Annotated in this window: 48 protein-coding genes and 1 pseudogene (2 of these 49 cut by a window edge); 24 read left to right on the top strand and 25 right to left on the bottom strand. The window is 69.2% G+C overall.

Going from position 1 to position 57,024, the window contains the following annotated elements:
* Window positions 1-598: the 5' portion of a hypothetical protein gene (locus tag ACT9AS_RS01750; protein ID WP_445098399.1), read on the bottom strand. It extends 230 nt beyond the left edge of the window; only the first 598 of its 828 coding nucleotides appear in the window; it begins with the start codon at window positions 596-598; its stop codon lies off the left edge, out of view.
* Between the two features lie 180 nt (window positions 599-778).
* Between ACT9AS_RS01750 and ACT9AS_RS01755 the strand changes: the two genes are divergently transcribed.
* The 6 genes from ACT9AS_RS01755 (at window position 779) to ACT9AS_RS01780 (ending at window position 9,301) form a co-directional block, all read left to right on the top strand.
* Entirely contained in the window at window positions 779-1,690 is a 912-nt protein-coding gene (locus ACT9AS_RS01755) for a M15 family metallopeptidase (protein WP_445098400.1), read from the top strand.
* 123 nt (window positions 1,691-1,813) lie between these two features.
* Window positions 1,814-2,074 carry a PAAR domain-containing protein gene (locus tag ACT9AS_RS01760; RefSeq protein WP_445098401.1) on the top strand — a complete coding sequence of 87 codons (261 nt, stop codon included), beginning with the start codon at window positions 1,814-1,816 and terminating at the stop codon, window positions 2,072-2,074.
* A gap of 98 nt (window positions 2,075-2,172) precedes the next feature.
* Window positions 2,173-3,711: a hypothetical protein gene (locus tag ACT9AS_RS01765; protein WP_445098402.1), complete on the top strand. Its 1,539-nt coding sequence runs from the start codon at window positions 2,173-2,175 to the stop codon at window positions 3,709-3,711.
* Between the two features lie 19 nt (window positions 3,712-3,730).
* Complete coding sequence (gene tssM / locus ACT9AS_RS01770) at window positions 3,731-7,489, top strand: type VI secretion system membrane subunit TssM (protein WP_445098403.1); 3,759 nt, start codon at window positions 3,731-3,733, stop codon at window positions 7,487-7,489.
* Complete coding sequence (gene tagF, locus ACT9AS_RS01775; protein WP_445098404.1) at window positions 7,489-8,484, top strand: type VI secretion system-associated protein TagF; 996 nt, start codon at window positions 7,489-7,491, stop codon at window positions 8,482-8,484. Before tssM ends, tagF begins: the two co-directional genes overlap by 1 nt.
* A 1-nt stretch (window position 8,485) precedes the next feature.
* Window positions 8,486-9,301, top strand: coding sequence for an OmpA family protein (locus tag ACT9AS_RS01780; protein ID WP_445098405.1), 816 nt, complete (start codon window positions 8,486-8,488; stop codon window positions 9,299-9,301).
* 66 nt (window positions 9,302-9,367) lie between these two features.
* On the opposite strand, the gene xth is transcribed toward ACT9AS_RS01780, so the two are convergent.
* Window positions 9,368-10,138 carry an exodeoxyribonuclease III gene (gene xth, locus ACT9AS_RS01785; RefSeq protein ID WP_445098406.1) on the bottom strand — a complete coding sequence of 257 codons (771 nt, stop codon included), beginning with the start codon at window positions 10,136-10,138 and terminating at the stop codon, window positions 9,368-9,370.
* Between the two features lie 67 nt (window positions 10,139-10,205).
* On the opposite strand from xth, the gene ACT9AS_RS01790 reads away from it, so the two are divergent.
* Window positions 10,206-10,748, top strand: a complete 543-nt coding sequence (locus tag ACT9AS_RS01790) for a gamma carbonic anhydrase family protein (protein WP_445098407.1) — start codon at window positions 10,206-10,208, stop codon at window positions 10,746-10,748.
* Window positions 10,749-10,844: 96 nt separating this feature from the next.
* Here ACT9AS_RS01790 and aroE read toward each other — a convergent pair whose 3' ends face one another.
* Window positions 10,845-11,690 carry a shikimate dehydrogenase gene (gene aroE, locus ACT9AS_RS01795; RefSeq protein WP_445098408.1) on the bottom strand — a complete coding sequence of 282 codons (846 nt, stop codon included), beginning with the start codon at window positions 11,688-11,690 and terminating at the stop codon, window positions 10,845-10,847.
* 88 nt (window positions 11,691-11,778) lie between these two features.
* Here aroE and ACT9AS_RS01800 point away from each other — a divergent pair, with 88 nt between their 5' ends.
* A complete protein-coding gene (locus tag ACT9AS_RS01800) occupies window positions 11,779-12,678 on the top strand; it encodes a TolB-like protein (RefSeq protein WP_445098409.1) in 900 nt (299 codons plus the stop codon).
* A 196-nt stretch (window positions 12,679-12,874) separates the two neighbouring features.
* On the opposite strand, the gene hemB is transcribed toward ACT9AS_RS01800, so the two are convergent.
* The 4 genes from hemB to ACT9AS_RS01820 are packed head-to-tail and all read right to left on the bottom strand — an operon-like array spanning window position 12,875 to window position 16,577.
* Window positions 12,875-13,870, bottom strand: a complete 996-nt coding sequence (hemB, locus tag ACT9AS_RS01805; RefSeq protein WP_445098410.1) for a porphobilinogen synthase — start codon at window positions 13,868-13,870, stop codon at window positions 12,875-12,877.
* Between the two features lie 38 nt (window positions 13,871-13,908).
* Complete coding sequence (locus tag ACT9AS_RS01810) at window positions 13,909-14,157, bottom strand: hypothetical protein (RefSeq protein WP_445098411.1); 249 nt, start codon at window positions 14,155-14,157, stop codon at window positions 13,909-13,911.
* A 60-nt stretch (window positions 14,158-14,217) separates the two neighbouring features.
* Complete coding sequence (locus ACT9AS_RS01815) at window positions 14,218-15,219, bottom strand: chorismate transformation enzyme, FkbO/Hyg5 family (protein ID WP_445098412.1); 1,002 nt, start codon at window positions 15,217-15,219, stop codon at window positions 14,218-14,220.
* Complete coding sequence (locus ACT9AS_RS01820; protein WP_445099009.1) at window positions 15,216-16,577, bottom strand: tryptophan 7-halogenase; 1,362 nt, start codon at window positions 16,575-16,577, stop codon at window positions 15,216-15,218. The genes ACT9AS_RS01815 and ACT9AS_RS01820 overlap by 4 nt, the downstream gene beginning before the upstream one ends.
* Window positions 16,578-16,775: 198 nt before the next feature.
* Between ACT9AS_RS01820 and ACT9AS_RS01825 the strand changes: the two genes are divergently transcribed.
* Together ACT9AS_RS01825 and ACT9AS_RS01830 are read left to right on the top strand one after the other, a co-directional pair.
* Window positions 16,776-17,045: a phosphopantetheine-binding protein gene (locus tag ACT9AS_RS01825; RefSeq protein WP_445098413.1), complete on the top strand. Its 270-nt coding sequence runs from the start codon at window positions 16,776-16,778 to the stop codon at window positions 17,043-17,045.
* Between the two features lie 20 nt (window positions 17,046-17,065).
* Window positions 17,066-17,761, top strand: a complete 696-nt coding sequence (locus ACT9AS_RS01830) for a ketosynthase (RefSeq protein WP_445098414.1) — start codon at window positions 17,066-17,068, stop codon at window positions 17,759-17,761.
* Window positions 17,762-17,797: 36 nt separating this feature from the next.
* Here the strand turns inward: ACT9AS_RS01830 and ACT9AS_RS01835 are convergent, their stop codons facing one another.
* Genes ACT9AS_RS01835 through ACT9AS_RS01845 form a run of 3 tightly spaced genes read right to left on the bottom strand, consistent with a single transcriptional unit; the run spans window position 17,798 to window position 22,210 of the window.
* On the bottom strand, window positions 17,798-18,421 hold the full coding sequence (locus ACT9AS_RS01835) for a hypothetical protein (protein ID WP_445098415.1): 624 nt from the start codon (window positions 18,419-18,421) through the stop codon (window positions 17,798-17,800).
* Window positions 18,414-19,223: a hypothetical protein gene (locus tag ACT9AS_RS01840; protein ID WP_445098416.1), complete on the bottom strand. Its 810-nt coding sequence runs from the start codon at window positions 19,221-19,223 to the stop codon at window positions 18,414-18,416. The genes ACT9AS_RS01835 and ACT9AS_RS01840 overlap by 8 nt, the downstream gene beginning before the upstream one ends.
* Before the next feature lie 8 nt (window positions 19,224-19,231).
* Window positions 19,232-22,210 carry a type VI secretion system tip protein VgrG gene (locus ACT9AS_RS01845; RefSeq protein ID WP_445099010.1) on the bottom strand — a complete coding sequence of 993 codons (2,979 nt, stop codon included), beginning with the start codon at window positions 22,208-22,210 and terminating at the stop codon, window positions 19,232-19,234.
* 182 nt (window positions 22,211-22,392) lie between these two features.
* Between ACT9AS_RS01845 and ACT9AS_RS01850 the strand changes: the two genes are divergently transcribed.
* From ACT9AS_RS01850 to ACT9AS_RS01880, 7 genes and pseudogenes are all read left to right on the top strand, one after another.
* A complete protein-coding gene (locus ACT9AS_RS01850) occupies window positions 22,393-22,683 on the top strand; it encodes a hypothetical protein (RefSeq protein ID WP_445098417.1) in 291 nt (96 codons plus the stop codon).
* Window positions 22,680-23,666 carry an LpxL/LpxP family acyltransferase gene (locus tag ACT9AS_RS01855; RefSeq protein ID WP_445098418.1) on the top strand — a complete coding sequence of 329 codons (987 nt, stop codon included), beginning with the start codon at window positions 22,680-22,682 and terminating at the stop codon, window positions 23,664-23,666. Before ACT9AS_RS01850 ends, ACT9AS_RS01855 begins: the two co-directional genes overlap by 4 nt.
* Window positions 23,584-24,255, top strand: a complete 672-nt coding sequence (locus ACT9AS_RS01860; RefSeq protein WP_445098419.1) for a LolA-related protein — start codon at window positions 23,584-23,586, stop codon at window positions 24,253-24,255. Before ACT9AS_RS01855 ends, ACT9AS_RS01860 begins: the two co-directional genes overlap by 83 nt.
* Window positions 24,252-26,663 (top strand): annotated as a pseudogene (locus tag ACT9AS_RS01865) (MMPL family transporter); the annotation flags it as partial. The gene ACT9AS_RS01860 and the pseudogene ACT9AS_RS01865, both read left to right, overlap by 4 nt.
* A gap of 122 nt (window positions 26,664-26,785) precedes the next feature.
* Complete coding sequence (locus ACT9AS_RS01870) at window positions 26,786-27,235, top strand: phosphotransferase (RefSeq protein WP_445098420.1); 450 nt, start codon at window positions 26,786-26,788, stop codon at window positions 27,233-27,235.
* 170 nt (window positions 27,236-27,405) lie between these two features.
* Entirely contained in the window at window positions 27,406-28,143 is a 738-nt protein-coding gene (fabG, locus tag ACT9AS_RS01875) for a 3-oxoacyl-ACP reductase FabG (RefSeq protein WP_445098421.1), read from the top strand.
* Between the two features lie 121 nt (window positions 28,144-28,264).
* Window positions 28,265-28,732, top strand: coding sequence for a hypothetical protein (locus ACT9AS_RS01880; RefSeq protein WP_445098422.1), 468 nt, complete (start codon window positions 28,265-28,267; stop codon window positions 28,730-28,732).
* A gap of 2 nt (window positions 28,733-28,734) precedes the next feature.
* Here the strand turns inward: ACT9AS_RS01880 and ACT9AS_RS01885 are convergent, their stop codons facing one another.
* From ACT9AS_RS01885 to ACT9AS_RS01900, 4 genes are read right to left on the bottom strand one after another with little or no spacing between them, the layout of a single operon-like run.
* Window positions 28,735-30,390, bottom strand: coding sequence for an FAD-dependent monooxygenase (locus ACT9AS_RS01885; protein ID WP_445098423.1), 1,656 nt, complete (start codon window positions 30,388-30,390; stop codon window positions 28,735-28,737).
* A complete protein-coding gene (locus ACT9AS_RS01890; protein ID WP_445098424.1) occupies window positions 30,387-31,205 on the bottom strand; it encodes a glycosyltransferase in 819 nt (272 codons plus the stop codon). Before ACT9AS_RS01890 ends, ACT9AS_RS01885 begins: the two co-directional genes overlap by 4 nt.
* Window positions 31,198-32,007, bottom strand: a complete 810-nt coding sequence (locus ACT9AS_RS01895) for a beta-ketoacyl synthase chain length factor (protein WP_445098425.1) — start codon at window positions 32,005-32,007, stop codon at window positions 31,198-31,200. Before ACT9AS_RS01895 ends, ACT9AS_RS01890 begins: the two co-directional genes overlap by 8 nt.
* Window positions 32,007-33,209 carry a beta-ketoacyl-ACP synthase gene (locus ACT9AS_RS01900; protein ID WP_445099011.1) on the bottom strand — a complete coding sequence of 401 codons (1,203 nt, stop codon included), beginning with the start codon at window positions 33,207-33,209 and terminating at the stop codon, window positions 32,007-32,009. Before ACT9AS_RS01900 ends, ACT9AS_RS01895 begins: the two co-directional genes overlap by 1 nt.
* 92 nt (window positions 33,210-33,301) lie before the next feature.
* Between ACT9AS_RS01900 and ACT9AS_RS01905 the strand changes: the two genes are divergently transcribed.
* From ACT9AS_RS01905 to ACT9AS_RS01920, 4 genes are all read left to right on the top strand, one after another.
* Entirely contained in the window at window positions 33,302-34,123 is an 822-nt protein-coding gene (locus tag ACT9AS_RS01905; protein ID WP_445098426.1) for an ElyC/SanA/YdcF family protein, read from the top strand.
* Between the two features lie 116 nt (window positions 34,124-34,239).
* Window positions 34,240-36,609 (top strand): DPP IV N-terminal domain-containing protein, encoded by a 2,370-nt coding sequence (locus ACT9AS_RS01910; RefSeq protein ID WP_445098427.1) that lies wholly within the window; start codon window positions 34,240-34,242, stop codon window positions 36,607-36,609.
* Window positions 36,610-36,915: 306 nt separating this feature from the next.
* Window positions 36,916-39,096 (top strand): DNA helicase II, encoded by a 2,181-nt coding sequence (gene uvrD, locus ACT9AS_RS01915; protein ID WP_445098428.1) that lies wholly within the window; start codon window positions 36,916-36,918, stop codon window positions 39,094-39,096.
* A gap of 68 nt (window positions 39,097-39,164) precedes the next feature.
* Window positions 39,165-39,452, top strand: a complete 288-nt coding sequence (locus ACT9AS_RS01920; protein WP_445098429.1) for a DUF6916 family protein — start codon at window positions 39,165-39,167, stop codon at window positions 39,450-39,452.
* Here ACT9AS_RS01920 and ACT9AS_RS01925 read toward each other — a convergent pair.
* Genes ACT9AS_RS01925 through ACT9AS_RS01940 form a run of 4 tightly spaced genes read right to left on the bottom strand, consistent with a single transcriptional unit; the run spans window position 39,434 to window position 41,665 of the window.
* Window positions 39,434-40,033: a GNAT family N-acetyltransferase gene (locus tag ACT9AS_RS01925; RefSeq protein ID WP_445098430.1), complete on the bottom strand. Its 600-nt coding sequence runs from the start codon at window positions 40,031-40,033 to the stop codon at window positions 39,434-39,436. The genes ACT9AS_RS01920 and ACT9AS_RS01925 overlap by 19 nt on opposite strands.
* Window positions 40,033-40,560, bottom strand: a complete 528-nt coding sequence (locus ACT9AS_RS01930; RefSeq protein ID WP_445098431.1) for a tail fiber protein — start codon at window positions 40,558-40,560, stop codon at window positions 40,033-40,035. Before ACT9AS_RS01930 ends, ACT9AS_RS01925 begins: the two co-directional genes overlap by 1 nt.
* 31 nt (window positions 40,561-40,591) lie before the next feature.
* Window positions 40,592-41,119: a tail fiber protein gene (locus ACT9AS_RS01935; protein ID WP_445098432.1), complete on the bottom strand. Its 528-nt coding sequence runs from the start codon at window positions 41,117-41,119 to the stop codon at window positions 40,592-40,594.
* Between the two features lie 45 nt (window positions 41,120-41,164).
* Window positions 41,165-41,665 carry a tail fiber protein gene (locus ACT9AS_RS01940; protein WP_445098433.1) on the bottom strand — a complete coding sequence of 167 codons (501 nt, stop codon included), beginning with the start codon at window positions 41,663-41,665 and terminating at the stop codon, window positions 41,165-41,167.
* Between the two features lie 396 nt (window positions 41,666-42,061).
* Here ACT9AS_RS01940 and ACT9AS_RS01945 point away from each other — a divergent pair, with 396 nt between their 5' ends.
* Complete coding sequence (locus ACT9AS_RS01945; RefSeq protein WP_445098434.1) at window positions 42,062-48,406, top strand: putative Ig domain-containing protein; 6,345 nt, start codon at window positions 42,062-42,064, stop codon at window positions 48,404-48,406.
* 74 nt (window positions 48,407-48,480) lie between these two features.
* Here the strand turns inward: ACT9AS_RS01945 and ACT9AS_RS01950 are convergent, their stop codons facing one another.
* The 4 genes from ACT9AS_RS01950 to ACT9AS_RS01965 form a co-directional block, all read right to left on the bottom strand.
* Window positions 48,481-48,867 carry a DUF805 domain-containing protein gene (locus tag ACT9AS_RS01950; protein ID WP_445098435.1) on the bottom strand — a complete coding sequence of 129 codons (387 nt, stop codon included), beginning with the start codon at window positions 48,865-48,867 and terminating at the stop codon, window positions 48,481-48,483.
* Window positions 48,868-49,025: 158 nt separating this feature from the next.
* Entirely contained in the window at window positions 49,026-49,253 is a 228-nt protein-coding gene (chaB, locus tag ACT9AS_RS01955; protein ID WP_445098436.1) for a putative cation transport regulator ChaB, read from the bottom strand.
* A gap of 102 nt (window positions 49,254-49,355) precedes the next feature.
* Window positions 49,356-50,288 carry an aspartyl protease family protein gene (locus tag ACT9AS_RS01960; protein WP_445098437.1) on the bottom strand — a complete coding sequence of 311 codons (933 nt, stop codon included), beginning with the start codon at window positions 50,286-50,288 and terminating at the stop codon, window positions 49,356-49,358.
* 238 nt (window positions 50,289-50,526) lie between these two features.
* Window positions 50,527-51,498 carry a LysR substrate-binding domain-containing protein gene (locus ACT9AS_RS01965; protein ID WP_445098438.1) on the bottom strand — a complete coding sequence of 324 codons (972 nt, stop codon included), beginning with the start codon at window positions 51,496-51,498 and terminating at the stop codon, window positions 50,527-50,529.
* Between the two features lie 75 nt (window positions 51,499-51,573).
* Here ACT9AS_RS01965 and ACT9AS_RS01970 point away from each other — a divergent pair, with 75 nt between their 5' ends.
* Entirely contained in the window at window positions 51,574-51,969 is a 396-nt protein-coding gene (locus ACT9AS_RS01970; protein ID WP_445098439.1) for a Rid family hydrolase, read from the top strand.
* A 15-nt stretch (window positions 51,970-51,984) separates the two neighbouring features.
* On the opposite strand, the gene gltS is transcribed toward ACT9AS_RS01970, so the two are convergent.
* From gltS to dgcN, 3 genes are read right to left on the bottom strand one after another with little or no spacing between them, the layout of a single operon-like run.
* A complete protein-coding gene (gltS, locus tag ACT9AS_RS01975) occupies window positions 51,985-53,178 on the bottom strand; it encodes a sodium/glutamate symporter (RefSeq protein WP_445098440.1) in 1,194 nt (397 codons plus the stop codon).
* 60 nt (window positions 53,179-53,238) lie between these two features.
* Window positions 53,239-54,234 carry an N-acetyl-D-Glu racemase DgcA gene (gene dgcA, locus ACT9AS_RS01980; RefSeq protein WP_445098441.1) on the bottom strand — a complete coding sequence of 332 codons (996 nt, stop codon included), beginning with the start codon at window positions 54,232-54,234 and terminating at the stop codon, window positions 53,239-53,241.
* Window positions 54,219-55,301, bottom strand: a complete 1,083-nt coding sequence (gene dgcN / locus ACT9AS_RS01985) for an N-acetyltransferase DgcN (RefSeq protein ID WP_445098442.1) — start codon at window positions 55,299-55,301, stop codon at window positions 54,219-54,221. The genes dgcA and dgcN overlap by 16 nt, the downstream gene beginning before the upstream one ends.
* Before the next feature lie 166 nt (window positions 55,302-55,467).
* Between dgcN and ggt the strand changes: the two genes are divergently transcribed.
* Window positions 55,468-57,024 carry the 5' portion of a gamma-glutamyltransferase gene (gene ggt, locus ACT9AS_RS01990; protein WP_445098443.1) on the top strand. 180 nt of this gene lie beyond the right edge of the window, so the window shows 1,557 of its 1,737 coding nt (coding positions 1-1,557); it begins with the start codon at window positions 55,468-55,470; the stop codon falls past the right edge of the window.

Consider the following 57,024-nt stretch of genomic DNA (forward strand, 5'->3'; position numbering starts at 1 on the left):
TGTCGCCGGACGGTTGGCCGGGCTTGATGTTGCCCATCAGTATCGCGAGCAGGTCGGGCTCGTCGCGACCGGACGCGCGTTCCGGCTTGCGTGCCGGCGGACGGGGAACAGCGGGCGTCGTGGTGGTGGGGGTTGCCGTTGCGACCAGGAACGGATTGGACGTCCCGTCGGTGGTCGCGACGCCCGCCGGCGCGCTGCCCGGTTGCGCCATCTTCACCATCCGGTCGATCGCCGGGTCCACGCCGCGGGCGTCGCCGGTCCCGTCGCTGGTGGCCTGGCCGGACGTGGTTGCCATCGACGCGGGAAGCGCCTCGTCGATGATGGTCGCCGCGCCCCCCGTCGCCGTGTCGCGCGACAGATAAGAGGCACCGGCATCCGCCGTCGGCACTGGCGTCGCCTCCGTGGCGGCACCATCGGCTGGCGGGGATTGCCACCACCAGCCCATTGCCACCACCGCGAGCAGCAGTACCACCATCGGCAGCCACCGCGTGCGTGCCTTTCCCGCAGCGCGTTGCGGACCGGATTCGCGGTCCTGCATGTCTGCTAGGATCCGCGCCGATGCAGGCTGCGCGGCGGGGTGGGTCTGCTCGCCGGCCAACAGGCTGGGGCGGCTGGGCTTGGCATCTTGCCGGTCCACGTGGACTCCTTTCCTGGCCGGTTCGAGCGGCCGGTATGATTCCCTTCCCGCGCGGCGGAGGCCGCTGGCGGTTCGCCGGCATTCTGCGGCGGGGTGCCGGTGGCGTCAATTCCGCTGGCCCGCGGCGCGGGCGCTGGACACATGGATGGTGTACGCATGATGGCGTTATGGATGGCGGTATTTTTCGCGGTGACGGCCGCAGCGGCGTGGCTGGTGCTGTTCCCGGCGGCGCGCGATGGCGTGCTCGCCGGTGCCGACCGCCTGTTCTCGCGACTGGCCGCGGTACTGGGCCGCTGGCAATCGCGGGCCGCTGATCGTGCGAGCGAGTCATCGCAGTCCGCGCGTGCCACCAGCCAGCGTGCGATGCGCCTGTTCGGCAGGCACCGCAACCTGCTGCTGGTCGCTGCACTGCTGCTGGCGGTGCCGCCGCTGGTGATCCTGCAACTCCGCCAGCGCGTGGTCCTTGACGGTTTCGAGGGCGGAACCGCAGTCGCGTCCAACAACCATGTGCTCAGGCTGCTGCGCGGTGAGCGCCTGGCGCCGCCACCGGAACTGCCGCCAGCGGTATTCGTCGCCGCCGAGGCCGAGCTGCTGCGCAGCGCAGGCACCACCACGTCGGCCGGTGAAACGCCGCAGGCCATCTCCGGCGCCGACCGCAAGTGGAACCGGATCGACCCGGTGTTCCAGCAGCGCGTGCTGGCGATCTACCAGGTCATGCGCGAGCAGTACGGGTACGAAATGGTGCTGGTCGAGGGCTATCGCAGCCCCGAGCGTCAGGCCGCCCTGGCCCGCAAGGGCGGCGGCACGACCCGCGCCGGCGCCGGCCAGAGCTGCCATCAGTACGGCCTCGCGGTCGACAGCGCGCTGTACCGCGACGGCAAGCTGCAATGGGACATGGGCGACGCGTGGACCAAGCGTGGCTACTTCCTCTACGGCCGCCTGGCGCAGGAGGCCGGGCTGGAATGGGGTGGCAGCTGGCGCAGCATCAAGGACTACGTGCACCTGGAATTGAAGACCGCCTGTCGCGCGGCCCGCCGCGCCGCCGGCCACTGACGCCGCCGCGCCGCGCGGCATGGCCGGCCCGGGTGATAAACCCCCGCCAGTCCTGCTATCGTTGGCGGTGGCAACCGGATGCCACTCGCCCCGACGGGGCCCGCCAGCAGGGAGCACGGCCAGATGTCCAAGCCTTTCATCGTCGTCGGCGACAAGATCGACCACGGCGGCGCCGTGGCCAGCAGCACCGCGACCACCGACATCAACGGCCTGCCGGTCGCTCGCATCAACGACAAGGTCGCCTGCAGCCAGCATGGCGATACCGTGATCGTGTCCGGCGACCCGACCACCATCATCGACGGCCAGCCGGTCGCCCGCCATGGCGACAAGACCGCGTGTGGGGCGACGTTGATCGCCAGCCAGACCCAGACCTTCATCGGCTGACCGGACTTCAGGGAGCGAGGTTCCGGTGCAAGACGCGCCGGTGCGATTCGAATGGACACGACACGGACCATTGCCGGCATGGACGCAGGGGAGGCGCGATGAAGATCGCCCGCGTGCTGCGCACGGGTGCGCTGGTGCTGCTGCTGTTCGCGGCGGTCTGGTTTGCGGTGGTGCTGTATTGGCAGGTTGGCGACGTCAATCCCGGTGCGGGCGATCTGGCGCTGTGGCTGCTGGGCCTGCCGCTGGCCTTGCTCGGCGCCTTCCTGCTGCTGCGCTGGGGCCTGCGCCGTCGCGCGGCGCGGGCGGCCACGCCCGCGGTGACGGCTGGCGACGAAGAGTTCACCTCGCCGATCGACGGTGGCCCGCAGCTCGACCGCATCGTGCATCTGCTGGCAAGTGCGGCGTGGTTGCGCGCCGGTGCCGGTGGCGCGGCAGTCGCGAAGTCCTTGGCCAAGCCCGAGCGGCCGCCGCTGCATCCGTGGTTGAAGGATTCGATCGGCCTGCCGGTATTCGCCGCAGCGGTCGAAGACCTCGATCCCGCGGCGGTCGAGGCACCGTTGCGGGCGGCGCTGGCCGAGCCGGAAACGTTCGAGCGGGTGTTCGACGATGAAAGCCTGCGTGCCCTCGCACTGCTTGATCCGGTGGCCGAGGAGCTGTTGCTGGCGGCACTGCCGTCGTCGTCGCCGGAAATCGCGATGGCGGATGGCTCGCTGTCGCATGCGGAGCCGACCCTGCACCCGCATGCGATGCACCATTCGCGTTCGGCGCGCGCGCCGTCGCCGGTCGCGATGGCGGCTGCCGTGGTCCGGGTCCGCCTGCTGCTGCCCGCGAACTGGACGCCGATGGCGCGGCAGGCCGCAGGCGACTGGCTGCGCGTCAAGGCCGCGGCGTTGGGATTCGCGCCGCAACAGTTGCAGGTCGAGGTGTTGCCGGCGACCAACGGCAATGACAGCTGGCGAATGCTCGACCAGCTCATCCAGGTCCAGGCGCGCGATCGCGACGACGACCCGCAACTGCTGCTGGCAGCGCATTCGGCGATCGGCAACGCCAGCATCGAGCGGCTGGACGCCCGTCGCGAGTTGCTGGTCAGCGGCCACCCCGAAGGCCTGATTCCCGGCGAAGGCGCAGCCGGCGTACTGCTGGCCGGTGCCCATGTCGCACTCGACCCGGCCGCGCCCGTGCCGCTGCGCCTGCACCGGCTGCTGCGCGGCCAGGCCGGCGGCGGTCGCGGTGCCAGCCGACAGGCCGCGGAACTGCTGCAGCACGCGATGACGACCGCGGCGCAGCCGGCCGAATCGATCGCGCTGGTGTTCAGCGACGCCGACCACCGCCCCAGCCGCGCGATCGAGATCGCCGGGGCGATCGCCGCGACCCTGCCCGAACTCGACCCGGTCGACGACGCCCGCCACCTCGGCCTGGCCTGCGGCGACCTCGGTGCGGTCGCACCGCTGGCGCTGCTCGCCGCCGCCGCCGCGCAGGCCGCGCAGAGCGAGGCGCCGGTGCTCGCGTTCGGCCTGGCCGACCCGCGCGCGCGGGTCGCGTTGGCGCTGTCGCCGGTGCCACCGGTCGATGCCGCCGGCAATGCCGTTTCCCCCAATCCCGCCGAAGCCGCATCCGCGGTCGCGGCCACCGCTTGATGACGATGGAAGTGTTTGGATGAGCAGTTTCTGGATGAACCTTCGCTACTGGTTGATGGACTACCGCGTGCTCGCCGCGCTCGGCATCGCCGCCGCCGCGGCGGTCGCCTACTTCGGCATCGACGGCCTGATGGCCGCCGGCGGCTGGCTGCTGGTCGCGGTGCTCGCCGCGCTGGCGCTGTGGCTGCTGGTGGTGATCGTGCGCAAGGTACTGGCGGTACGCGCGGCCAAGCGCATCGACAACATGGTCGCCGAGCAGGGCGACCAGGCCGTGACCGCCGCCAAGCCGGCAGCGCGCGCCGACGCCGAAGTCCTGCGCGAGCGCATGGGCGAGGCGGTCAAGGCGATCAAGTCGTCCAAGCTCGGCCAGATGAAGGGCAGCGCGGCGCTGTACGAGTTGCCGTGGTACGTGATCATCGGCAACCCGGCGGCCGGCAAGAGCACCGCGATCCTCAACTCCGGCCTGCGCTTCCCGTTCGAGGACAACCGCAGCAACGTCATCCACGGCCTCGGCGGCACCCGCAACTGCGACTGGTACTTCACCACCGAAGGCATCGTGCTCGACACCGCCGGCCGCTACTCGGTCAGCGCCGAGGACCGGCTGGAGTGGCTGACCTTCCTCGACCTGCTGAAGAAGAACCGCCCGCGCGCGCCGATCAACGGCGTCATCATCGCCGCCTCGATCGCCGAGCTGTCGGGCAGCAAGCCGGAGTTCGCGATCGACCTGGCCAAGAACCTGCGCCAGCGCGTGCAGGAGCTGACCGAGCGGCTGGAGGTGCATGCGCCGGTCTACGTGGTGTTCACCAAGGCCGACCTGATCTCCGGCTTCAGCGACTTCTTCCGCGGCCTTGATCCGGCCGAGCGCGAGAACGCCTGGGGCGCGACGCTGCCGTTCGATGTCAACGGCGAGACCGACGCCCTGGCCGCGTTCGACAGCCACTTCGACGAGCTGTCCGACGGCCTGCGCGAGATGAGCCTGGCGCAGATGGCGATGAGCCGCGGCCGCGAGGTCGGCCCCGGCCTGCTGACGATGCCGATGGAGTTCGCCGGCATCAAGCCGGCATTGCGCACTTTCATCGCGACCCTGTTCGAGGAAAACCCCTACCAGTTCAAGCCGGTGTTCCGCGGCTTCTACTTCACCAGCGCGCTGCAGGAAGGCGTCGCGGTGCAGCCGGCGTCGGAGCGGGTCGGCCGCCAGTTCGGCCTGGCCGGTGGCGCCAACCTCGGCGAGGCGCTGCCACCGAACGACAGCAGCCACTTCCTGCTCGGCCTGTTCCGCAAGGTGATCTTCGCCGACAAGCAACTGGTCCGGCAGTACTCCAACCCCGGCCGGACCAAGCTGCGTTACGCCGCGTTCCTCGCCGCGGTGCTCGCGCTCGGCGTCGCCCTGACCGGCTGGACCTGGTCGTACACCAGCAACCAGCAACTGGTCGCCGACGTGCGCGCCGACCTCGACAAGGCGGTGGCGATGCAGGAGGGCAAGGTCGGCCTGCAGTCGCGGGTCGAGGCGTTGCTGGTGCTGCAGGACCGGCTGGAGCAGTTGCAGGCCTGGCGCGACGACCACCCGGTCAGCCTCGGCCTGGGCCTGTACCAGGGCGAGGCGATCGAGGCCAAGCTGCGCGACGAATACTTCCACGGCATGCGCCAGCTGATGCTGGCGCCGGTCGGGACCAAGCTGGAGAGCTTCCTCGGCGAGGTGATTGCCCGTCGCGGTGAACTGAAGCCGCCGGCGGTGGCCGGCAGCGGCGAGGCCGCCGGTGATGCCGCGCTGGCCGAGGCCGGCGACCCCGGCCTGTACCAGGACGCTTCGCCGACCGATTCGCAGGACGCCTACAACGCGCTCAAGACCTACCTGATGCTGGGCGATCGCCGCAAGGTCGAGGCGACCCACCTCAGCGACCAGCTGACCCGTTTCTGGCGCGGCTGGCTGGAGGCCAACCGCGGGTCGATGCCGCGCGAGGACATGTTGCGCGCAGCCGGCCGGCTGATGACCTTCCACGTGCAGCAGGCCACGAGCGCCGACTGGCCGCAGCTGGAGACCAAATACAGCCTGGTCGATGACAGCCGCCAGGCGCTCAAGCAGGTCATGAAGGGCACCCCGGCGCGCGACCGCGTGTACGCGCAGATCAAGGCGCGCGCGGCGACCCGCTTCAGCCCGGTCACCGTTGCCGCCCTGCTCGGCGAGGACGCGGCGAAGCACGGCGCGATCACCGGCAGCCACCAGATTCCCGGCACCTTCACCCGCGAGGCGTGGGAGAACTACGTCGAGGATGCGATCAAGGAAGCCGCCAACACCGAACTGTCGAGCACCGACTGGGTGCTGGAAGCGACCGTGCAGAACGACCTGACCCTCGCCGGCAGCCCGCAGCACATCGCCAAGGAGCTGACCGCGCTGTACAAGGCCGACTATGCGAAGGCGTGGAGCCGGTTCCTTCGCGGCGTCAGCGTGGCCCGCTTCGACACCTTCGAGGACGCGGTCGCGCAGATGAACCGCCTCGGCGACCCGGCCAACTCGCCGCTGCGGACCCTGCTCGAAGCGGTCAACCAGCAGACCGTGTGGGACAACCCGGGCGCGCAGAGCGCGGTCGCCGGCCAGGCCAAGAGCGGCATCGTGGCGTGGTTCAACCGGGTCATCATGCGCCGCAATCCGACCTCGATCGCGGTCGAGGTCGATCCTGAAACCGGACAGAAGGTCGCGGTCGCCGCCGGCCCGATCGGCCAGCAGTTCGACGGCCTGGCCAGGCTGCTGGTCGAGCGCGACGGCAACCCGGCGCTGCTGGGCCAGTACTTCGAGGCGCTCGGCAAGGTCCGCAGCCGCTTCAACGCGATCAAGACCCAGGGCGACCCGGGTCCGGGCGCGCGCCAGCTGATGCAGCAGACCCTCGACGGCGAAGGCTCCGAACTCGCCGCCGCGCTGACCCTGGTCGACGAGCGCATGCTCAACGGCCTCGCCGAGGAGCAGCGCAAGACCCTGCGCCCGCTGCTGCTGCGGCCGCTGATCCAGGGCTTCGCGTCGCTGGTGCGGCCGACCGAGGGCGAAATCAACCGCACCTGGACGGCGCAGGTGTACCAGCCGTTCGAAACCGGCATCGGCCAGAAGTACCCGTACGCGCCGGACGCCACGGTCGAGGCGGCGGCCACCGACATCGAGCGGATCTTCGGCAGCGCCGGCGCGATCGCCAAGTTCGGCGAGGCCGCGCTCGGCTCGCTGGTGATCCGCCGCGGCAACAGCCTGACCCCGCGCCAGTGGGCCGACATCGGCATCAACCTGCGGCCGGAACTGGTCGCCAACTACGGCCGCTGGGTCGGCGCCAACGCCACCGCCGACGGCCCGACGATGGTGATCCAGCTGCTGCCGCTGGGCGCGCGCGGCCGCGAGTACACGGTCAACATCGACGGCCAGCAGATGCGCTACCGCAACACCCCGCCGCAGTGGACCACGTTCCAGCTGCCCGGCCAGGGCGTGCCGGGCGTGCGGATCACCGCGGTCACCGGCGACGGCCGCACGGTCGACGTGTTCACCCACGCCGGCGACAACGCGATGGTCGAGATGTACGCCGCCGCCGAGAAGAAGCCGCTCGGCAAGCAGCACTACCAGCTGACCTGGAGCGCCGGCGGCGCCAGCGTCTCGGTCGAGTTGAAGATCGTCTCGGTGGTGCAGCCCAACAGCGGCGCCAACGACGCACTCGGCCTGCAGTTGCCGGCGCTGGTGGCCGGTGCGGCACCGGTGCAGCCGGCCGGCGCGGCGAGCACCGCCACGGCCGCGGGGGCGCAGTGATGGTCGTCGCCGAGACCGCGTTCGCGCTGAGCTACTTCGGCAAGCTGCCCAGCCGCGGCGACTTCGTCCGCACCCCGGAGAACCACCAGTTGATGGTGATGCTCGACCGCTGGGCCGGCGGCGGGCTGGAACTGCTGGCGACCGACCCGGGCTGGAAGCAGCTGTACGACCAGGCGCCGCCGCTGCACTTCGCCTTCCTCGGCTCGCGCAGCAAGCTGGCGATCGGCGGCCACTTCCTGCCCAGCCGCGACGCCTCGCAGCGACGCTTCCCGTTCCTGACCGCGACCCGTTTCGAGGTCACCCAGCCGCTGCCGTTCATCGCCCGCAGCCCGCTGGCGCTGTCGCGGCTGTGGACCAGCCTGGCCCGGCTCGGCCAGCAGGCGGTCGCCGCCGAGGATGCCACCGAGGTGCTGCGCACCCTCGGCGAAACCCGGGTCACCATCAGCCCCGACCCGCAGGTCTACGACGCCCCGTTCAACGACTTCATCGACCTGCAGGACGTCGGCTCGCTGCAGGACCTGCTACGCCAGTCCGGCCACCCGCAACTGCGGTTGCGCTGGCTGGTCCCGGCGCTGGGCCTGCTGATGCAGCCACTGGTCGCCGGTGGCGCCAGCCAGATCGACAAGGGCCTGGCGCTGCCGCTCCCGCGCGACGCGCTGTACCGGCCGCTGGTGGCGGCGTTCTGGCTCGACCTGGTCGCGGGCTTCCTCGGCCGCTCCGACTTCGAGCTGATGCTGCTGGTGCGCGACGGCATCGGCGAGGTCGGCCCGCAACTGCTGATCGGCTTCAACGGCGCCGACGGCCGCACCGTGCAGGCCGCGCTCGATCCGCAGATCGCCGTCGAGCGGATCATCCGCGTCGACGATGCCGAATGGGTCGACGACCAGATCGGCGGCGACTATGCGCTCAACAAGCTGGTCAGCTACATCGAGCGCGACGACCTGTCGCTGCGCGTGGCCCGCAAGGCGTTCAACGAGACCTTCCTCGGAACCTGACATGCAAGCAAGCAACTGTTCGACCCCATCCCTCCGCCTCGCCCTGCTCGCGGGCCTGCTGCTCGCCACGACGGGCGTCGTGCCGGTCGCCCTGGCGCAGACCGCGCCGGCGCCGGTCGCGGCTGCGCAACCGGTGATCGCCGCCGGCACCGTGCCCGACGAGGCCACCAAGGCCGCGGTGCTCGGCCGCCTGCGCGAGCTGTACGGTGCCCAGCGCGTGGTCGACCGGATCGAGGTCGACGCGGTGATCGCGCCGCCGAACTGGCGGGAGCGGGTGGTCGCGATGCTCGGCCCGGACCTGCAACAGGTCTCCGGCGGCGAGCTGAAGATCGACGGCAACAGCGTGCGCATCAGCGGCCAGGTCGGCAACGAGGCCGAGCGCCAGCAGGTCACCAGCGCGCTGGCAACCGCCGCCGGCCCCAGCTACCTGGTCAAGAACGCCCTGCGCGGCGGCGGCAACGCCAAGCAGGACCTGCTCGACGCGGCCCTGGCCGACCGCATCATCGAGTTCCAGAGCGGCAGCGCAACCCTGACCCCGGCCGGCACCGCGATCCTCGACGAGATGGTGGTCGCGCTGCAGCAGGTCGGCGACCAGCAGGTGCAGGTGATCGGCCACACCGACGACGTCGGCCGGCGCGAGGCCAACGTCGCCCTGAGCCTGCAGCGCGCGATCGCAGTCAAGGCCTATCTCGAAGGCCACGGCGTCGCCGCCGACAACCTCAGCGTGCAGGGCTTTGGGCCCGACCGACCGATCGCCGACAACGCCACCGACGAAGGCCGCGCGCGCAATCGCCGGATCGAATTCCGGGTGCTCTAGGGCCGTCAATCGGCAACCGGGCGGAGCGGTGCGAGGCCCGTCCGCACGATTCCGGTTGCGTTGCGCTCAGCCGGTCAGTTCGACCCAAGCCGGCGCGTGGTCGCTCGGCCGTTCCAACGTGCGCGGTTCGCGGTCGATGCCGGCGCCGCCGCAGCGCGCACGCAGCGCCTCCGACACCAGGGTCAGGTCGATCCGCAAACCCAGGTTGCGGCGGAACGCGGCCTGCCGGTAGTCCCACCAGCTGAACACCCCGGCGTCATCGTGGTGCAGGCGGAAGGCATCGTGCAGGCCGAGGTCGAGCAGCCGCTGCAGCGCGGTGCGTTCGGCGGCCGAGGTCAGGATGTGGTGCTCGTTCCAGACTTCCGGGTCGTGCACGTCGCGCGCGTCCGGGGCGATGTTGAAGTCGCCCAGCACCACCAGCTGCGGGTGGTGCTGCAGCTCGTCGGCGACCCAGTCGTGCACCGCGTCGAGCCAGCGCAGCTTGTAGGCGTACTTGTCGGTGCCGACGTCCTTGCCGTTGACCACGTACAGGTTGATCACACGCACGTCGCCGACGGTCGCGGCGATCACCCGCTTCTGCTCGTCATCGAAACCGGGGATGCCGACCTGCACCTCGGTCGCCGGCTCGCGCGACAGGATCGCCACGCCGTTGTAGGTCTTCTGCCCGGAGAACACGCTGCGGTAGCCGAGTTCGGCCAGCGCGGTGTCGGGGAACTTGTCGTCGGTGAGCTTGGTTTCCTGCAGGCCGACCACGTCGGGCGCGGCCGCGGCGAGCCACTGCTGCAGGTGCGGCAGGCGGACGTTGAGCGAATTGACGTTCCAGCTGGCAATTTTCATCGGCGCAGTTTAGCCGGGCGCGCGGACCTGCCGTGACCGCACGCCTGCATCGGCTAAAATTGTCGGCATGAACATCCGCCCGTTCCTCGACCACACCCCCACCCTCGGCGCCCGCGTCTACGTCGATTCCGCCGCCACCGTGATCGGCCAGGTCGTCCTTGGCGACGACGTCTCGATCTGGCCCGGCTGCGTGGTCCGCGGCGACGTCAACTCGATCGAGATCGGCGCGCGCACCAACGTCCAGGACGGCACCATCGTCCACGTCACCCACGAGGGCCCGTTCACCCGGCCCGGCGGCTTCCCGACCGTGATCGCAAACGACGTCACCATCGGCCACGGCGCGATCATCCACGCCTGCCGGCTGGAGGAGTTCTGCCTGGTCGGGATGGGCGCGGCCGTGCTCGACGGCGCGGTGGTGTCGCGCTACGGCTTCGTCGGCGCCGGCGCGGTGGTGTCGCCCGGCAAGACCGTCGGCGAGGCCGAGCTGTGGCTGGGCAACCCGGCGCGGTTCGTGCGCAAGCTCAAGGACCGCGAGATCGAGCAGCTGCAATACAGCGCGCAGCACTACATGCAGTTGAAGGACGAATACCTGCGGATGGCCGCGGACTGAGTCCCTGTAGGAGCGACGTAAGTCGCGACCCGCGGACCGCCGGACTTGCGCGGTCGCGACTTACGTCGCTCCTACAAGGGCGGCGTGCGGGGGCAGTCAGCCCGGCACCGCCAGCGCCGATTCGCGCGAGCGCAGCGCGGCGTACACCGCGTCGGCATCCGGGCGCACGCCGTGCCAGCACTTGAAGCTCTCCGCCGCCTGCTCGACCAGCATGCCGAGGCCGTCGATCGTGTGGTCGGCGCCGGATGCACGGGCCCACGACAGGAAGGGGATCGCGGCGTCGCCGTAACCGAGGTCGACCACGTCGCAACGCGGCGCGATCAGCGATCCGGGCAGCGAGATGTCGTCACCCGAGTGGCCGATCGAGGTGGCGTTGATGATCAGGTCGAACGAGCCGATCGTGCCGATGTCGCGGAAATAGCGCGGGTGCACCCGCATCGGCTCGCCCAGCGTATCGGCCAGGGCGTCGGTGCGCTCGCCGCTGCGGTTGACGATGAACAGGTCGGCGATGCCGGCGTCGAGCAGCGCCGGGGCGACGCCGTGGGCGGCGCCGCCGGCGCCGATCAGCAGCACCTTGCGCGAGCGCAGGTCCTGGCCGTGGCGGTCGGTGAGGTCGCGCACCAGCCCCACGCCGTCGGTGTTGTCGCCATCCCAACCGGTTTCGGTCCGGACCAGCGTGTTGACCACGCCGGCGCGGCGCGCTCGCTCGCTGAGGCTGCCGCAGATCGCCGCCGCGCGTCGCTTGTGCGGCAGGGTGACGTTGGCACCGACGCCACCGTGGGCGGCGAACCCGGCCAGCGCGGAATCGAAGTCGTCGGGAGCGGCATCGATCGCCGCGTACTCGAGCGGGATGCGGGTCTGCCGCGAGAACGCGGCATGGATGAACGGCGACAGCGAATGGGCGACCGGGTGGCCGATCACGGCGTAGCGCGGAGTGGACATGGTGACCTCGCTTAGACTGGGACGATACCGGTCACGACGGCTGCCGCCGGGGTGACATTCGACGAAGCGGTACCAAGGGAGACGTACGATGCGCGCACGCACGGCCTTGCTGGCCTCAAGTCTACTCGCCGGGGTGTTAATCGCGGGCAGCGCCGCGGCGTGGCTGTCGGAGTTCGGCATCGAGGGCATGCGGGTGGTCTCGACCGCGGCCAGCGAGGTCCGCGCCAGCGTCAGCCCCGATGGCCAGCGGATCGTCTGGGGCAGCACCGACCGCCAGGGCGGCGCCGGTGGCTGGGACCTGTGGCAGGCGCGGTTGAAGGACGGCCGCTGGCAGGACGCCGCGCCGCTGTCGCTCAACTCCGATGCCAATGATTTCGACCCGATGTTCAGCGCGGATGGCCGCTGGCTGTACTTCTTCTCCAACCGCGACGGCGGCATGGGCGGCGACGACCTGTATCGCGCCGCCGTCCGCGCCGACGGCTATGGCGCGGTCGAGAACCTAGGCCCCGGCGTCAACAGCGCAGGCGACGAATGGGCGCCGACACCGGGCGCCGATGGCCGCCATCTGATGTTCGCCAGCGATGGCCACGGCGGTGCGGGTGGCCACGACCTGTTCGTCGCACACTGGGATGGCACCGCGTTCGTCGAGCCGCGCGCGCTGGCGGGGATCAATACCAGTGCCGACGAATTCGACGGAGCCTGGCTCGGCGATGGCGAGGCGGTCGTGTTCGCCCGCTCGGAGGACGTCGAGGAAGAGCCGATCCAGCTGCAGCTCGCGCAATGCGACGGCCGGCGCTACGTCGACGCCGCGCCGCTGCAGCTGTCGTTCAACACCGGCGACGGCACCACGCTGGGCCCGGTGATCGACTGGAACAAGCCTGGCGAGTTGCTGGTCAGCGGCAACGCCAGGTCGCCGCGCGCGGGCAAGATTGACATCTACCGGATGAAGGCACCGACGGTCACCGGACGCGCCGGCTGCGTCGAATAGTCCGCCACCGATGTAGGAGCGACGTGAGTCGCGAATTCACTGATCCATCGATCGTCGAACTGCGCGCGTTGTTGCGGGCACCGGGCTGGTTTCGAGGCCACTGAACGACATCGGCCGACAGGCGCTGTAGCGTTCGCGACTTACGTCGCTCCTACATCGATGATTCCAGCGATCGCGCGAATCGCCGGGGCATCAATCACCCCGTCGCGCGCAGCCACCGCGCCGCGTCCAGCGCGAAGTAGCTCAACACGCCATCCGCGCCCGCGCGCTTGATGCTGGTCAGCGCCTCCAGCGCGCAGCCGCGCTCGTCGAGCCAGCCGTTGGCGGCGGCCGCCTTCAACATCGCGTACTCGCCGCTGACCTGGTAGACGAAGGTCGGCACCGCGAACTCGTCCTTCACTCGCCGCACGATGTCGAGGTAGGGCATGCCCGGCTTGACCATCACCATGTCGGCGCCCTCGTCGAGATCGAGCGCGACCTCGTGCAGCGCCTCGTCGGAGTTGGCCGGGTCCATCTGGTAGGTCTTCTTGTCGGCTTTGCCGAGCGCGCCGGCCGAGCCGACCGCGTCGCGGAACGGGCCGTAGAACGCGCTGGCGTACTTCGCCGAGTAGGCCAGGATGCGGGTGTGGATGTGGCCCTCGACTTCCAGCGCGCCGCGGATGGCGCCGATCCGGCCGTCCATCATGTCGCTGGGCGCGACCACGTCGGCGCCGGCGGCGGCGTGCGACAGCGCCTGCTTGACCAGCACCTCGACGGTCCCGTCGTTGATGACGTAGCCGTTGGCGTCGAGCAGGCCGTCCTGGCCGTGGCTGGTGTAGGGGTCGAGGGCGACGTCGGTGATCACGCCGAGTTCCGGGAAACGCTGCTTCAACGCCCGTACCGCGCGCTGGCACAGGCCGTCGTCGTCCCAGGCGGCGGCGGCATCGAGCGACTTGGCCTCCGGCGCGGTCACCGGGAACAGCGCCAGCGCCGGGATGCGCAATTCGCTGGCCTGTTCGGCGACCTTCAGCAGTTCGTCGATCGACAGCCGCTCGATGCCGGGCATCGAGGCGATGGCCTCGCGGCCGTCCAGCTCGTGCACGAACACCGGGTAGATCAGGTCGTTGGCGGTCAGGACCGTCTCGCGCATCAAGCGGCGCGAGAACTCGTCGCGGCGCATCCGCCGCGGGCGCGTGTAGGGGTGGCTGCTCATGGGGCGCGATTCTACGCCGCCGGCGTGTCAGGCCGCGATCAGATGATCCCGCCGCCCAGGCTCAGCCGGACGATGCCGACGATGATCACGATGCCGTTGAGCACCAGCCCGGCCTTGGCCCGGCCGCGGTTCTCGCTGCGGGTCACGGCGATGCCGATCGCGGCGATGATCGCGCCGATGGTCGCGAACGGGATCAGGAACCAGTTGCCCCAACCCAGCAGCGGGATCAGCGCGATCACCATCCAGATCATCGCCACCACGCCCCAGAGCAGGCTGATCAATCCCATTTCAATGTCTCCATCTTGCGTTGTGTCCATGGTCGCCCGCGGGGCGGCGCCGTGCACGGCTCAAAGGTCATGCACGCCATCGATCTCGATCCGCAGTTCGCGCCGACAGACCGCCGCCTGCAGCACCAGCCGCGGCACGGACGGGTCGAGGCGGTCGGCCAGCAGCGCCTTCACGTGGTCGAGCTCGTCGGCGTCGCGCACGTAGACCTTCAGGCGCGAGCCCGGGCCGAAGCGGAGCGGCAGCTGCGGCTGGCGGGCGTGGGCCGTGGCGAGCAGGCTGGCGAGGTTGGCGAGGGTTTCGTCCAGCTGGGTTTCGACCGAGTCCGCGTGCAGCGACTGGTGGCCGACAATCGCCGCCGTGCCCGACAGCAGCAGCGGCATGCTGGACCCGGCCGGCGGCAGCATCGCGCGGGCGAAGCTGGGTGGTTGCGGGCCGTACTGGCGTGGGTAGCGGTAGGCGCTGAGCTGGCGCGGGTTCTCCAACGGTACGCCGGGTGCCTTCGCCGACAACCAGTAGACCTGGAGGCGGCGCCGGCCATCGAGGCGGCCGATCGCGGTGGCGGCCGGCAGCGAAGTCGGTTCGAACGCACCCAGGCCGACCGCGCGACCGACGCAGAACTGCCGGTAGCGCTCCTCGTCGCCGTCGCCGAGGGTGATGCCGTCCAGGTAGTTCCAGATCCGCAACAGGTGCGGGTAGCCGTGCCCGGCCACGAACCCGAGCAGTTGGCGGTAGGCCGACCCGGCCGCCGTGCTGATGTCGTTGTCGTCCGGCTCGTCGATTTCGATCGCGCCGAACTGCAGTTGCCCGTCGGTGGCCCAGGCGATGTCGCCGTCGCGTCCATGCTCGACCGGCGCCTGTCCGCGCCAGACCTCGAAAGGCGCCGGACCGTGCGGCTGCAGGCCGACCCGCAGGTAGCGCGGATCGTCGCGGGTGGGCGCGTCGTCGCCGAATCCGAACACGGCAAGGGTGTCGTCGGCCGCGAGCAACGCGTCGAGGTCGCCTTCCACGTAGTCGACCGCAAGTCGTGCGCTCCGTGCGCTGGAGTGCGCCGCCGCCGTCACGATGCCGGCTCCGTCTGTGCGCGCGCATCCGTGTCCGGCCGCGCATCCATCCGCGCATCCGCCTGCGCACCCGGCTGCAGGGTCTCGTCGCTGAACCGGACCTTTGCCTGTCGGCGCCGATGCAGCCAGCCCCGCAACGCCGCCGGGGCCATCCGCAGCGCCGTCAGGGCGTAGATCAGGCGGAACAGCCGCAGCCGGCGCAGCACTTCGCGGTTGTCGAACACGTCGCCGGCCAGCATCGAGATCACCGCCTGCTCGACCTTCCACAGGTTGCGCGGCGAGTTGAACAACTGCTGCATCACCGGGGTGTTGAAGCGGTAGATGAACCAGCTGAAGTGTTTCATGCCGCGCCGGTGGCGACGCGCCATCGCCTGCTGCAGCTGCGTCTCGCGGGCCGGTTCGCGCAATGCGCCGTCGACCACTGCCGCGCCCTGCTCGGCGCTGTCCATCGCCAGGTAGACGCCGGAGGAGAACACCGGATCGAGGAACGCGAATGCGTCGCCGACCATCAACCAGCCGGGTCCGTGCATGCGCTCGCAGGTGTAGGAGTAGTTGCCGGTGACGTGGACCGGCGCGACCCGTTGGGCGTGGGTCATGCGCCGCCAGACCGAGGGCTCGGAGCGCAGCGATTGCAGCAGGAACGCCTCGGTGTCGCCGCGGCGTTGCTTGAGGTATTCGGGGAAGCACACCGCGCCGACGCTCATCACGTCGTCCTGCAGCGGGATCAGCCACATCCAGCCGTGGTCGAAGCGCTGGACGGTGATGTTGCCGGCGTCGTCGCCGTCGCGCCGCTGCACGCCGGTGAAGTGGCTGAAGATCGCCGCCGACTGGTGCTCGGGATTCTTGTGCTTGAGCTTGAGTTGGCGGCCGAGCAGCGCATCGCGGCCGGTGGCATCGACAAGGTAGCGCGGCTGGAACCGCAGCGCGGCGCCATCGGCATCGCGGGCCAGCACCTGCGACGGCCGGCCATCGGCATCGAACTCGACCCGATCGACCGTCACCTGCTCGCGCGCATCGACCCCGTTGTCGCGTGCATGGCCGAACAGCATCCGGTCGAACTGCTCGCGCTTGACCTGGTAGGCGTGGCCGAACTGCGCGCCGAGTGCGCGGCTGAACTGGAAGGTGTTGTAGTTGTCGTCGTCGACCGGGAACTCCGCGCCGGGCTTGAACGTGCCGATCGCGCGGACCTGGTCGAGCACGCCGAGGCGCTGGAGGATCGGCAGGTTCATCGGCAGCAGTGACTCGCCGATGTGGAATCGCGGGTGCCGCGCCTTCTCCAGCAACGTGACCTGCCAACCCTTGCGGGCGAGCAGGGTGGCGATGGTCGAGCCGCCCGGGCCGCCGCCGACGACGAGCACGTCGGGCTGGGCGATATCGGGGCTGGGAGGGGGCTGCTGATGGGTCGTGGAGTGTGCCGGGGCGACGCGGTGGGCGCCGTCGGCGGAAGCGGGGTCGGTCATGCCGGCCATGATAGCCGTGGCCCGTGCACGCGTCGCAGTTGCGCCGTGACCCGCGATCATCGATTGTTGCCGCTTTCTCCGATCCGGAAGTCCCAGATGTCCGCACAAAGTCCCGCCGAGCACGAACTGGCGCAATTGCTGGTCGAAAGCCTGAACCTGGAAGGCGTCGACGCCGCGCAGATCGATCCGGAGGCGCCGCTGTTCGGCGACGGGCTGGGCCTGGACTCTATCGACGCGCTGGAGCTGGCGCTGGCGATCAGCAAGAAATACGGTTTCCAGTTGCGCTCCGACAGTGACGAGAACCGCCGGATCTTCGCCTCGTTGCGCGCGCTGTCGGCGCATATCGAGCTGAACAAGGCGGCCTGACCGCGGCTCCGGTCCTCCCGATGTCGAGTGCACTGGCCGTGCTGCGACTGCTGCTCGCGGTCGCCTACCCGCTGCTGGCGCACTGGGCCAGCGTCGATGGCAGCGGATGGGTCGCTGCGCTGGCGCTGGCCGACCTCGCCGCAATCGTGCTGCTGTGGCCGTTGGCCCAGGGCCGCGGCTGGGCCTGGCTGCTGCTGGCGCTGATCGGCACGGGCCTGTGGGCCCTGCACGACAGCGGGATGCTGGCATTGCTGCTGCTGGCGCCGCCGGTTGTTTTCACCGGTCTGCTGTCCTGGTGGTTCGGCCGAAGCCTGCGCGCCGGCCGGGTGCCGCTGATCAGCCGGGTCGTGTCGGGCCTGGAAGGGTGCGAGCCGGACGCGCTCAAGCCCGAACTCAAGCACTACACCCGCCGTCTCACAGCAGTCTGGTCCGGACTGTTGGCCGCGTTGGCGTTGACCAACGCCACACTGGCGCTGGTCGCGGTGCCCGACGGGGTTCTCATGCGGCTGGGTTATCCGCCACTGCTGGCGGTTTCGCAGGACGCCTGGTCGTGGTTCGCCAACCTGCTTGACTACGGCATCGTCGGTGGCTTCTTTATCGGCGAGTACATCTACCGGAAGCACCGGTTCCCCGACCGGCCGTACCGGAGTTTCCCGGATTTCCTGCGGCGGATGGCGGCGTTGGGGCCGGGGTTCTGGCGGACGCTGTTTGACTAGTCAGTAAACATACGACAGGTATTCGAGTTCAATAATTCAATGCAAAGGTGCTTGGCGCTCGCATGTTTTCGAAGACCTTCGCGGGGCAGCAAGCTCGCCAATGATGTCCCCGTTATCTGCGTATTCAAAATACTCGATTTCTTGTTTGCATCGTTCCATGGATTGACCAGAGACGCGAGAGCTGTAAATTATGCCGTGTCCTTCAAATGACAGGAATTCCGCCAGTTGGTGAACTTCAGCGGGATGTCCTGATCCATCGTATTCCACGATGGCCGCGGCGACGCCTTCGGTCATTTCGTCAGTACCCTGTGCCAGATACACAAACGCCAGGCCGGATATATCTCCAAACCGGACGAAAGCGACGGGCTTCGGTGCGAGTGCGCCCTCCTGCCCGTCGTCGGTTGGACGTTGGTTAGGAAAGCCTAGTGGTGGTTCACACCGCGTAGGTACTCGCTCAATCGAGGACCAGTAATTCTTGGCTCCCATCGATTCAACGAGGTCAGGAATCATATTTTCGAGGTCGATGGACGTGATCGATTGCTCAGGCGCTTCGCCAAGTTGTTTGATGCAAGCGTCGTTGTCATTGACGGCTGCGTCGCAAGCACCAAGCAGGCTGCAACTCACAGCCAGTGCCCATATAGATTTACTCAGCTCAATCATGGATGTCCTCGACCAACGGTGCATAGCCCTGTAGGTGCAGGTGATGGTGGTGGTTGCGGAAATGACGTGTTCGCTTCAGCAGTTTTTCTTTTCCGTCAATCACATAGCGGTAGGAAAGCATGGATTTCCATCCAAACCGATATAGCGCCTCTATGAACACGGCCTGTCGTTCCTCGTCCAACAGGTGGGGCTTTCCTTCGGCTTCGGCCAAATGCAGCGGCCCTACCGTCCCATCATTGCGAAGATATCTAAAATCTCCATTTGTCCCGTTGACGTGAGAGCTGCTTCCGCCTACAGAGTGCCCCAAATGGTCACTGAAGCCGTTGCAAACCACGTCATCGTATCCAGCCTCAAGCATGGCACCGAACAGGCTGGCCAACGCCACGTCGCCGATATAGTAGCGGCTGGTGTTCAGCGTGAATCCATACGAAACGTTTCCGAGTTTGTATTTCTTGTGAACCTTTCGCAGGTCAATCAGCCTGACGGAGCCCTCCACTTCGACGTTTCCTGGAAGATGCCTTCTAGCTTCGATAAAGCAGTACTTTCCGAGGTCGTGGTTGTGCCCACTCTGATCTAGATAGATATAGGCGATCGTTTCCTCGAAGCCGGGAGTTATTTCTTTTGGAGTTCGCCTTTGGATTTTTCCATCCGTGTGAATGACATAGGTAATGAGCTGCGGTGGCAATCGACAAATAACTTCATCCGTGATGCTGCTTGAACTCAAACGCCAGCGGAACACCGGACACCCGCGAACGTCGACGCTTTGAGGAGCCTTCCTGCGCTCAGTAGCGGTGTGGGCCATGTCCGCACTCATGAGTGCACCCCAGCTTGCGACCCAATCACCTCGATAGTGCATTCCTCGAAGCTCAGTCCCTGCTGACGAGGGATCATTCCCTGGGAGTCCGTGATGCCACGGATCACACTGCCATCTCCGCGCGTAAGGCGATACGAGTAGTTTGCTGCAGGCGATCCGTCCGCCTTTTGGATCTGAAAGCCCTCGTCGAACCGAGTTTTCGGCCAAGAATTCATTTCCCGCGATAGCTGCGCCGGCCCCACAAACGACTTCTTCCCCGCATGCACCGTGATATTTCCGGGGCACGCGACTGCGATGTTGCCGCCTTCGATGGTGATGGATGCGCCACCCTCCGTCGCCAGGTGCACTGTCTTGCCGGCGGCCAGTTCGACCTCGGCGTTGGCGCTGATGAGTTTCAGCTGATCCTTCGACTGCAGCCTGGCGCTGTCCTGCTGGGCCTGCAGGACCAGTTCGGCTTCGGCGCTGACGATTGCCAGGGCGTGGGCGGCGCTGGCCTGGCCTTCGACTGCGCCGGCCAGCCAGCCGATCGCCTGGCCGCTGTGGATCCGCAGGTCGCCGGCGACTGCGAGGTTGCTGGACTGGCCGGAAGCCAGGGTCAGCGTTTCGCCGACGCTCCAGTGCAGGCTTTGGCCGGCGACCAGGCCGATGCCGGCGGGGGCGCTCAGCCCGAGCAGGGCGTCGCCGCTGTGGGGAACACGGCCTTGGCCGGCGGCCGGGCTGCGGCTGGCGGCGTCGGCTTCGGCGCTGGCCAGTTTGCTGCCATCGACTACGGTGGCAGCGCTGGCGTGCAGGGCCTTGAGCGGCGCGGTGTCGTCGATCAGGACCGACTGGTTGGCCTTGGCCACCCCCAGGTGGGCGGCGAACCTGACGGTCAGGTGGGTGCCGGCGATGTCGCTGAAGCTCCGGCCCAGTTGCGCGGCCTGTTTGAGCAGGGCGGTGGCGGCGAGGTGTTCGCCGGCGGGATCGGCCTCGCCGTGGCCGTAGGCGCTGATCCACAGGCCGCGCTGGCCGCGGATCGCGCCCCACTGGTCGGTGCGCAGTTCGAAGCCTTCACCGCGGAAGCTGCCGCGGTAGTTGTCGGCCTGGTGGATCAGGTGACCGAGGTTGAGTTCGGTGGCGGCGTGGGTGGTCGCCAGCTGCAGCCGCAGCTGGCCGTCGGTGTCGTCGAACACCAGCCGGTTGTGGCCGGTGCCTGCGAACTCCTTCGACTTGAAGCCTGACAGTGCGGCAGCGTTGCGGTGGCCGCCGTCATCGCCGCTCATGCCGTGCCAAGCGGGGGCGTTGCCGCCCGCGGGGTTGCCTTGGGCGCTGGGGCGGTGGTCGCTGGCCAGGGCGTAGGCGGAATCGTCCGTTTCCGCCGTCCGCCCGCCGGGCGTGGGCGCGATGCCGGCCTCGCCCTGGCCGTTGTAGAGGGTGCCGGTGACCACGGGCCGGTCGATGTCGCCGTCGAGGAATCCGACCAGTACTTCCTGGCCGATCCGCGGCAGGAACTGGCTGCCGACCCCGGGCCCGGCGTAACGCTGGCTCATGCGCAACCAGCAGCTGTGGCGGGACTCGGCATCGCCGGCGTCGTGCTGGAAGTGGAAGCGCACTTTGACCCGGCCCAAGGCATCGCTGTGCAGGTCGCCGGTCGATGTGCCCTCCGCACCGACCACGATCGCGCTCTGGTAGCCCGGCGCGGTCGGCCGCGGGTTCAGACGCATGCCGGTGTCGTCGGCCAGGATTGGGCGCCACGGCAGGTCGCGCGGGATCGCAACGAAGGCGTTGGCGTAGCCGACCGCGGTAGCGCGGGCCTGGATTGCCGCCCACGCGGTATGGCCGATGCCGTCGAGCCCACTTGCTGGCGCCGCGTCCGTTGGGTCATCCCCGAGCAGCCGCGCCGCGCCGTCGCGCACGACGTCGGGCAGGTTGTTGATGCCCAACTGGTGCACCGCAACCAGCAGCAGTTCGGCCGGGGTGTCCTCGGCCAGCGGCGCATCGGTGACCGCAAACCACTGGCCGGCGCGGAAGCTGCGCACGCTGGACTGGCCCAGCCACTGGCTGCGCCGGGCGGCATGGGCCTCGCCGATCAATCCGGCGTAGCGGCTGGCTTCGGCCTGACTGGCGAAGGCGTAGGCGCCGGCGGGGTCGTAGATTTCCAGCGCACTGGCGGTATCGGCCGACTCGCCCAGCGAGATGCTGGCGCCGAGCGAGTGGCCTTTGTAGTCGTCGCTGAGCAGGGTCAGCGCGGTGGAACCGATGGCGTGCACGGTGCCGAGTGCCTGGATCGTGTCGCTGGCCTCGGTGGCGTCCGAGCGGTGGAAGCGGATGCCCGGGCCGCGTTCGGCCGCGGCGTCCTGCGGACCTTGGCCGCTGTCGGCGAACAGCACCATCACGTGGCCGCCCGGAGTCTCGGTGGATTCCTCCAGTCGCCAGCCCAGGCCTTCCTCGGCCAGCAGGCGGCTGACGAAGTCGAAATCGCTCTCGCGGTACTGCACGCAGTAGCTGCGCGGGCGCGTCCGGGCGAGGAAGGGACCGACCTCGTCGCCGACCTGCCAAGCCGCCAGCGGCGCATAGTCGGCAAACACCGCCTCGACGATCTCGACCACGGTCCGGTCCTGGAACACCCGGCTGTGGCGCCCCTGGCTCAGCAGCCAGGTCCACGGGGCCAGCTGCAGGCGATAGCGGGCCAGGCCGCCGTCGGAGCCGATGCAGGCAGCCGCGCGGACCAGCCCGCTGCGCGGCAGCCGCGAACCGTCCGCCGCGCGGGTCCACAGGGTCGCGCGCCGGCCGATCAGTTCGTCCAGTGGCAGCCCGGCATCGGTCGACAGCAGTTCCACCTGCCATTCGAATCCCGCCGACAGCGACTCATGGCCCTGCCAGCGCTCGACGGTGAGGGTGCCGGCGGCCAAGCCGTCGAGTTCGAATGCATATAACCGGTCCGCATCGGTGTACCGGGCCAACGCCGCCAGTACCGATTGCACCGCGTCCATCATGTTCACGCCTGTCACTCCTTGACGGGTTGCCTGCCACTTCCTGTGGAATAGCCGCCGCCGTTCGGCGGGGTACGCCCATGTTAGCCGCAAATCCCGCGGGTCGCCCGCGCGCGGTTTCGGCGGCGGGGGCGTGCTGGCTTATCCTTGCGACCCCGTCGCCCGTGCCGCCTGCCGTGCCGTCCATGCATTTCACCGTCCCCGCCGACCATCCGAGCCTGCCCGGGCACTTTCCGGGCCGGCCGCTGGTGCCCGGCGTGGTGTTGCTGGACCGGGTGCTCGATGCGATCGCGGCCGTGCATGGCGCGGCGCCGGATGCGGTGGCGCTGCCGCGGGTCAAGTTCATGCAGCCGCTGCTGCCGGGCGAGTCGGCCCGGGTCGAGCTCGACGGCGCGACGCCGCGCTGGCGCTTCAAGGTGCTTCGCGGCGACGCCGTGCTGGCCAGCGGCGAAGTCGTCGCCACGGACGCGCCATGAGTGGCCACTGGAAGCAGCGTCCCGAGGGCGGCGGCTGGTTCGCGATCTGGCTGATCCGCACCATCGCGCGCCGCGGCGGGCGCACGCTTGCGCGCTTGTTGCTGGTGCCGATCACGTTGTACTTCCTGATCGTGCGCGGGCCGGAACGAAGTGCCTCGCGCGACTACCTGGGCCGGGTGCTCGGGCGGCCCGCGCGGTTGTCCGATACCGCCCGGCATATCCACGCATTCGCCTCGACCATCCTCGATCGGGTGTTCATGCTGGGCGGGCAGATGGAACGCTTCGAAATCGGCATCGACGGCCTCGCGGAACTGCACGCGCAGATCGACCGCGGGCAGGGGCTGCTGCTGTTCGGTTCGCACCTGGGCAGCTTCGAGGTGTTGCGGGTGCTAGCGCGGCAGCGGCCGGACGTGACCGTGCGGGTGGTGCTCGACAAGGCGCACAACCCGGCGATGACCCAGTTGCTCGATGCGCTCAACCCCGAGATCGCGCGCACCGTGATCGATGCCGGCCAGGACGGTCCGTCGATCGTGCTGGCGATCAAGCAGGCCACCGATGCCGGTGCGCTGGTCGCGCTGCTGGTCGACCGCACGCATGCGGGACAACCGTCGCAGCCGGCCACGTTCCTGGGCGACACCGCGCGGTTCCCGGTCGCGCCGTGGCTGATCGCCTCGGTGCTGAAGGTGCCGGTGATGCTGGCGTTCGGGCTGTACCGTGGCGGCAACCGCTATGACCTGGCGTTCGAGCTGTTCAGCGAGGGCATCGACATCCCGCGGCCGCAACGAAGCACGATGCTGGCTGAACTGGTGCAGCGTTACGCCAACCGGTTGCAGCACCATGCACGCAATGCGCCGTACAACTGGTTCAACTTCTACGATTTCTGGCAGGCCGATGAAGCGAATGATCCCCACCGCCGTGCTGTCGACGCTGGCGACCGTGCTGCTGCTCGCGGCGCCGTCGCTGCGCGCCGCACCGCAGGCTGACGGCAAGGCGGTCGAGGCCGACTGGATCCTCGACAGGCTGGCTCGCCCGGCGCCGATGCGCACCGGGTTCGTCGAGTTGCGCGAATCGAAGTTGCTGAAGCAGCCGTTGCGGCTCAGCGGTGAGTACCGGCGCCCGGCCGACGGCGTGCTGGTGCGCGAGGTGCGCGCGCCGTACGCGGAGACCACGACCATTCGCGCGAACGAGGCCACCATCGAGCGCGCAGGCAAGTCGCCGCGGACGTTCTCGCTGTCGCGTGCGCCGGAGCTGGCGGGTTTGCAGGCGAGCTTCGGTGCGCTGTTGTCGGGCGACCGCGCCGGCCTGGCCGAGCACTACACGATCGAAAGCGAGGGCACCCGCGGGCAGTGGACGCTGACCCTGGTACCGAAGCGCGCCGAACTGGCCGCGCAGGTGCGCGACATCGTGCTGCGAGGCCGCGGTGCCGAGCTGCGCTGCATCGAAACCCGCACGCCGGGTGACGCGGCGCCGCAACGCACCCTGCTGGCCGGTGCCGCGCGTGCCGCCGGCAAGGTCGATGACGCAGCCGGGCTCGCCGCGCTGTGCCACGGCGACGGCCCGGGCGCGCAATGACCGCAGGAGCGTCGCCGGACCGGCATTCGGGCTCTGCCCGCCGCTTCGGTCTCGCGCTGGCATGGCTGGCGCTGTTGCTGCTGGCTGGTTGGTGGATCGGCGCGCACCTGCAGTTGACCGGCGACCTGCGCAAGTTCATGCCCGCTCCGGAAACGCCGGAGCAGAAGCTGCTGATCGACGAACTCGGCGAAGGGCCGGGATCGCGCCTGCTGCTGGTGGCGCTGTCTGGCGCCGACGTGCCGACCCTCGCCGCGCAATCGAAGGCGCTGCGCGCGGCGCTCGCCGGCGACGACCAGTTTGCGCTGGTCGCCAACGGCGATAGCGGGCTCGATGCGATATCCGAACGCCTGCGTCCGTACCGCTACCTGCTTTCGCCCACGCTCGATACCGGGTCGTTCGACGCCGAATACCTAGCCGCGCAGCTCGGCGAGCGCGTGCAGGATCTTGGCTCCCCGGCCGGCGCGCTGGTCGAGCCGCTGGTCGGCAGCGACCCCACCCTGGAAACGCTGAAGGTAGCCGAAGCGCTGCAGCCGGCGAGCGCGCCACAGCGCGTGCAGGGCGTCTGGTTCGACCGCGCCGGCAAGCGCGCTTTGCTGGTGGCACAGACCCGTGCCGCCGGCTTCGACCCTACCGGCCAGCAGCGCGCGGTGGACGCGATCAGTACCGCCTACGCGCAAGCACGCGGCGACGGCGCGGGCAAGATGCTGCTCAGCGGCCCGGGTGCGTTCTCGGTCGAGATCGGCGGCCGCACCGAGGCCGAGGCGCAATGGATCGGCACGCTCGATACCGTTGGCCTGGTCCTGCTGCTGCTGGTCGCCTACCGCAGCTGGAAGATCCCGCTGCTCGGCGTGCTGCCGCTGGCCAGCGCCGGGCTCGCGGGTCTGGGCGCGGTGGCGTTGCTGTTCGACGGCGTGCACGGCATCACCGTCGCGTTCGGCTTCACCCTGATCGGCGTGGTGCAGGACTATCCGATCCATCTTTTCAGCCACCAGCGTCCGGGCGTGACCCCGCGGCAGAACGCACGCGCGCTGTGGCCGACGCTGGCCACCGGCGTGGTGTCCACCTGTATCGCCTATGTCACTTTCCTGTTCTCGGGTGTCGATGGCCTGCAGCAGCTGGCGGTGTTCACGATCACCGGCCTCGCGGTCGCCGCGCTGTCGACACGATTGCTGCTGCCACGGTTGATCGACCCGGCGCCGCGCGATTTCGCCGACTCGCGCCTGCTGGCCCGCATGTGGTCGTGGACGCAGCGACTGCCGCGACCGCGCTGGTCACTGCTGGCGTTCGCGCTGGCCGCGCTGGCGGTGACCGCATTGGCGCCCGGTGCGTTCTGGCAGAACGACCTGTCGAAGCTCACCCCGGTGCCCGCCGATGCGCTCGCACGCGATGCCGACCTGCGCGCCGAACTCGGAGCCCCCGACGTGCGCTTCGTGCTGACCTTGCAGGGTCGCGATGACGAGGCGGTGCTGCAGGCCTCCGAACAACTGCGTCCCGCGCTCGACCAGTTGGTGGGCGATGGTGCGCTGACCGGTTACGACATGGCCGCACGCTACCTGCCCAGCGCCGCAGTGCAAGCTGCTCGACAGAACAGGCTGCCTGATGCACCGGCATTGCGTGCCGCGCTCGACACGGCGCTGGCCGACAGCCCGTTCCGCGCCGACGTGTTCGGCGAATTCGTCGATGACGTGGCGAAGGCGAAGGTGCTGCCGCCGCTGTCGCGCGACGACCTCGCCGGCACGCCGCTGGAAGCCGCCGTCGGTGGCCTGCTGCTCGGCGGCGATCGCCATGCTACCGCGCTGGTGTCGCTGACCGGTCTGGAAGACCCGGCCACGGTCGCGCGGGTGGCGCGGCTCAACGGCGCCGCGCTGCTGGACATGAAGGCGGCGTCCGAATCGCTGGTGGTCGCCTATCGCGGCCGCGTGCTGGCCGCGCTCGCGGTCGCCGCGGTGCTGCTGGCGTTGACGGTGTGGATTGCGATGCGGATGGCGGTGGTCGCGCATCGCCGGGTGGTGCATGCCGATTCCAAATTGCCACGCCGCATCGGCGTGACGCGCGAAACCGCCCGCCGCACCGCGCGCGTGCTGCTGCCGATGGCGCTGACCACGCTGCTGATACTCGCGGTGCTGCGCCTGTGCGGCGTCGAGCTGACCCTGTTCCACCTGGTCGCGCTGATCCTCGCCGCCGGCCTCGGGCTCGACTACGCGTTGTTCTTCGACCACGCCGGCGACGACTACGCCGACCAGCTGCGCACCCTGCATGCACTGATCGTGTGCAGCCTGATGACGCTGCTGGTGTTCTCCCTGCTCGCGCTGTCGTCGATCCCGGTGCTGCGTGCGATTGGCAGCACGGTGGCGCTGGGCGTGGTGGGCAACTTTGTACTGGCGCTGTTGATATCGCGCGAGCCGGCGGCAGCTGGCCCCGGTGATCCCGCTCTTGCGGAAGCGGCTTTGATCGCAACGCCCTCGATGTCGGATGGCGCCGATCAGCATCTCCCGGCTGAATCCGCTCCTGCAAAGACACGAGGCGCGGCATGATCGGACGCACGGACATCCTCGCCCTTGTCCCGCACCAGGGCGCGATGTGCCTGTGGGACGAGGTGCTCGAGTGGGACGCGGACCGTATCCGCCTTCGCGCTTACAACCATCGCGACCCCACCCATCCGCTGCGCAGCAACGACCGCCTGCGCGCGATCCACCTGTGCGAGTACGGTGCGCAGGCGATGGCAGTGCATGGCGGCTTGCGTGCGCGGGCCTCGGGCGGCGCGGTTAAGCCCGGTGTGCTGGTCGCGCTGCGCGACGTACAGTTGCATGTCGCAAGGATCGATGATTTGGCGGCTGCGCTGGAGTGCGAGGCGCGGGTGCTGGCCGAGTCCGAAGTGAGCCAGCAATACGCATTCCGTATCCACCACGCCGGCGAGTTGCTGGCCGAAGGCCGTGCCGCGGTGATGCTGCAACAAACCGGTGATGTAGGAGCGACGTAAGTCGCGATTTCACTGATCCCGCGGTATCGCGCATTCCGCGCATGGTTTCGCCGGCCCGGGCTCCTGGCCCTGTGACGGGTTTCGATACACGATTTCGCCGTGCGATCGCGACTTACGTCGCTCCTACAATAGGGTCATACCTATCGAGCATTACCGCGAGGAGAGGCCGGATGACTGACACCCCCACAACCCGCCGCGCGCTGGTCACCGGCGGCAGCGGCGACCTTGGTGGTGCGATCTGCACGCAACTGGCCGCCGACGGCCTGCACGTGATCGTCCACGCCAACGCCAACCTCGCGCGTGCCGGGGAAGTGGTCGCGGCGATCCACCACGAGGGTGGCAGCGCCGAGGCGGTCGCGTTCGACGTCGCCGATGGCGAGGCGACCCGGGCGGCGCTGGAAACCCTGCTCGCCGAGGGGCCGATCCAGGTATTGGTCAACAACGCCGGCATCCACGACGACGCTCCGCTGGCCGGCATGAGCGACGCGCAGTGGAAACGCGTGGTCGACGTATCGCTGCACGGCTTCTTCCACGTCACCCAGCCGTTGCTGCTGCCGATGGCGCGGACGCGCTGGGGGCGCATCGTCAGCGTCTCGAGCGTGGCGGCGGTGCTCGGCAATCGCGGCCAGAGCAACTACGCGGCGGCCAAGGCCGGCCTGCACGGCGCCAGCATGTCGCTGGCCCGCGAGATGGCCAGCCGCGGGATCAGCGTCAACGTGGTCGCGCCCGGGGTCATCGAAGGGCGGATGGCGGGCGATGCGTTTCCGCCGGAGGTGATCAGGCAGATGGTGCCCGCGGGTCGCGCCGGCCGGCCCGCGGAAGTGGCGGCGCTGGTCGCTTTCCTGTGCTCGGATGCGGCCGGTTACATCAACGGCCAGGTGATCGGCATCAACGGTGGCATGGGCTGACGGCCACGCGTCCGGCACGCCGCGTGACCGGTTCATGCTCCGGCGACCGGATTTCATCCGCTGTCCGCGCAGCTGCGCGATACTCGCGGCCATCCAACCGGGTATCCGCAGGAGAACCACCATGCGAATCCAAACCGTACTCGTACTGGGCCTGGCGCTTGTCGCGGCCGGCTGCGCCAGTACTTCCAAGGTCATGCTCGGCGCCGCGCGCCCGGCGATCGCGCCGGAGCAGGTGATGGTGTATTTCTCGCCACCGCCGGGCCGCTATGACGAGATCGCGATCCTCGAGACGTCCAGCGGCGGCCTGACCTACGGCGAGCAGAACAAGATGGACGAGGTGATCGGCAAGTTGCGGACCGCGGCGGCCGGGCTCGGTGCCAATGGCGTGCTGTTCGAAGGAACCGCAACCGGCTATGGCGGCAGTAACGTGGGCGTGGGCATCGGTGGTGGCCGCTTCGGCGGGAGCAGCCATGTCGGTGGCGGCATCGGCGTCAGCATCACCCCGACGCCGAAACATGCGCGCGGCATCGCGATCCATGTGTATGACCCGCCGGCGCCGGGCAGCCAGCCCCGCCAGCCGGTCGACTGAGCTCAGCCCGCCGCGGGTTCGGTCACGCCGTACCACTGCGGTGGCAGCAACGGTTCGCCTGCTTCGTCCGGAGCCGGCAGCAAAGCCGAAAGGCCATGGTCATCCAGCGACGGGTGCATGGTCCGCGCGTTGGCGGACAGTTCCGCGGCCAGTCGCGCCATCAACGCCAGGTTGCCCTTGAGCTGCGCGACGAAGGCGTCGTCGTCGAGCTGGGCGGTGATCGAGCGGTTGATCGCACGGAACCATTCCAGCTTGAACTGGTCGAGGTCGCGGCCGTCGAGCGGCCCGGCCACGCCATCATCGAGTTCCCGGTTGCGTTGGCCCCACTCGCGCAGCATCGCCTGCATCGACACGTTGAGTCCATTGGCCTGGCTGAACACCTCGCGCAGCCGCCCCAGCACCGGCAGGTGGGCGGCCCGGTCGCTGATGTACAGCGGCGCCAGCATCCCCCAGTAGTAGGTGTAGTCCCAGATCACCTTCAGCGGCATCACCTGTGCGTCGCCGAACAGCGGGTACTGGTCCTGGTACAGGGTCAACGTGCTGCGGTAGAACGAGAAATACAGCTGCTGGTAGATGTCGGCGCGCTGCGCGATGGGTTCGCCAGCGCGTTCGCGTTCGATCAGGTCGCAGACGTAGCCGTTGCTGATCGCGATGAAGTCGCTGCCGGGTGAGTAGAACGGGTCCAGGAACACCCCCGCCTCGCCGGTGATCGCCCAGCGCCGGTCCGAGAACACCTGCTTGCAGCCGTGCGAGAAGTGCCGCAGGAAGCGGAAGTCCTGCACCGCGTGGCGCGGATCCTCCAGCGCGGTTGCCATCCGCGGCTGGTGCTCGCGCAGCCAGTCCATCGCCCTGGCATGCGTGTTGATCGTTTCCAGCGGATGCATCGCGGCGTCGCAGACGATCCCCAGCGAGTGCGAATCGGACGCCAGCGGGATCAGCCAGAACCAGTAGCCTGGGCCGCACATATGGTTGGTCGACTGCCAGCGCAGCGGCGGGGTGCAGCGTTGCAGCCAGTCGGGATCGTCGGACCAGTCCTGCGGATCGACGTGGCCGTCGACCCGCCACCAGGCCGCGTTGGCGTCGTGGTCGTTGGGTTCGGCGAGGTCGAGCTTGCGCTTGAGCAGGTTGGCGCGGCCGGCGGCGTCGACCAGCCAGTGCGCGGTCAGCGTCGCGGCATCCCCGGTGTGCTCGAAGCGGACCAGGTGCGGCGCATCGCCTTCGCCGAGTTCGAATCCGCGCACAACGGCCGCGTCGCGGAAGTCGACCCCGAGTCCGCGCGCATGTTCGCCGAGGAAGTTCTCGAAGCGGCCACGGTCGAGTTGCCACGACGGCGCCGGCAGCAACTGGCTGACGCCGAGTTCGGTGCAGCGGTCGACCTGCCGGCGACCTTCGCTGAAGAAGAAGCGGAAGCCGAACTTGCGGATCTGCTGCTCGTCCAGGTGCGCGCGCAGGCCAAGCACCTGCGAGAAGTAATGCGCGCCGATCTCCACCGTCGACTCGCCGACCTTGAACGCGGCTTCGCGCACCGGATGCGCGTTGCGTTCGAGGACGGTCACGCGGATCGACGGATCGCGCTGTCTGAGCTGGATCGCGAGGCACAGCCCGGCGAGTCCGCCACCGAGGATGGCAACGTCGCAATCGGGCTGCGCGGGGTTCATTGGCTACTGGCCGGTTGGCGTGCGGGGAGGGCGCTGAACTCGCCGCTGGGATCGTCGACCAGGGCCGGGTTGGCGCGGATGCGGCGGTAGACCGAGGCGACGCGGCCGCGGCGCAGGCACTGGGCGACGATGTGCCAGGTGATCCGGCTGAAGTCGCGCAGCGGCCGGAAATGGCTGGCACGGAACACTTCATCGGAGTCGTGGCACTGGTAGCGCGACTCGATCGGCACCGACACGCAGCGGGTGCCCAGCAGCTGCGCCGCCGAAATCAGGATCTGCGCCTCGAACACGAAATCCTCGCCGGGCACGTCGTCGAGCGCAGCGACTTCGGCCGGGTACAACCGCTGTCCGCTCTGGGTGTCGGCAATCCGGTAACCGGTGCCCCAGGCGATGCCCCAGTCGCCGAACGCATTCGCCAGCCGGCGGTAGCGCGGCTGCTGGGCGCGCTTGCGCAGTCGCGCGCCGATGACGATGTGGCCGGGGTAGCGGCTGGCGGTGTCGAGCATGCGCGGGATGTCGCTGGCCAGGTGCTGGCCGTCGCCGTCCATCGTCAGCACGCCCCTGGCGCCGTTCCGCAGCGCTTCGGCGAAGCCATCGCGCAGGCTGGCGCCCTTGCCGCGCCGCTCGGCATGGCGGAGCACGGTAACCGGCAGGTCGGCGATGCGGGCGATGGTGTCGTCGTCGGAGCCGTCGTCGACCACGATCACGTGCGCGCACTCGGCCAGTGCGCCTTCGACCACGCCGCGGATGCGCAGCGCCTCGTTGAGTGCCGGGATGACCACGGCGATGTTGTTCCGGTCCAGCCGATCAGGCATGCGCGTGCTCCGTGATGGCGGCTTCGATCGCGACCCGCAGCACGCGTCCCGGTCCGGCCTGCAACGCAACCGGTGACGGAGTGCGGGTGGCGGCGAGCGCGTCGAACAACGGCAGCATCGGCGCCATCGCGTTGCCGCCGGCGTGCCGGGCGAGTGGGCCTGCTGGAGCCCGTTCCACCTCGCCATCGACCAGTTCGACCTGCAGGCGCGGCGCACCGGCGCGTGGCGTCCGCGACAGCACCAGGGCTCCGCCGAGCAAGCCGCCGCTGGGCGATACGTGGGCCAGCGGGCCGGCCGAGGTCGCGTCGTAACCGACCAGCAACACCGCCTCGTTGCCGGTGGCGAGCTGCACCAGCGCCTCCAGCAGGCCCTGCGCGAAGCTGGCGTCGTACGCGCTGATCGCGGTCGCCGGCTGCATCGCGCCACTGCCGATGGTCCAGTAGCCGGCGGCCGCGTTGTGCACGGAATTGTGGAAGCGCGTCGGCGAGACCGTTTCCGGCTGCGTGGCCAGCGTGGTGCAGATGTAATCGGTGATCGCCAGTTCGCCGTGGGTCGAGGCGAACACCGATGGCAGCGTCTTGGGGTCGCGCCCGGCAGCGTTGCAGGCGGCGAGGGCGACCTCGAGCGCGACTGCCACCGTGTCCGGCGCGCGACGGCGCTCGTTCGGCGCAAGCAGCTGCGGCGACGGGCGCGACGGCGTGGACTCGGGCAACGCGCCGCCGGTCGCGAACGCCCGCGCGGCCTCCCATGACGGCAAGCCGCGACTCCAGAATCCGATGCCCTCGATGGTGGCGGACAGCATCACGCGCCGCGCCCGAACAGCAGCGAGCAGTTGTTGCCGCCGAAACCGAAGGAATTGTTCATGGCGTAACCGATACCAGCGTGGGCGTTGTCGAAACGTATGTGCGCGCCGCAGGCCGGATCCGGCGCATCGCTGTTGAGGGTGCCGGGCAGCAGCCCGTGGCGCAGCGCGATCAGCGCGAATACCGACTCGACGATGCCCGCCGCGCCCAGGGTGTGGCCGGTCCAGCCCTTGGTCGAGCTGGCGTGCAGCGTGTCCGGGAACAGCGCGGCGACCGCGGCCGCCTCGATCCCGTCGTTGGCCGGGGTCGCGGTGCCATGCAGGTTGAGGTAGCCGACCTGCGCCGCCTCGATTCCGGCCCGCGCCAGCGCGTCGCGCATCGCGTACTGCGCGCCCAGGCCCTGCGGGTGCGGGCTCGACATGTGGTGGGCATCGCTGGATTCGCCGTAGCCGCGCAGTTGCAGGCCGGCTTCATCGCCATCACTGGCACGCTCCAGCAGCGCGAACCCGCCGGCCTCGCCAAGCGACAAACCGTCGCGGCCCGCATCGAACGGCTTGCACGGTGCGCGCGACACCAGTTGCAGCGAATTGAAGCCGTACAGCACGCTGCCGCAGAGGGTATCGACCCCACCGACCAGCGCCGCATCGACCACGCCGGCCTCGATCAGCCGCGCGGCCTGGGCGAACACCTTGGCGCTGGATGAACACGCGGTGGCGACGGTAACGCACGGTCCCCGCAATCCGGTCGCGGCCTGCACGAAGCCGCCGAGCGAATGCACGGTGTGGATGCCCGGCCGGTCCATGTCGGCCGCGAAGGCGCCGGTGCCGTCGAGCCGGGTGTAGGCCTCCTCGGTCGCACCGATCGACGAGGTCGAGGTGCCGACCACGATCGCGATGCGATCCGCGCCCTGGCGCGTGACCAGCGCCGCCAACGCGTCTGACATACCGTCCTGCTGCAACGCGAGCCAGGCCAGCCGGTTGTTGCGGCACTCCCACCCGGCGAGCGCGGTGGGCAGCGCCGCCTCCTCGACGCCGTCGACCCGGCCGATCCAGCACGGCAGCGGCTCGCCACCGGCGCCCACCGGCCCGAAATCGTTGCGACGCAGCCCGCTGCGGCGGGCGAGCAGAGCGGCTTGCTGGGCCTCGACCCCGCGACCCAGCGCCGTGGTGGCGGTGAAGGCACGGATCGCGAGCGGCGGGATCGGGGCGGGCGATGGCGGTGGCGATTGGGATAACGGGGACGCAGCTGGCACGCAGTGATCCTGAACTGGGGAGCGGCTGGACGGTCGAAAACATGCCGCTGGCGGCAGTATGCCAGCGCCCCGGCGGCATGCACCCGCGTACACTTTCCATCCCGCTGTCGATCCCTGCCGCCGTGGCCCACCCACCGACTTCGCGCACCGCGCACATGCTGGCCCTGGTCGGCGATCGCGACGTCTGGCACTCGGGCGTGGTCGCCGGGGCGGCCTGCGTGCTGAGCCTGGGTCTGGTCTACGTCGGCTATTTCGTCCACGTGCTGCGCGTCGCCCGCAAGGCGCCGTGCGTGCCGGAGCGCGGCGAGTGCGTGCTGCTGTTCGGCAAGCACGCGCCGGCGGGGCGGATCGACGGCGATTTCGAGGCCCGGCTCGACCGCGCGGTGTCGCTCTGGCGCGAGCGGCCGCCGGCCAGCATGGTCCTGCTCGGTGGCGGCGCCCCGGGCGAGGCGACCGAGGCCGAACTCGCGCAGCGCGGCCTGCTCGCCCGCGGTTTCGGCATCGATGCCCCGCTGCAACTGGAATCGCGCTCCCGCGACACCCTGCAGAACCTGCGCAACGCCCGCACGATGCTGCTGCCGGCATCCCCAGCCGACGATGTCCGGGTCACCTCGGTGCAGGTCGCGCCCGGACGGTTGCGGGTCACCCTGCTCAGCAGCCGCTACCACCTCGCCCGCTGCGCCCTGTTCGCCCGCCAGCTCGGTTTCGACGCCGAACTGTGCGCGGCCGAACCGCGCCTGCAACTCGGCCCGCGCACCCTGCTGCGGATCGCCGGCGAGGCCGCCTACGTCTGCTGGTCCGACCTCGGCACCCGCTGGGCCCGGCTGATCGGCCACCGGCGGATGCTGTCGCGGGTGACCTGACGCGCCCGCCGGTTCGTGGCAGGGTGGGCGCCAGCCCGGACTTCCGGCAGGGGAGCCCGGGGCCGGGTCGCGCTAGGGTGGCCCGGTTCGCAAGTGTCCAGTCGAAGGGGAACCGCATGGGTGTGATGAACGGCAAGGCGCGCGTGATCGGCGCGGTGATGGGTGGACTGCTGGTGACGGCGGCGCTGCCGGTCGCGGCGCAGGACGCCGGGCAGGTCCTGACCGACGCGGACTACAGGCGCGCCGAACGGTTCATGGGCTACAACACCGCGCCGCTGCTGGACCACGCGGTCAACGCCGTGGTCTGGCAGGACGCGAGCCATTTCTGGTATCGCGACCACGACGCCGACGGCGACCACTTCATGCGCATGGACGTCGCCAGCGGCAACGCGACCGCGGCGTTCGACCACGACAAGCTCGCCGCGGCGCTGGCCGCTGCCACCGGCAGGGATATCGACGCGGCCAAGCTGCCGGTCACCGGACTGGAGGTCGCCGAGGACGGCCGGCTCGACGTCGCCGTGCGCCGGCAGCATTACCTGTGCGACCTGCAGGACAAGCCCGCCTGCGTCGCCGCCGATGACACCGAAACCCGCAAGCCCGGCGCCGAAAAGGCCGGCGGTCCCGGCAATGCACCGGTGGTCGAGTCGCCCGACGGCAAGCTCGCCGCGTTCATCCGCGACTGGAATCTTTGGGTGCGCGACACCGCCACGGGTGTGGAGACGCGGCTGACCTCCGACGGCGTCGAGGACTACGGCTACGCCACCGACAACGCCGGCTGGACCCACAGCGACCGCGCGATCCTGGTGTGGTCGCCGGATTCCAGCAAGATCGCGACCTTCCAGCAGGACCAGCGCAGGACCAGCGAGATGGTGCTGGTCGGCACCAACGTCGGCGCGCCGAAGGTCGAGCGCTGGAAGTACCCGTTCGTCGGCGACGACGACGTCACCATGATCGAGCGCGTCATCATCGACGTACCGGCACGCAAGGTCGTGCGCCTGCGGATGCCGCCCGACCAGCACCGCTCGACCCTGTGCGACGACGTCAGCTGCTCCGGCGGCTGGGAGGACGTGCAGTGGGCGCCCGACGGCGAGACGCTCGCGTTCGCCTCGACCTCGCGCGACCACAAGCAGACCTGGCTGCGCGTCGCCGACGCCGCCACCGGCGATGTGCGCGAGGTCTACCACGAGAAGGTCCCGACCTATTTCGAGAGCGGCAACGGCGCGGTCAACTGGCGCTACCTGCCAGAGTCGAACGAGTTCATCTGGTTCTCCGAGCGCAGCGACTGGGGCCACCTGTACCTGTACGACCTGGCCAGCGGTGAACTCAAGAACGCGATCACCAGCGGTGAAGGCAACGTCACCGAAGTGCTCGAGGTCGATCCGGATACCCGCACGATATGGTTCCGCGGCGTCGGCATGGAGGACGGCCGCAACCCGTACTACCAGCACTTCTACAAGGTCGGCTTCGACGGCGGCGACGCGCAGCTGCTGACCCCGGAAGATGCCAACCACACGATCACCATGTCGCCCGACGGCAAGCACTTCGTCGACGCGTACTCGACTCCGACCGTGCCGCCGGTGACGGTGCTGCGCGACAGCGCCGACGGCCGCATCGTCGCCGAGGTTGCCCGCGCCGACGACAGCCGCCTGCGCGCCACCGGCTGGGTCCCGCCGACCCCGATCACGGTTACCGCGCGCGACGGCAAGACCACCCTGTACGGGATGATGTTCAAGCCCACCGACCTCGACACCTCGAAGAAATACCCGGTGGTGAACTACATCTACCCGGGCCCGCAGACCGGCTCGGTCCGCGGCCGCAGCTTCACCCCTGCGCGCAGCGACCACCAGGCGCTGGCCGAACTGGGTTTCATCGTGATCGCCATCGACGGCATGGGCACGCCGTGGCGCTCCAAGAGTTTCCACGACGCCTTCGGCGGCGACGTCGGCGACAACACCCTGCCGGACCAGGTTTCCGGCCTGAAGCAACTGGGGGAACGCTTCGACTGGATCGACCTCGACCGCGTCGGCGTCTGGGGCCATTCCGGCGGCGGCTACGCGACCGCCGACGCGATGTTCACCTATCCGGACTTCTACAAGGTCGGCATCTCCGAGAGCGGCAACCACGACAACCGCAACTACGAGGACGACTGGGCCGAGAAGTGGCAGGGCCTCGAATTCTTCGACGAGAACGGCGACAGCAGCTACGACGCCCAGGCCAACCAGAACCGCGCGCAGAACCTGAAGGGCCACCTGCTGCTGGCGCACGGCATGATGGACGACAACGTGCCGCCGCAGAACACGCTGCTGGTGGTCGACGCGCTGGTCAAGGCCAACAAGGACTTCGACCTGCTGCTGTTCCCGAACGCGCGCCACGGCTTCGGTGAGGACAGCGACTACATGACCCGCCGCCGCTGGGACTACTTCGTCGAGCACCTGATGGGCGCGACCCCGCCGGCGCAGTACCAGATGCGCGCCGGCGAGGATTGATATCTCCGCCCCCGGTGCCGCCCGCCAACAGGCGGCACCCTCCGCTTTTGTAGGAGCGACGTAAGTCGCGATCTCCTCGAAACGTCCAACGCATCGGAAGCCGGATCGCGGCGCCTCTTTCCAGAAGCCATCTCCGTGCAGCCTGAAGGCAGGCAGGGCGCCCCGTTCCATGCGGCATCGGGGAATTCGCGACTTAAGTCGCTCCTACAAAAGCGAGCCCACGCGTCCGCCGCCGCCCGGCCGCGACCCGTCGCGACCCGTCGCCGCAGTCGCGGTCCCCGCGACCGCGCCCGGTAGAATGGCGCGATGGATGTCTCCCACCTGCTCGACGCGCTCAACCCGGCGCAGCGCGAGGCCGTTTCCGCGCCTCCCGGCCACTACCTGGTCCTCGCCGGCGCCGGCTCCGGCAAGACCCGCGTACTGACCCACCGTATCGCCTGGCTGCACGAGGTGTTCGGGGTGCCGACCCACGGCATCCTCGCGGTCACCTTCACCAACAAGGCCGCGGCCGAGATGCGCCAGCGCGTCGACGCCCAGCTCGGCGGCGGCACCCGCGGCATGTGGATCGGCACCTTCCACGGCCTCGCCCACCGGCTGCTGCGCCTGCACTGGCAGGAGGCGAAGCTGCCGGAAGGTTTCCAGGTGCTCGATTCCGACGACCAGCTGCGGCTGGTCAAGCGCGTGGTGCAGGGGCTGGAACTCGACGACAGCCGCTTCCCGCCGCGCCAGATCGCGTGGTGGATCAACGCGCAGAAGGACGAGGGGCGCCGGCCCGAGCACCTTCAACCCGACCCGGGTGACCAGTGGGCCGACGTCATGCGCCGCTGCTACGCCGCCTACCAGGAACGTTGCGACCGCGCCGGGCTGGTCGACTTCGCCGAGCTGCTGCTGCGCGCGCACGAACTGCTGCGCGACAACCCGGCGTTGCTCGCGCACTACCGCCACCGTTTCGGCGAGATCCTGGTCGACGAGTTCCAGGACACCAACGCGATCCAGTACGGCTTTGTGCGCCTGCTCGCCGGCGACAGCGGCAAGGTGTTCGTGGTCGGCGACGACGACCAGTCGATCTACGGCTGGCGCGGCGCCAAGGTCGAGAACGTGCAGCGGTTCCTCAAGGACTTCCCGGGCTCGCAGACGATCCGGCTGGAACAGAACTACCGCTCCAGCGCGACGATCCTCGACGCCGCCAACGCGGTCATCGCGCACAACCCCGACCGCCTCGGCAAGAAGCTCTGGACCGACAGCGGCAGCGGCGAGCCGGTCGACCTGTACGCGGCCTACAACGAGATCGACGAGGCCCGCTTCGTGATCGAACGCCTTCGCCAATGGGTGCGCGACGGCGGCAGCCACGGCGAGGTCGCGATCCTCTACCGCAGCAACGCGCAGTCGCGCGCGTTCGAAGAGGCGCTGCTGTCGGAGCAGGTGCCGTACCGCGTCTATGGCGGTCAGCGCTTCTTCGAGCGCGCCGAGATCAAGGACACCCTGGCCTACCTGCGGCTGGTCGCCAACCGCAGCGACGATGCCGCGTTCGAGCGCGCGGTCAACACGCCGACCCGCGGCATCGGCGAGCGCACGCTGGACGAGGTGCGCCGCCGCGCGCGCGCCGACGGTGCACCGTTGATGGTCGCCGCGCGCTGGCTGACCACCGAGCCGGTGCTGGCCGCGCGCGCGCGCAACGCGCTGGCCGGTTTCATCGAACTGATCGAAGGCCTCGACGCCGACGTGGCCGAGATGCCGCTGCCGGAGAAGATCGACCACGTGCTGGCGCGTTCCGGCCTGCGCGAGCACTACGCGCGCGAAAGCAAGGGCCAGCTCGACTCGCGCACCGACAACCTCGACGAACTGGTCTCGGTCGCCTCGCGCTTCAGCCGCAGCGACGAGGAGGACGCCGCGGCGATGCCGGAGCTGGTCGCATTCCTCAGCTACGCCTCGCTGGAAGCCGGCGAGGGCCAGACCCAGGCCGGCGAAGACGGCGTGCAGCTGATGACCCTGCACAGCGCCAAGGGGCTGGAATTCCCGCTGGTGTTTCTGGCCGGGCTGGAAGAGGGGCTGTTCCCGAACAACCGCTCGATCGAGGAGTCCGGCCGGCTGGAGGAAGAGCGCCGCCTCGCCTACGTCGGCATCACCCGCGCCCGCGAAAAACTGGTGCTGAGCTACGCCGAGGCGCGCCGGATCCACGGCCAGGAGATGTACGGCATCCCGTCGCGCTTCCTGCGCGAGATCCCGCCGGCATTGCTGCACGAAGTGCGCCCGAAGGTCCAGGTGTCGCGACCGATGTCCAGCGCCGCGCCCCGGCGCAACTACGGCCACGCCGCGGTGGAAACCCCGGCGCTGCCGTTGGGCGCCAACGTCCGCCACGCCAAGTTCGGTGCCGGCGTGGTCACCGACTTCGAAGGCAGCGGCGCGCACGCACGGGTGCAGGTGAACTTCGACGACGTCGGCAGCAAGTGGCTGGTTCTGTCATACGCCAACCTGCAGCCCGTGTAGGAACTGCTTCAGCCGCGACCGGAAGGTACGATGGCGGCCTTGCGTTGACGAATGAAAAGGGGGAGCACATGGAGCTTCTGACGCTGCAGCACTTCAGCAACCGCATCAACGACACCTTCTCCGCCGCGCTGGACGATGGCGAGGTTGCTTTCGAGCTGGTCGAGGCCCGCGCCATGCCGCCGGTGCCCGGGGCGGCACGTGCGCCGTTCTCGCTGCTGTTCCGCAATACCGCCGCGTTCCTGTTCCCGCAGCAGATCTACCGCATGCGCCACGCCAGTCTCGGCGAGGTCGGGGTTTTCCTGGTGCCGGTCGCCCGCGAACGCGACGGCTTCCTGTATCAGGCGCTGTTCAACTGATCCGATACGCCTGAAGCGCCGGCCGGCTCGGCGACCCCGGGCGGGCGGCGCATGCGCAGCCGCATGCCGTCATCGCTTTCGGTGACAAAGCCGAAACGCCGGTACAGCCGCTGCGCGCCGGTGTTGGCGCGCAGCACATGCAGGACCATCGCTTGTCCGCGCCGCTCGCACCGCTGCAGCAGGTGACCCAGCACGGCCGCGCCCATGCCCCGCCCCTGGGCCGCCGGGAGCAGGGCCAGGTCGATCAGCAGCGCGTCGTCACGCACGGCCCACCCGAAGTCCACGTAGCAGCGACCGACCGGCACACCGTCGTGTTCCATCACCAGATACCCGGCCTGCGGATAGCTGCCGAGCCAGTGCCGGTGCTGCAACGCGAACTGGTCGCCGAGGAAGGCCGCGCGCATCGCCTCCGTCCACGGCACCCGCGCCAGTTCCGCCGCGCGCGTGCTGGCGTAGAGCCCACGCAGGAACGGCAGGTCGCCGCCGGTCGCCGCTCGCAAACGCAGACCGCGGGCCAGTGCCGCCGCGGCGCCGGCCGCATGGGCGGGGAATTCCGCCAGCGCGGGGCCCGCCGCCTCCATCAGGGACGTTGCGGAAAAACGCCGTTCAGCGCGATGCAGAAGTTGGTGGCGAGGTAGGGCTGCCGGTTTTCATGCGGCTGTCCGCCGCCACTGAACCCCAGGTCGACGGCAAACGGCTGCAGCGACGACGGGGTGCGGACAAAGCTGTCGACCAATGGCGGCGTCAGTCCCGCGCCGCTGGTCGGGGTGCCCGAGCGCTTGTCCGGGTCGCCCTGGGAAAACACGTTGACACCATGGCTGTGCGACGCCATCTCTGTCTGGAGCAGGGTCACGGTGTCGGCACCGAACCGCTCGCCCTGCGTGCGCGGGGTCAGCCCCGGACCGGCGCCGGCGCCGCAAGCGCTGCGCCCGGAAAAGTCGGGCAGGGCGAAGGTGACGGTGCCATTGCCGCCGTACTGGGTGCCCAGCAACGAGAACAGCGCGGTGTTCTGCGAGATCGGCATCAGCGCGCCGTTGCAGTGCGCCCAGCCATGGGGTGCGAAGTTGAAACCGAACAGCTGGATCTCGCCAACGAAGGGTTCTGTCATGGTCGGTCCTTTGCGGCGCCGGAAAGGCGCATCAGCTCTGTGACGGGAAGACACCTTCGACCGCGATGCAGAACTGCACCGCCAGGGTCGGCATCAGGTTGTCGTGCGGCTGCGAGCCGCCGGCGGGCAGGGTCGACGCTTCCGACATGACGAACGGGTTGCCCGCCGGGGCGGCGGTGTACAGCGTGTCGCTGGCCGGAGCGCCCAATCCCACCGAGGTCGACGGCGTGGTGGTGGCGGCCCGCGTCGTGGTGGCGGTGAGGTCATGCCCGTGCGACGCGAGTTGCCCCGCCGTCAACGTCACCGTCTCGCTGCCGCCATGCTCGCCGATCGTCCGCGGGCTCAGGCCCGGTCCGCTGCCGTGGTGCAGCGGGACCTGGCCGCGCAGGTCGGGCAGGCCGAAGGTGTTCTGGCCGTCGCCGCCGTAGGTCGTGCCAATCAGCGTAAACAGAACCTCGTTCTCGGCGATGCTCACCAGGCTGCCGTCGCATGCACGCCAGCCGATCGGGGCGAAATTGAACCCGAACAGCCGTACTTCTCCGACAAAGGGTGTACTCATCGTCACTACTCCATACGGGCGATGGCCGGCGCGGCCGGCACAGGCTCAGTTGCGCGAGGGGAAAACGCCGGTAAGCGCGATGCAGAAATTGAGCACGCTGTACGGCTGCATGTTGTTGTGCGGTGCGTCGTTGCCGCAGCTTTCGACGGTGTTGGCGGCCAGCGTGACCGACGCGCCGGGCGGCGCGTACAGCTCGGTGCCGCTGGCGGCGAACAGCGCATCGCGCGGGTTGGAAGTGCTGGCGGCGGCGGTGGTGCCGACGAAGCGATGCGTGTGTGTCGGCAACTGCGCCGGGGTCAGCGTTACCGACTCGACCCCGCTGGCCACGCCGACCGGTTCGGCCTGGGTGAAGCCACGCGGAGTGCGGCCGCGCAGGTCCGGCAAGCCGAAGGTGGTGGTGCCGTTGCCGCCGTACTGGGTGCCCAGCAGCGCAAACAATGCCTGGTTCTGCGCGATCGGCAGCAACTGGCCATCGCAGGTGGCAAAACCGCGGGGCGCGAAGTTGAACCCCGTGAGCATGATCTGCCCGAGAAAGACTTCCGTCATGTCGTTGTCCCCAAGTCGCGCGCCTCATGCGCCGCGCCGGAGTACTATGAAACGGTTCCGACGGAAATCGCAACTGCAGCAGACGGGATGGAAGCCGTGGCCGGTTTTTTCCCGGATTGCGTTAGGTAACCAGAGCTGGGGCAAGATCGGGCAGCACAATGGGGCGGCGCTGCAGGCGCCCGGGGCAGCCGATGGCCACGTCTCCCGCGATTTTCGCAGGCGTCGAATGGCTGGATCGGCTGGGAATTCTTGTATCGCGTCGAGCGGGCTTCGGCCCCGGGGGAATACTGCATGGACAGGGACGTTGCGTCGGTTGCATCGAAAGCCGGACTCGACACGAGTGCCCCAACCCGCAGGCCAGTGTCGGCCCGCACCCCTCGCCGCCGCGGCTGGACGATGGCCGGGCGCTGGCTGCAATCGCTGCTGGTCCTGTGGTTGCTGCTGGGCGTGTCGGTGCCGGCATGGGCGGCCTGCAGTTCGCCGCAGACCGCCACCATCCCGTCGGGTGGCTCGGTCGTGTTCGGTTGCGCCGACACCCTGGGCTTCGATAATCCGGCGATCACCCCCCCCAGCCATGGCTCACTGGATTGGGGCGACTCCGACAGCGTCTACAACCTGACCTACACCAACAATGGCGACGGTGCGACGTTCGACACCTTCGTTGCGCAGGACGAAGACACCCTCGACATCATCACCTTCAACATCACCGTGGAGGCGGCCACCAGCCTGGTCGTCAGCCCGGCCGTGCTGCCGACGCCGACCATCGGCGTCGCCTACAGCGTGCAGATGTCCACCACTGGCGGTGACGCGCCATACAGCTACAGCCTTGGTGCTGGCGGCGAGTTCCCGCCGGGGCTGTCGCTTTCGACGTCGGGCCTGGTGTCCGGCACCCCGACCCAGTCGGGCACCCACTCCTTCACCGTCAACGTCAGCGATGCGAGCGCGGTCACGGCCAGCAAGTCCTACAGCGTCGACATCCCGGCGCCGGCGCTGGACATGAGCCCGGACAGCGCGGTCACCGGCACCGAGACCGTCGCCTACAACCTGGTCTTCAGCGGCTCGGGGGGCACATCGCCATACGTCTTCACGGTCGACGGCGGTTTGGGTCCGCTGCCACCGGGCCTGAGCCTGGGCACGTCCGGCGCAATCACCGGCACGCCGACGGCCGGCACGGCCGGCAGCTACCCGGTGCGCATCGTCATGGCCGACAACACCACCAAGTCGACCAGCGCCGACACGCACTCGATGGCCCAGGACTTCACCTTCGTCATCGAGCCGCCGCCGACCATCGCGGTGGGCCCGACAACGTTGACCGGTGCCACCGCGGGTGCGGCCTACAACCAGGCGTTGAGCGCCAGTGGCGGTACCGCGCCGTACAGCTTCGCGGTGACCAGCGGCAGCCTGCCGGCCGGGCTGGACCTGGCGGCCGACGGCGCGTTGACCGGCACCCCGACTGCCGGCGGCAACTTCAATTTCACCATCACCGCCACCGACAGCAACGGTTTCAGTGGTGACCGTGCCTATAACCCGACGGTTGCCGCGGCCGATATCGTCTTGTCGTCCGGACTGGCTTCGACCGACGTCGGTGTAACCTACGCCGGTGCCATCACCGCCAGCGGCGGCACCGCCCCGTACAGCTATGCCGTTACGAACGGCGTACTGCCCGCGGGGCTGACGCTGGACGCCGCAACCGGCGTCATCACCGGCACGGCGACGGCTGGCGGCATCTTCGATTTCACCGTGGCCGCAACCGACAGCAGCGGCGGTACCGGCCCCTACAGCGACAGTCGTGATTACCAACTGGTCGTGTACTCGCCGACCATGACGTTGACCCCCTCCACCCTGCCTGACGGTCTCGTCAACGCGGCCTACAGCCAGACCTTCGAAACCAGCGGCGGTACCGCCCCCTACAGCTACACGGTCACTTCCGGGACGCTTCCGCCGGGGCTGTCGCTGACTACGGGCGGAGTGTTGTCCGGCACTCCGACCGCAGCCGGCACGTTCAACTTCACCTTCTACGTCACCGACAGCAGCACCGGCGGTGGTCCCTACGCCATTCCGGGGGTCTACGAGGTGACGATCGATTCGGCCGCCCCGATCGCCAATCCGGTCAGTGCGACGGTCGCCTATGGGAGCGGCGCCGACCCGATCACCCTCGACGTGACCGGCGGCGCCGCCGATTCGGTCGCCGTCGCGACCGCGCCGGGCCACGGCACCGCGATTGCCAGCGGTACCGCCATCACCTATCAGCCCGCCGCCGGCTACGCGGGCGCCGACAGCTTCACCTACACCGCGACCAACGCCGATGGCACTTCGGCGCCGGCCACGGTCAGCATCACCGTCTCCGCACCGATTATCGTCATAACCCCCTCCGCGCCGCTGACCGCGCAGGTAGGTACCGCCTACAGCCAGACCTTCACCTGGTCGGGTGGCGCGGCACCGTACTCCGGCTACAGCGTGACCGGCCTGCCGGCGGGGCTGACGGTTACCACCAACGACGCCGACAGCGTGACCGTGAGCGGCACCCCTACCCAGGGCGGCAGTTTCACCGTGTCGACTTCCGCCAGCGATTCCTCCAGCGGCAGCGGTCCGTTCACCACGGGCGACGACTTCACGCTGCAGGTGGACGCGCCGAGCCTGTCGATGACGCCCGCCGACGGCACTGCCCTGACGGCCACTTATCCGCAGCCTTACAGCCAGGTATTCAGCGCCAGCGGCGGCGTCGCTCCGTACAGCTACTCGCTGACGGGCGTCCTGCCTGCCGGCATGTCGTTCGACGGCACGACCGGCACGCTGTCGGGCATCCCGGCCGAGGCCGGGCCGATGTTCCAGTTCACCGTCACCGCGACGGACAGCTCCACCGGCACCGGTGCACCGTACTCGGTGTCGCAGGACTACGATCTGCAGGTCGACCAGTACATCAACCTGACCCCTTCGACGCTGGCCGATGGCACTGTCGGCGCGTCGTACACGCAGACGCTCGGTGCCAGCGGCGGCGTCGCGCCGTACACGTTCGCGATGAACATCGGCACCAGCCTGCCGCCGGGCCTGAGCCTGGCGGCCGATGGCAGCATCAGTGGCACGCCCACCACCAGCGGCACCTACAACTTCAATATCCGTGCCGCCGATGCCAATGGTGTCTGGGGCTCGCATGGTTACATCGTGACCATGACGCCGGCGACCGTCGTGGTGACGCCTGCGGCACTGCCCGGTGGAGCGGTGAATACGCCGTACAGCCAGACCATCGGTGCCAGTGGCGGCATCGCGCCTTACAGCTACGCGGTCGTCGCCGGTGCATTGCCGCCCGGGTTCAACCTGGATGCCGGGACCGGCGTCCTGTCCGGGAGCACCGACACCGCCGGCAGCTACAGCTTCGTGGTGGAGGTCCGCGACAGCAGCGGCGGCACCCCCGTCACCGGGACCGTCAGCTACACCATCGCGATCGACACGCCGACGATCACCCTGGCTCCCGCCACCCTGCCTGACGGAACCGTGCGCAGCGCCTACAGCCAGTCGTTCACCGCCAGCGGCGGCACTGCGCCCTACGCATTCGCTGTCAGTAGCGGCGCACTGCCCGCAGGCATGAGCCTGGCCGCCGATGGCACGCTGTCGGGTACGCCGACCGGGGCCGGCGATTTCACCTTCGCGGTGACCGCGACCGACAGCAGCACCGGCAGCGGGCCGTACAGTGGAACCGGCAACTACACGCTGACCATCGCCGACGTCGCGCCGACCGCCAACGACGTGTCCGCGACCGTCGCCTACGGCAGCGACCCGACCCCGGTCGCGCTCGACATCAGCGGCAGCGCGGCGACCTCGGTCGCGGTGGCAAGCGCGCCGACGCACGGCGTCGCCAGCGCGAGCGGCCTGTCGATCAGCTACCAGCCGGAGGCCGGCTACGCAGGCACCGACAGCTTCACCTACATCGCCCGCAATGCGGCGGGCGATTCCGCGCCGGCCACGGTCAGCATCACGGTCGGTGCGCCGACGCTGGCACTGACGCCTGCTGCCGGCACGCTCGCGCCCGGTTATGGCGCTTCATACAGCCAGGTCTTCAGTGCCAGCGGTGGCGCAGCGCCGTATACGTATGCGCTGACAGGCGCATTGCCGGCCGGGCTGGTGTTCGACACAGCCAGCGGCACGCTGTCGGGCACGGCTACGGAAACCGGCAGTTTCGCCATCACGGTGACCGCGACCGACAGTTCGACCGGCGACGCGGCCCCGTTCTCGGTCGCCGCCGACTACGACGTGGAGGTCGCATCGGCGACGATCGCGATCACCCCGGCCACGCTGGCTGACGGCACCGCGGGCAGCGCCTACAACCAGGCACTCGCCGCCAGCGGCGGCATCGCGCCCTACGTGTTCGAGCTGACCGCCGGCACCTTGCCCGCCGGCCTCCAGCTCGGGACCGACGGCACCCTGTCCGGCACCCCCACCGCGAGCGGCGCATTCGCGATCACCCTGCAGGCCACCGACGCGCACGGCCAGGCCGGCAGCGGCAGCTATTCGCTGCAGATCGCCGCAGCCAACCTGACGCTGAGCCCGGCCACCGTGGAGGATGGCGTGGTTGGCACGGCCTACCGGCAGTCGTTCAGCGCCGGCGGTGGTGTCGCTCCGTACCACTACGAGATCGCGGGTGGTGTGTTGCCTGCGGGGCTGGCGCTGGACGCGTCGACTGGCGAACTGGCCGGCACGCCGACCACCGCTGGCAGCCACGACTTCCAGCTGCGCGCCACCGACAACAGCAGCGGAACCGCCGCGACGGTGGTTACCGGTTACACGCTGGTGATCGCCGAGGCACCGCCGGTCGCGGTCGATGACGCCGCCAGTACGCTCGCGGGACAGGCGGTCACCATCGCGGTGACCGGCAACGACAGCGGCGTGATCGATGCGATCGCGGTGGACGCCGCGCCCGGCCACGGCAGCGTCAGCATCGAGGGGCTGGCCGCGGTCTACACGCCGGCTGCCGGCTTCTCCGGCAGCGACAGCTTCCGCTACATCGCCAGCGGTCCGGGCGGCAGCTCGGCCGCGGCCACGGTCACGGTCGAGGTGGCACCGCTGCCGGTGCCGGTCGCCAAACCGCAGTCGCTGACCACCCTGGCCGGGGAGACGGTGCAGTTCGAGGCCGCCACCGATGCCACCGGCGGGCCGTTCACCGGCGTCGCCATCGTCGAGGCCCCGGCCGAGGGCGAGGTGGTCGTCGACGGTACCCGCATCGGCTACACGCCGCTGGCGACCGCCGACGGCACCGTCGAGATCCGCTACACCCTGGCCAATGCCTACGGTGCGTCGGAGCCGGTCACCGCGACCATCACGGTCAACCCGCGGCCGATCGCCGCAACCCACCAGGCGAACACCCTGTCCGGCGGCAAGGTCAGCGTCGAACTGACCGACAACGCACGCGGCGGCCCGTTTACCGGCGCCGAGCTGCTATCGGTGAGCCCGGCCGAGGCCGGCGACGCCAGCATCACCGCGACCGGCGAAGGCGACAGCGCCGGCTACCGGCTGGACTTCAGCGCGGCCGCCGACTACGCCGGCACCGCGACCGTGCGCTACACGCTCAGCAACGCCTATGCGACGTCCGCCGCGGCAACGGTCAGCATCGAGGTCGAGGCACGCCCCGATCCCACCCTGGATGCGGAGGTCACCGGCCTGCTGCGTGCCCAGGTCGCCAGCGTGCGGCGGCTTGCTCGCGGGCAACTGGGCAACTTCCAGCAGCGCATGGAACAGCTGCACGGCGGGCGCGAAGCCTCGGCCGGGTTCGACAACGGCCTGTCGGTGGCGATCAACCGGCAGTGCGATGAGCGCGAGTGGCAGATCGTCGGCAGCACCTGCCCACGACCGCTGCATGACGAGCGTGCGCCGGTGATCGAACCGGTTGCCGCTATCCGCACCGATGCACCCGCGCCGGAGTTCGGCATCTGGACCGCCGGCGCGATGAGCTTCGGCGACTACGACGCCCGGCGCGGCGCCAGCGGTTTCGAGTTCGAGACCCGGGGCGTCAGCTTCGGCGTCGACCGCCACTTCAGCCCGACGCTCGCACTGGGTGCCGGCCTGGGCTACGGCCGCGACGTCAGCGATGTCGGCGACAACGGCAGCCGCAGCGAGGCCGACGCCTGGAGCGCCGCGGTGTATGCCAGCTACCACCCGGGCGAGCACGTCTACCTGGATGCGCTGCTCGGGCGCCAGTGGCTGTCGCTGCAACTGCGCCGCCATGTCACCGCCAACGGCGCCCAGGTGCAGGGCGAGCGCGACGGACACCAGTGGCTGGCGTCGCTAACCGGTGGCTACCAGTGGCAGCGCGACCAGTTGGGGATGACGACCTACGCCCGCGTCGATGTGGCGCGCGCGCAGCTCGACGGTTACGTGGAGCAGGGCGATCCGGTGCAGGCGCTGGCATTCGACGCGCAGGACGTCGACAGCACCACCACCAGCCTCGGCTGGCGCATGGACTACCGCCGCGAGTTCGACTGGGGCAGCTTCACGCCGCAGTTCCGGGTCGAGTACCAGCACGACCTCGATGCCGACAGCGTCGCGACGATGCGCTATGCCGACCTGCTGGACGGGCCGTTCTATCGCACCGACGTGGACGGTTTCGACCGCAATCGCTTCGTGCTCGGGCTCGGCGCGGGATGGCTCACCGATCGCCAGCTTGGCTTGCGGCTGGAGTACCGCTCCGTACTCGGCGACAGCGGCGTGGACGACCAGTCGCTGCTGCTGCAGGTCGAGAAGCAGTACTGACCGGCTCGTCGCCGTCACGTGCACCAATGAAAACGGCGCCGCGAGGGCGCCGTTTTCGTGAGTGGAATGGCTGTTTACGCCATCGCCGGGATACCGCCTTCGTCCGACTTGGGATCCTCGCCAAAACGGTTGCTGCCGCGCGTGCCTTCCATCACCGCGAACACCAGCAGCACGATCGCGCCGATCAGCGGGATGAAGACCAGCAGCAACCACCAGCCGCTCTTGTCGATGTCGTGCAGGCGACGCACGCCGACCGCGATGCTCGGCAGCAGCACGGCCAGGGTGTACAGCAGGCCGAGCATGCCGATACCGCTTTCGGTCATGAGCCCGCCAAGGCCGTCGATGATTCCCAGCACGAACGAGACGATGACGTTGAACAGCGTGAACATCCAGTACTCCTTGCGGCGCGCGCGCCCCTCGAAGCCGACGTAGTTCTTCAGTACTTTCAGGTACCAGTCCATTGCGATCTCCCCAAGGTCGTTGTTGTCGCGCGGCCCTCCCCGGGCCGCGCTCAGCGGATACTAACCGTTCCCGATGCCCGTGGACGTGGCCGCCGCCGGGCCACCGCCTGTTTCGGACGGTTTTTCCTGTCAGGTCCGCTGCCGCGACATCAGGCCGCCTACTTCGCGTGCCACTTGTCGTCGTCGCCCTTCTCGTACTTCTGCTTCACCGCCGACCACGCGACCTTGTGCGCGGTTTCCTCGCGCGAGGCGTCGCCGCGGCGTTCGTCGGAGTCCTTGTACTCGTCCCAGGCGCTGTTGAAGGCTTCCTTGTAGATCTCCTGCGCGTGCTTGGGCACGTTGTCCTTGACCGAGTCGGGCAGTTCGGTGATGCGGTCGTAAGGCATGGTCGTCTTCCGCTGGTGGAGGGGTCGACTATCCGCGCCGCGGGTTAAGTCGCCGCGAAGCGGAGCTGACCGGGCGTCCCGCGCAGTGGCGCTCCACTTCGATCAATCGCAGACCGCCACGGCCTTCGAACGCTGGTCGATCAGCACCACCGCCTGCTGCAAGGCATGCGCGCCGACGAGCAGTTCCGGGAACTGCGCGGAAACCCGTACTTCCACATCGGACATCTCCACCTCTCCGATCCGGAAAGGCCCGCGCACCGTCGCGCGCTGGGTATCGACGTGGCCATTGGTGAGCCGTCCGCGTCCCGCCTGCTCCGTTGGTCCCGCTGAAACCTGTTCGAACAGCGCCTGCGGAAGCACGAAGTTGATATTGGCGCCCGTGTCCAGCTGTCCCACGGCCTGCAGCGCGCCGATCGACACGGGTATGCGGAAGGCGCGCTCGTAGCCGAGGACGTTCTTCCCGTCCGCCGGCAGACGCTGCGTGCGACTGAATGACAGCGTCTGGCGCGGGTAGTCGATGGCCAGCAGTCCGTCGGAAAAGAACTCGCGGGCGATGATCCCCGAGAACGCCGCTTCCGGGGCATTACGACTGTTGTAGTCGCGGGTGATGACGTCGAGGTCGCGTCGCACGATGCCGCCGAGTTCCAGCGAGTCCAGCCGCGTCGTCTCGACGTCCGCGCTGCGTACCCCGTCCGATGTCGTGGCCTGCCCGCTCAGCGACAAGCCGAGCCGTTCGACCAGGCTGGTATCGGCGCGGGCCATTCCACTTGCGCCGGTATCGATGGCGAACCGGAACGGGCCACGTCCATTCGCGCGGGCATCGACGTAGATCCGTCCGTCCACGGTTTCGAACGGGACGTGTATCAAGGCGTCTGCCAGCGGGCCAGCGGCGAGCGCGCAGGCATCGTCGGATATCTCCGGGGCAGGCGTCGCCGCCGATGCGACGGATGCCGTTGCCAGCAGGATCGATGTCGCCACGGCTTTCATCGTGCGACCGGCCGTGGTCTTGCGGTCGAGTGGATAAGGCGAAGGCATCGGGCTTTCCTCGTTGAAGGCGAAGCCACAACTGGGCATTCGCGGACCGGAAGGAGGTGCTGAAGAATGCGCTGCACAGCGCTGCGCACCAGCAGACTGCGGGTGCCACCTCCCGGAAGCGAGCCCGATGCGATGAAGCGAACGAATGGCCGACGAACACCGGAAAAACGGGTCGAAAGGCGAGCAATTCCACTCGGACGAACGGTGCAGGCCGTCGTAACGGACATCGTGGTGCGACCTATGGCGCGCCCGGCGTGAGTTCCCGCACCAGCCTGTCCACAAACACCCGCGTCTTTGCGGGAATCAACCGCCCCGGCGGCAGTACCACATGCACCGCCGCGTCGAAGTCGAACCGCCACTCCGGTAGCACCCGTACCAGCGTGCCTTCGGCAAGCTGCCGCGCCACCAGCCATTCCGGCGCCGGCATGATCCCCGCGCAACCCACGCACGCCGCCAGCAGGCCTTCGTCATCGTCCGACACGATCGGCCCAGCGATGCGCTGGGCGACCTGTTCGCGGCCGTCGGTGAGTCGCCACTCGGGCCAGAAGCGCGCCTTGGAAAATGTCAGGCAGGCATGCCGCGCCAGCTCCGCCGGCTCCGTCGGTACGCCGCGCCGGGCGAGGTAACCCGGCGCGGCGCAGAGTACGACGTCGAATGCCACCAAGCGGCGCGCGACGAGGCTGCTGTCGACCAGTTCGCCAATGCGCACGGCCGCGTCGAAACCCTCGGCGACCAGATCAACGAAGTGGTTGCCATGCGCGAGTTCCAGTCGCAGGTCGGGATGGGTATCCAGGAAATCGGGCAGCCAGGGCGCAATGCAGCGCTGGGCGAACGCCGCGGGCAGTGATAGCCGCAGCAACCCGCGCGGAATGGCGGCGCCTTCGCTGGCCTCGACCTCGGCTGCCGAAAGTTCGCCAAGGATCGCCTGCACGCGGCGATGGTAGGCGACGCCCGCCTCGGTGACGGTCACGCGTCGGGTGGTGCGTGCGAGCAGGCGCACACCCAGGCGGGTCTCCAGTGCCGTCACCCGGCGCGAGATCACCGAGGGATCGCGGCCCATCACCCGCGCGGCAGCCGCAAAGCCGCCGTGATCGACCACGGCGGCAAAAGCCTCGATCTGCTCGAAGCGGGCACCGCTAGCTTCATGCATCTGGTGCATGGATGTTTTGTTTCGAAGGGGATTCATGTTCGTGTGGCAAGTCTGGATCATACGCCACACGCGGCGTTAACCACCGGAAACACCCGGACCAGACTCGCCTGATCCGTTTCCCACCAGGAGCCACCCATGGCCAAGCGCAACGCAATCTTCCCTGCCGGTCGGCAGGCGCTCTACGACATCAACCACTACTCGGCAGCAATCGTGTCAGGCGACCTGCTGTTCGTGTCCGGCCAGGTCGGCAGCCGCGAGGACGGTTCGCCCGAACCGGACTTCGCCCGCCAGGTCCAGCTCGCCTTCGACAATCTGGCCGCGGTGCTGGATGCGGCCGGCTGCAGCTTCGACGACGTGGTGGATGTGACCACCTTCCATACCGATCCGGCCAACCAGTTCGACGCCGTTTCCACCGTGCGTCTGAAGGCGTTCGGCGAACCGCCGTATCCCAACTGGACCGCAGTCGGGGTGAACTGGCTGGCGGGCTTCGATTTCGAGATCAAGGTCATCGCGCGGATTCCCGCGCCGTGAGCGCAGGGACGCACCTCAATCAAAGAAATTGATGAACCCCGTAATGATCAGCGCATTGGTGAAGTCGATGAAGAACGCACCCACCAGCGGCGCGACCAGGAACGCGCGCGGGGCGACGCCGTAGCGCTCCACCAGCGTGCGCATCACCGCCATCGCGTTGGCAGTGGTGCCGAGCATGAAGCCGATGAAACCGCCGCCCATTACCGCGGCGTCGTAGTCGCGCCCCATCATCCGGAACACCACCAGGCAGAACACCGCCACCATCACCACCTGCACGCCGAGGTTGACCACCAGCGGCATCGCCAGGCCGGCCAGTTCCCAGAGCTTGAGGTTCATCAGCGCCACCGCCAGGAACAGCGCCAGGCAGATGTTGCCGATCAGCTCCACCGTCGGCACCGGGATGCGGAACACGCCCCAGGCATCGTCGATGTTGCGGATCAACGCGCCGACCAGCATCGCGCCGACGTAGGCCGGCAGGGTGATGCCGGTGGCCGAGATCCAGCCGCTGACCCAGGAGCCGAGCCACATCGCGACCAGGATCGCGACGATGCTCTTGAGCGCGCTGAACTCGCGCTGGGCTTCGGTCTGCAGCAGGCCGCTGGCGTCGTCGTCGGGCGCGTGGTGGTCCTGCGGACGGGTGGACACCAGCCCGAAGCGCCGGATCAGCACGGTGATGACCGGCCCGCCGACCAGCCCACCGAGCACGATGCCGCCCATCGCCGAAGCGATCGCGATCGACTCGGCGCCGCGGATGCCGGCCTCCTCGAACAGCGGCGCAAACGCCAGCCCGGTCGCCGGCCCGCCGGTCAGCGTGGTCGAGCCGGCCAGCACGCCGAACAACGGCGGCAGGTCGAAGCCGACCGCCACCGCCATTCCCAGCAGGTTCTGCGCGACGGCGAACACCGACGCCAGCGCCAAAAACACCACCACCTGCCTGCCGCTGATCTTCAGCAGTTTCAGGCTGGCGTTGAAACCGATGGTGGTGAAGAACGCGATCATCAGCGGCGTCTGCAACGAGGTATCCATCGTCCACAGCGCGGTGTCGCGCTCGTACGCCACCCACGCGACGATCGCGAACACCAGTCCGCCGATCACCGGCGGCGGCAGGTTGTAGCGCCCGAGCACCGGAATCACCCGGCACAACGCGTAGCCCAGGAACAGTGCGAGTCCGGCGAATGCCAGGGTCTGTACGGCGTCGAGTTGCAGCAAAGGAGACTCCTTGAACGATGTCCTGCGTGTGCCGGCAGCGGCAGGCGCAATCGGGCGATCTTACGCGGGGCCACCCCACAGTCGCGATGCGGGCGGCTGCAGCAGGCCATCGCGCATCACCACGCCACCGGCATGGTCGTCGCGCAACCACAGCGGCCCGTCGAGATCGACGAACTCGGCATGGCGGGCGACGTGCCAGGCCGGCGCCATCGCCAGCGACGAGCCGATCATGCAGCCGACCATGATGCCGAAGCCCTGCGCCTGCGCGGCATGCAGCAGTTCCAGTGCCGCAGTCAGGCCGCCGGTCTTGTCGAGCTTGATGTTGACGACCTGGTAGCGCCCGCGCAGGCGCGGCAGGTCGGCGGCGACGTGGCAGCTCTCGTCCGCGCACAGCCGCGACACCGACTCGAACCCCTGCAACGCATCGTCCTCGTCGGCCGGCAGCGGCTGCTCGATGAGGTCGACCCGGGTTTCGGCGAGCACCGGTTGCAGCTCGCGCAGCAGGTCGATGTTCCAGCTTTCGTTGGGGTCGACGATCAACCGCGCATCCGGCAACTGGCCGCGCACCGCGCGGATCCGTGTCGCCGGGTCGTCCGCGTCGAGCTTGATCTTGACCAGCTTCAGGTGGCGCAGCGCCTTCGCCGCGTGCGCCATGTTCGCCGGCGTGTCGAGGCTGACGGTGTGCGCGCTGGCCAGCGGCGGCAGGACGGTGGAGTGGCCGAGCAGGGAGGCGACCGGAACCCCTTGCCGGCGCGCCTGCAGGTCCCACAGTGCGCAATCGAGTGCATTGCGCGCGGCGCCGGGCTCAAGGAGTTCCTGGAGTTGGTGTCGATCGAGGCCACCGGTGACCGCATCGGCCAGCGACGCGACCTGCGCCATCACCGACTCGACGCTCTCGCCGTACCGCGGATACGGCAGCGATTCGCCGCGGCCGACATGGGTGCCGTCGCTGACCGTCGCGACCACGACTTCGGTCGCGGTGCGGACCCCGCGCGAGATCCGGAACGGCGCGACCAGCGGGTAGTTGGGGTGTTCGAGCGTCAGTCCGGGAAGCATGCCAGCAGCCTGTCGACGATACGGGAGACACCGTTGCGGACCGGGTCCTGCGCCGGCAGCCCGAGTCGGTCTTCGGCCTCCGCGCAGACGCGTGCGGCGTCCTCGGCCGATAGCTTCGAGGTATTGAGCGACACGCCGACCGCGACCACCGCCGGATTGGTCAGCCGCGCGGCTGCGAGGTTGGCTTCCAGCGTGTCGCTCAAACGCGGCAACTGGAAATGCGCGACCCCGCGCATGTGCGGCCGGCCGGGCTCGTCGCACAGCACCAGTGCATCGGGCTGGGCACCGTGCAACAGCCCCAGCGAGACGCCGGCAAACGACGGGTGGAACAGCGACCCCTGGCCTTCGATCAGATCCCAGCCGTTGTCATGGCGCTCCGGCGACAGCCATTCGACGCCGCCGGAAATGAAGTCGGCCACCACCGCATCGAGCGGGATGCCGCGGCCGGCGATGAAGATGCCGGTCTGGCCGGTGGCGCGGAAGTCGGCGGCCAGTCCGCGCGCGCGCATCTCCGTTTCCAGCGCCAGCGTGGTGTACATCTTGCCGGTGGAGCAGTCGGTGCCGACCGTGAGCAGGCGCTTGCCGGCGCGCTTGTGGCCCTTGCCGACCGGCGTCGCCGGCGGCGTACGTGCATCGAACAGATGGCGGCCGTTGCGCTGTGCCGCGGCGACGATTTCCGGATACGCCGCCAACCGGTCGTGCAGCCCCGAGGCGACATTCATGCCGGCATCGAGCGCGGCGACCACGTGCGCCACCGTCGCCGGATCGATCCTGCCGCCGGCATTGGCGACCCCGACGATCATCGTGTTGGCTCCGGCCGCGCGCGCTTGCGCGAAGTCCATGTCCGGCAGGTCGAGGCTGATTTTGCACTCCGGCCCGCGGAACTGGCCCACGCACCATTGCGGCCGGAACGCCGCCAGCCCGCGCGCGGTCTTGCCCGACAACTCGTCCGGGGCGTTGCCCAGGTACAGCAGGAACGGCGGCGGCCAGAGGGAGGGGGCGGGATCGGTCGACATGGTGCAAAGCCAGCGGGCGGCGCCCGGGAAGTGGGTTTGCAGCATCTTCATGGCTGGCCGCCGACGCCGCCATTGAAAAGACGCCGATGGGGCATAGCGGCAGGTTATGGGGCAGCGCCCGTCCGCACCGGCGTCCGGCGCGGCCATAGCCGGCGGTTAGACCCTTCGCAACCAATCCACGGGATGAAGCACGCGTGGCGGCGTTAGCCTTGGATCCATGACGACCCCCAAGCCGATGCGCCTCCCCGTCCTGCGTCCGATGCTCGCCGCGACGCTGCTTACGTTGCTGGTGGCCTGCGCCGCCCCACCGCTGCGTAGCGACGCGCAAGCCGCATCCCCGGTAGCCGACACCGCAACATCCGGCTTCGTCGCCAGCGCCAACCCGCTCGCCACCCAGGCCGGGCTCGACGTGCTGCGGCGCGGCGGCAACGCGATCGACGCGGCCATCGCCGTGCAGGCGATGCTTGGCCTGGTCGAACCGCAGAGTTCCGGCCCGGCCGGCGGCGCGTTCCTGCTGCATTACTCGGCCGACGACCAGAAGATCGAGTCCTACATCGGCCGCGAACAGGCGCCCGCCAGCGCCAGCTCCGCGATGTTCAACGACGCCGAAGGACATCCACTGAGCCGCGCCGACGCGATGCTCAGTGGCCACGCCACTGGCGTGCCCGGCGTGATGCCCGCGCTCGAGCTCGCCCACAAGGACCACGGCCGTCTGCCCTGGAACATGCTGTTCGAACCCGTCGCCGAGCGCGCCGAGGCGGGCTTCGAGGTCACGCCGCGGCTGCAGGAGCACATCGACGGCACCTTCCCGCAGGCCTCCGCGCCGGACGTGAAGCGGCTGTTCTCGCACCCCGACGGCACCCCGCTGCGCGCGGGCGAGGTCTTCCGCAACCCGGCCTACGCCGCCAGCCTGCGCCGGATCGCCAGCGACGGCGCCGCCGCGTTGCAGCGCGGCCCGCTGGCCGAAGCCATCGTCGAACGCCTCGGCCAGCCGCCGCGCGGCGCGCAGGTGACGCTGGCCGACCTCGCCAGCTATCGCGTCGAACGCACCGAACCGGTGTGCCGCCCGGTGCGCGCCTATATCGTCTGCGTGCCACCGCCGCCGTCCAGCGGCGTCGGCCTGCTGCAACTGATGCTGATCCTCGACGGTACCGACATCGCCGAGCGCGGGCCCGACGATCCGCGGTCGTGGCTGTTGTTCGCCGAGGCCAGCCGCCTGATGTACGCCGACCGCGACCAGTACGTCGGCGATCCACGCTTCGTCGACGTGCCGGTGCAGGGCTTGCTCGATCCGGCCTACATCGACCGCCGCCGCGCGCTGATCGGTGAGCGCGCGGCCGCGCAGCCGCCGACCCACGGCACGCCCGAAGGCGCACCCGCCCTTGCCCCCGACGCCACCGACGAACCCGGCGGCACCAGCCATTTCGTCGTGGTCGACGGCGACGGCAACGCGGTCTCGATGACCACCACCATCGAATCGTTCTTCGGCTCCGGCCGCGTGGTCGGCGGCATGCTGATGAACAACCAGCTGACCGATTTCTCGTGGTCGCCGGGCGGCGCCGCCGCCAACGCGATCGCGCCAGGCAAGCGCCCGCGCTCGTCGATGTCGCCGGTGATCGTGCTCGACCGCGACGGCCGCTTCGTCGGCGCGGTCGGCTCGCCGGGCGGCAACGCCATCCCCGCCTACATCGCAAAGACCCTGGTCGGCTGGCTGTTCTGGAACCTGCCGATGGACCGCGCCATCGGCCTGCCCAACCTCGTCGCGCGCGGCGAC

Source organism: Lysobacter sp. F60174L2 (assembly GCF_052547135.1).

Bases quoted from the DNA above. Each gene is read 5' to 3' on its own strand.
- ACT9AS_RS01895 (WP_445098425.1), bottom strand. From the start codon at position 32,007: ATGCTGTCCGCCACCATCGAGGGCATCGGATTCTGGAGTCGCGGCTTG.
- ACT9AS_RS01800 (WP_445098409.1), top strand. From the start codon at position 11,779: ATGCGCGCACGCACGGCCTTGCTGGCCTCAAGTCTACTCGCCGGGGTG.
- uvrD (WP_445098428.1), top strand. From the start codon at position 36,916: ATGGATGTCTCCCACCTGCTCGACGCGCTCAACCCGGCGCAGCGCGAG.
- chaB (WP_445098436.1), bottom strand. From the start codon at position 49,253: ATGCCTTACGACCGCATCACCGAACTGCCCGACTCGGTCAAGGACAAC.
- ACT9AS_RS01890 (WP_445098424.1), bottom strand. From the start codon at position 31,205: ATGCCTGATCGGCTGGACCGGAACAACATCGCCGTGGTCATCCCGGCA.
- ACT9AS_RS01910 (WP_445098427.1), top strand. From the start codon at position 34,240: ATGGGTGTGATGAACGGCAAGGCGCGCGTGATCGGCGCGGTGATGGGT.
- ACT9AS_RS01885 (WP_445098423.1), bottom strand. From the start codon at position 30,390: ATGAACCCCGCGCAGCCCGATTGCGACGTTGCCATCCTCGGTGGCGGA.
- tssM (WP_445098403.1), top strand. From the start codon at position 3,731: ATGAGCAGTTTCTGGATGAACCTTCGCTACTGGTTGATGGACTACCGC.
- ACT9AS_RS01835 (WP_445098415.1), bottom strand. From the start codon at position 18,421: ATGATTGAGCTGAGTAAATCTATATGGGCACTGGCTGTGAGTTGCAGC.
- ACT9AS_RS01940 (WP_445098433.1), bottom strand. From the start codon at position 41,665: ATGACGGAAGTCTTTCTCGGGCAGATCATGCTCACGGGGTTCAACTTC.
- ACT9AS_RS01830 (WP_445098414.1), top strand. From the start codon at position 17,066: ATGTCGAGTGCACTGGCCGTGCTGCGACTGCTGCTCGCGGTCGCCTAC.
- ACT9AS_RS01945 (WP_445098434.1), top strand. From the start codon at position 42,062: ATGGCCGGGCGCTGGCTGCAATCGCTGCTGGTCCTGTGGTTGCTGCTG.
- ACT9AS_RS01845 (WP_445099010.1), bottom strand. From the start codon at position 22,210: ATGATGGACGCGGTGCAATCGGTACTGGCGGCGTTGGCCCGGTACACC.
- hemB (WP_445098410.1), bottom strand. From the start codon at position 13,870: ATGAGCAGCCACCCCTACACGCGCCCGCGGCGGATGCGCCGCGACGAG.
- ACT9AS_RS01780 (WP_445098405.1), top strand. From the start codon at position 8,486: ATGCAAGCAAGCAACTGTTCGACCCCATCCCTCCGCCTCGCCCTGCTC.
- ACT9AS_RS01765 (WP_445098402.1), top strand. From the start codon at position 2,173: ATGAAGATCGCCCGCGTGCTGCGCACGGGTGCGCTGGTGCTGCTGCTG.
- tagF (WP_445098404.1), top strand. From the start codon at position 7,489: ATGGTCGTCGCCGAGACCGCGTTCGCGCTGAGCTACTTCGGCAAGCTG.
- ACT9AS_RS01870 (WP_445098420.1), top strand. From the start codon at position 26,786: ATGATCGGACGCACGGACATCCTCGCCCTTGTCCCGCACCAGGGCGCG.
- ACT9AS_RS01965 (WP_445098438.1), bottom strand. From the start codon at position 51,498: ATGATCCAGACTTGCCACACGAACATGAATCCCCTTCGAAACAAAACA.
- ACT9AS_RS01920 (WP_445098429.1), top strand. From the start codon at position 39,165: ATGGAGCTTCTGACGCTGCAGCACTTCAGCAACCGCATCAACGACACC.
- ACT9AS_RS01880 (WP_445098422.1), top strand. From the start codon at position 28,265: ATGCGAATCCAAACCGTACTCGTACTGGGCCTGGCGCTTGTCGCGGCC.
- ACT9AS_RS01790 (WP_445098407.1), top strand. From the start codon at position 10,206: ATGAACATCCGCCCGTTCCTCGACCACACCCCCACCCTCGGCGCCCGC.
- ACT9AS_RS01810 (WP_445098411.1), bottom strand. From the start codon at position 14,157: ATGGGATTGATCAGCCTGCTCTGGGGCGTGGTGGCGATGATCTGGATG.
- ACT9AS_RS01840 (WP_445098416.1), bottom strand. From the start codon at position 19,223: ATGGCCCACACCGCTACTGAGCGCAGGAAGGCTCCTCAAAGCGTCGAC.
- dgcA (WP_445098441.1), bottom strand. From the start codon at position 54,234: ATGCTTCCCGGACTGACGCTCGAACACCCCAACTACCCGCTGGTCGCG.
- ACT9AS_RS01825 (WP_445098413.1), top strand. From the start codon at position 16,776: ATGTCCGCACAAAGTCCCGCCGAGCACGAACTGGCGCAATTGCTGGTC.
- ACT9AS_RS01930 (WP_445098431.1), bottom strand. From the start codon at position 40,560: ATGACAGAACCCTTCGTTGGCGAGATCCAGCTGTTCGGTTTCAACTTC.
- fabG (WP_445098421.1), top strand. From the start codon at position 27,406: ATGACTGACACCCCCACAACCCGCCGCGCGCTGGTCACCGGCGGCAGC.
- dgcN (WP_445098442.1), bottom strand. From the start codon at position 55,301: ATGAAGATGCTGCAAACCCACTTCCCGGGCGCCGCCCGCTGGCTTTGC.
- ACT9AS_RS01855 (WP_445098418.1), top strand. From the start codon at position 22,680: ATGAGTGGCCACTGGAAGCAGCGTCCCGAGGGCGGCGGCTGGTTCGCG.
- ACT9AS_RS01950 (WP_445098435.1), bottom strand. From the start codon at position 48,867: ATGGACTGGTACCTGAAAGTACTGAAGAACTACGTCGGCTTCGAGGGG.
- aroE (WP_445098408.1), bottom strand. From the start codon at position 11,690: ATGTCCACTCCGCGCTACGCCGTGATCGGCCACCCGGTCGCCCATTCG.
- ACT9AS_RS01860 (WP_445098419.1), top strand. From the start codon at position 23,584: ATGATCCCCACCGCCGTGCTGTCGACGCTGGCGACCGTGCTGCTGCTC.
- ACT9AS_RS01905 (WP_445098426.1), top strand. From the start codon at position 33,302: ATGCCGCTGGCGGCAGTATGCCAGCGCCCCGGCGGCATGCACCCGCGT.
- ACT9AS_RS01850 (WP_445098417.1), top strand. From the start codon at position 22,393: ATGCATTTCACCGTCCCCGCCGACCATCCGAGCCTGCCCGGGCACTTT.
- ACT9AS_RS01935 (WP_445098432.1), bottom strand. From the start codon at position 41,119: ATGAGTACACCCTTTGTCGGAGAAGTACGGCTGTTCGGGTTCAATTTC.
- ACT9AS_RS01755 (WP_445098400.1), top strand. From the start codon at position 779: ATGGATGGTGTACGCATGATGGCGTTATGGATGGCGGTATTTTTCGCG.
- ACT9AS_RS01970 (WP_445098439.1), top strand. From the start codon at position 51,574: ATGGCCAAGCGCAACGCAATCTTCCCTGCCGGTCGGCAGGCGCTCTAC.
- ACT9AS_RS01760 (WP_445098401.1), top strand. From the start codon at position 1,814: ATGTCCAAGCCTTTCATCGTCGTCGGCGACAAGATCGACCACGGCGGC.
- ACT9AS_RS01960 (WP_445098437.1), bottom strand. From the start codon at position 50,288: ATGCCTTCGCCTTATCCACTCGACCGCAAGACCACGGCCGGTCGCACG.
- ACT9AS_RS01925 (WP_445098430.1), bottom strand. From the start codon at position 40,033: ATGGAGGCGGCGGGCCCCGCGCTGGCGGAATTCCCCGCCCATGCGGCC.
- xth (WP_445098406.1), bottom strand. From the start codon at position 10,138: ATGAAAATTGCCAGCTGGAACGTCAATTCGCTCAACGTCCGCCTGCCG.